This window comes from Raineya orbicola, from assembly GCF_002843425.1.
GTDB lineage: Bacteria > Bacteroidota > Bacteroidia > Cytophagales > Thermonemataceae > Raineya > Raineya orbicola.
The window spans coordinates 1-57,671 of record NZ_NKXO01000018.1 but is presented as its reverse complement, the minus strand read 5'-3'; the positions used below and the strand labels follow the sequence as shown (position 1 = coordinate 57,671).

At 38.8% G+C, this 57,671-nt stretch carries 49 protein-coding genes and 1 tRNA gene (1 of these 50 running past the window's edge); 20 read left to right on the top strand and 30 right to left on the bottom strand.

The window, feature by feature from the left end; all coding sequences use genetic code 11:
• The 11 genes from Rain11_RS06840 to Rain11_RS13880 all read right to left on the bottom strand — a co-directional run.
• A protein-coding gene (locus tag Rain11_RS06840) for a cytochrome c oxidase subunit I (RefSeq protein ID WP_101358606.1) crosses the window boundary here: on the bottom strand, positions 1 to 1,488 show its 5' portion. 444 nt of this gene lie to the left of the window's left edge; only the first 1,488 of its 1,932 coding nucleotides appear in the window; the start codon lies at positions 1,486 to 1,488; its stop codon lies off the left edge, out of view.
• A 94-nt stretch (positions 1,489 to 1,582) separates the two neighbouring features.
• Positions 1,583 to 2,716, bottom strand: a complete 1,134-nt coding sequence (locus Rain11_RS06835) for a cytochrome c oxidase subunit II (protein ID WP_101358605.1) — start codon at positions 2,714 to 2,716, stop codon at positions 1,583 to 1,585.
• A 67-nt stretch (positions 2,717 to 2,783) separates the two neighbouring features.
• On the bottom strand, positions 2,784 to 4,136 hold the full coding sequence (locus Rain11_RS06830; RefSeq protein WP_101358604.1) for a quinol:cytochrome C oxidoreductase: 1,353 nt from the start codon (positions 4,134 to 4,136) through the stop codon (positions 2,784 to 2,786).
• A 67-nt stretch (positions 4,137 to 4,203) separates the two neighbouring features.
• The gene (locus tag Rain11_RS06825) at positions 4,204 to 4,890 is read right to left on the bottom strand and encodes a c-type cytochrome (protein WP_101358603.1); all 687 of its coding nucleotides are present in this window, start codon (positions 4,888 to 4,890) and stop codon (positions 4,204 to 4,206) included.
• 21 nt (positions 4,891 to 4,911) lie between these two features.
• On the bottom strand, positions 4,912 to 5,457 hold the full coding sequence (locus tag Rain11_RS06820) for a DUF3341 domain-containing protein (RefSeq protein ID WP_101358602.1): 546 nt from the start codon (positions 5,455 to 5,457) through the stop codon (positions 4,912 to 4,914).
• A gap of 27 nt (positions 5,458 to 5,484) precedes the next feature.
• Positions 5,485 to 6,996: an NrfD/PsrC family molybdoenzyme membrane anchor subunit gene (gene nrfD, locus Rain11_RS06815; protein WP_101358601.1), complete on the bottom strand. Its 1,512-nt coding sequence runs from the start codon at positions 6,994 to 6,996 to the stop codon at positions 5,485 to 5,487.
• A 34-nt stretch (positions 6,997 to 7,030) separates the two neighbouring features.
• Positions 7,031 to 10,156 carry a TAT-variant-translocated molybdopterin oxidoreductase gene (locus Rain11_RS06810; protein ID WP_101358600.1) on the bottom strand — a complete coding sequence of 1,042 codons (3,126 nt, stop codon included), beginning with the start codon at positions 10,154 to 10,156 and terminating at the stop codon, positions 7,031 to 7,033.
• Positions 10,157 to 10,219: 63 nt separating this feature from the next.
• Positions 10,220 to 11,614: a c-type cytochrome gene (locus tag Rain11_RS06805; protein ID WP_243390555.1), complete on the bottom strand. Its 1,395-nt coding sequence runs from the start codon at positions 11,612 to 11,614 to the stop codon at positions 10,220 to 10,222.
• Positions 11,615 to 11,726: 112 nt separating this feature from the next.
• Entirely contained in the window at positions 11,727 to 13,448 is a 1,722-nt protein-coding gene (locus Rain11_RS06800; protein ID WP_101358599.1) for an AAA family ATPase, read from the bottom strand.
• 73 nt (positions 13,449 to 13,521) lie between these two features.
• The gene (locus Rain11_RS06795) at positions 13,522 to 14,748 is read right to left on the bottom strand and encodes an MFS transporter (protein ID WP_243390554.1); all 1,227 of its coding nucleotides are present in this window, start codon (positions 14,746 to 14,748) and stop codon (positions 13,522 to 13,524) included.
• A gap of 143 nt (positions 14,749 to 14,891) precedes the next feature.
• A complete protein-coding gene (locus Rain11_RS13880) occupies positions 14,892 to 15,059 on the bottom strand; it encodes a hypothetical protein (RefSeq protein ID WP_165778089.1) in 168 nt (55 codons plus the stop codon).
• An 86-nt stretch (positions 15,060 to 15,145) separates the two neighbouring features.
• Here Rain11_RS13880 and Rain11_RS06790 point away from each other — a divergent pair, with 86 nt between their 5' ends.
• Positions 15,146 to 15,610: an Lrp/AsnC ligand binding domain-containing protein gene (locus Rain11_RS06790; RefSeq protein ID WP_101358597.1), complete on the top strand. Its 465-nt coding sequence runs from the start codon at positions 15,146 to 15,148 to the stop codon at positions 15,608 to 15,610.
• On the opposite strand, the gene Rain11_RS06785 is transcribed toward Rain11_RS06790, so the two are convergent.
• The 3 genes from Rain11_RS06785 to Rain11_RS06775 form a co-directional block, all read right to left on the bottom strand.
• Positions 15,599 to 18,577 (bottom strand): glycoside hydrolase family 3 N-terminal domain-containing protein, encoded by a 2,979-nt coding sequence (locus Rain11_RS06785; protein WP_101358596.1) that lies wholly within the window; start codon positions 18,575 to 18,577, stop codon positions 15,599 to 15,601. The two genes, Rain11_RS06790 and Rain11_RS06785, sit on opposite strands and share 12 nt — an antisense overlap.
• Before the next feature lie 152 nt (positions 18,578 to 18,729).
• Positions 18,730 to 19,803: a branched-chain amino acid aminotransferase gene (locus Rain11_RS06780; protein ID WP_317042750.1), complete on the bottom strand. Its 1,074-nt coding sequence runs from the start codon at positions 19,801 to 19,803 to the stop codon at positions 18,730 to 18,732.
• Between the two features lie 14 nt (positions 19,804 to 19,817).
• A complete protein-coding gene (locus Rain11_RS06775) occupies positions 19,818 to 20,372 on the bottom strand; it encodes a cob(I)yrinic acid a,c-diamide adenosyltransferase (protein ID WP_101358595.1) in 555 nt (184 codons plus the stop codon).
• A 167-nt stretch (positions 20,373 to 20,539) separates the two neighbouring features.
• On the opposite strand from Rain11_RS06775, the gene Rain11_RS06770 reads away from it, so the two are divergent.
• Positions 20,540 to 21,100, top strand: coding sequence for an acyl-CoA thioesterase (locus tag Rain11_RS06770; RefSeq protein WP_101358594.1), 561 nt, complete (start codon positions 20,540 to 20,542; stop codon positions 21,098 to 21,100).
• A 70-nt stretch (positions 21,101 to 21,170) separates the two neighbouring features.
• Here the strand turns inward: Rain11_RS06770 and lpdA are convergent, their stop codons facing one another.
• Positions 21,171 to 22,577: a dihydrolipoyl dehydrogenase gene (gene lpdA, locus Rain11_RS06765; RefSeq protein WP_101358593.1), complete on the bottom strand. Its 1,407-nt coding sequence runs from the start codon at positions 22,575 to 22,577 to the stop codon at positions 21,171 to 21,173.
• Between the two features lie 140 nt (positions 22,578 to 22,717).
• Positions 22,718 to 22,789 (bottom strand) — tRNA-Arg (locus tag Rain11_RS06760).
• 137 nt (positions 22,790 to 22,926) lie between these two features.
• Here Rain11_RS06760 and gltX point away from each other — a divergent pair.
• From gltX to Rain11_RS06725, 7 genes are all read left to right on the top strand, one after another.
• Complete coding sequence (gene gltX / locus Rain11_RS06755) at positions 22,927 to 24,480, top strand: glutamate--tRNA ligase (protein ID WP_101358592.1); 1,554 nt, start codon at positions 22,927 to 22,929, stop codon at positions 24,478 to 24,480.
• Between the two features lie 8 nt (positions 24,481 to 24,488).
• Positions 24,489 to 25,205, top strand: coding sequence for a 1-(5-phosphoribosyl)-5-[(5-phosphoribosylamino)methylideneamino]imidazole-4-carboxamide isomerase (gene hisA, locus Rain11_RS06750; RefSeq protein ID WP_101358591.1), 717 nt, complete (start codon positions 24,489 to 24,491; stop codon positions 25,203 to 25,205).
• An 80-nt stretch (positions 25,206 to 25,285) separates the two neighbouring features.
• Positions 25,286 to 26,329 (top strand): patatin-like phospholipase family protein, encoded by a 1,044-nt coding sequence (locus Rain11_RS06745; protein ID WP_101358590.1) that lies wholly within the window; start codon positions 25,286 to 25,288, stop codon positions 26,327 to 26,329.
• 20 nt (positions 26,330 to 26,349) lie between these two features.
• The gene (locus Rain11_RS06740) at positions 26,350 to 26,850 is read left to right on the top strand and encodes a tetratricopeptide repeat protein (protein ID WP_101358589.1); all 501 of its coding nucleotides are present in this window, start codon (positions 26,350 to 26,352) and stop codon (positions 26,848 to 26,850) included.
• A gap of 1 nt (position 26,851) precedes the next feature.
• Complete coding sequence (locus Rain11_RS06735; RefSeq protein ID WP_101358588.1) at positions 26,852 to 27,274, top strand: EamA family transporter; 423 nt, start codon at positions 26,852 to 26,854, stop codon at positions 27,272 to 27,274.
• A gap of 58 nt (positions 27,275 to 27,332) precedes the next feature.
• Positions 27,333 to 27,977: an orotate phosphoribosyltransferase gene (gene pyrE, locus Rain11_RS06730; RefSeq protein WP_101358587.1), complete on the top strand. Its 645-nt coding sequence runs from the start codon at positions 27,333 to 27,335 to the stop codon at positions 27,975 to 27,977.
• A 26-nt stretch (positions 27,978 to 28,003) separates the two neighbouring features.
• Positions 28,004 to 30,085, top strand: a complete 2,082-nt coding sequence (locus Rain11_RS06725; protein WP_101358586.1) for a tetratricopeptide repeat protein — start codon at positions 28,004 to 28,006, stop codon at positions 30,083 to 30,085.
• On the opposite strand, the gene Rain11_RS06720 is transcribed toward Rain11_RS06725, so the two are convergent.
• The 3 genes from Rain11_RS06720 to Rain11_RS06710 all read right to left on the bottom strand — a co-directional run bounded on the left by Rain11_RS06720 (position 30,044) and on the right by Rain11_RS06710 (position 32,790).
• Entirely contained in the window at positions 30,044 to 30,229 is a 186-nt protein-coding gene (locus Rain11_RS06720; RefSeq protein ID WP_101358585.1) for a DUF6728 family protein, read from the bottom strand. The genes Rain11_RS06725 and Rain11_RS06720 overlap by 42 nt on opposite strands.
• Positions 30,230 to 30,321: 92 nt before the next feature.
• A complete protein-coding gene (locus Rain11_RS06715) occupies positions 30,322 to 31,776 on the bottom strand; it encodes a helix-turn-helix domain-containing protein (RefSeq protein ID WP_101358584.1) in 1,455 nt (484 codons plus the stop codon).
• Positions 31,777 to 31,779: 3 nt separating this feature from the next.
• Entirely contained in the window at positions 31,780 to 32,790 is a 1,011-nt protein-coding gene (locus Rain11_RS06710; RefSeq protein ID WP_101358583.1) for a patatin-like phospholipase family protein, read from the bottom strand.
• A gap of 142 nt (positions 32,791 to 32,932) precedes the next feature.
• Here Rain11_RS06710 and Rain11_RS06705 point away from each other — a divergent pair, with 142 nt between their 5' ends.
• Positions 32,933 to 34,195 (top strand): tetratricopeptide repeat protein, encoded by a 1,263-nt coding sequence (locus Rain11_RS06705; protein ID WP_101358582.1) that lies wholly within the window; start codon positions 32,933 to 32,935, stop codon positions 34,193 to 34,195.
• A 38-nt stretch (positions 34,196 to 34,233) separates the two neighbouring features.
• Here Rain11_RS06705 and Rain11_RS06700 read toward each other — a convergent pair whose 3' ends face one another.
• The gene (locus Rain11_RS06700; protein ID WP_101358581.1) at positions 34,234 to 35,286 is read right to left on the bottom strand and encodes a stage II sporulation protein M; all 1,053 of its coding nucleotides are present in this window, start codon (positions 35,284 to 35,286) and stop codon (positions 34,234 to 34,236) included.
• Positions 35,286 to 36,194 carry a helix-turn-helix domain-containing protein gene (locus Rain11_RS06695; RefSeq protein WP_101358580.1) on the bottom strand — a complete coding sequence of 303 codons (909 nt, stop codon included), beginning with the start codon at positions 36,192 to 36,194 and terminating at the stop codon, positions 35,286 to 35,288. Before Rain11_RS06695 ends, Rain11_RS06700 begins: the two co-directional genes overlap by 1 nt.
• 150 nt (positions 36,195 to 36,344) lie before the next feature.
• Here Rain11_RS06695 and Rain11_RS06690 point away from each other — a divergent pair, with 150 nt between their 5' ends.
• The 3 genes from Rain11_RS06690 (at position 36,345) to Rain11_RS06680 (ending at position 38,387) form a co-directional block, all read left to right on the top strand.
• Complete coding sequence (locus Rain11_RS06690; protein ID WP_101358579.1) at positions 36,345 to 36,863, top strand: DUF350 domain-containing protein; 519 nt, start codon at positions 36,345 to 36,347, stop codon at positions 36,861 to 36,863.
• A gap of 49 nt (positions 36,864 to 36,912) precedes the next feature.
• Positions 36,913 to 37,458 (top strand): ribosome maturation factor RimM, encoded by a 546-nt coding sequence (gene rimM, locus Rain11_RS06685; RefSeq protein WP_101358578.1) that lies wholly within the window; start codon positions 36,913 to 36,915, stop codon positions 37,456 to 37,458.
• Positions 37,459 to 37,610: 152 nt separating this feature from the next.
• Positions 37,611 to 38,387: a succinate dehydrogenase/fumarate reductase iron-sulfur subunit gene (locus tag Rain11_RS06680; RefSeq protein ID WP_101358577.1), complete on the top strand. Its 777-nt coding sequence runs from the start codon at positions 37,611 to 37,613 to the stop codon at positions 38,385 to 38,387.
• A gap of 57 nt (positions 38,388 to 38,444) precedes the next feature.
• On the opposite strand, the gene Rain11_RS06675 is transcribed toward Rain11_RS06680, so the two are convergent.
• The 3 genes from Rain11_RS06675 to hisH all read right to left on the bottom strand — a co-directional run bounded on the left by Rain11_RS06675 (position 38,445) and on the right by hisH (position 41,210).
• The gene (locus Rain11_RS06675) at positions 38,445 to 39,077 is read right to left on the bottom strand and encodes a flavin reductase family protein (protein WP_101358576.1); all 633 of its coding nucleotides are present in this window, start codon (positions 39,075 to 39,077) and stop codon (positions 38,445 to 38,447) included.
• 114 nt (positions 39,078 to 39,191) lie between these two features.
• On the bottom strand, positions 39,192 to 40,478 hold the full coding sequence (gene metK, locus Rain11_RS06670; RefSeq protein ID WP_101358575.1) for a methionine adenosyltransferase: 1,287 nt from the start codon (positions 40,476 to 40,478) through the stop codon (positions 39,192 to 39,194).
• Positions 40,479 to 40,619: 141 nt separating this feature from the next.
• Positions 40,620 to 41,210 (bottom strand): imidazole glycerol phosphate synthase subunit HisH, encoded by a 591-nt coding sequence (hisH, locus tag Rain11_RS06665; RefSeq protein WP_101358574.1) that lies wholly within the window; start codon positions 41,208 to 41,210, stop codon positions 40,620 to 40,622.
• Positions 41,211 to 41,263: 53 nt separating this feature from the next.
• On the opposite strand from hisH, the gene mnmD reads away from it, so the two are divergent.
• Together mnmD and Rain11_RS06655 are read left to right on the top strand one after the other, a co-directional pair.
• Complete coding sequence (gene mnmD / locus Rain11_RS06660; protein ID WP_101358573.1) at positions 41,264 to 41,938, top strand: tRNA (5-methylaminomethyl-2-thiouridine)(34)-methyltransferase MnmD; 675 nt, start codon at positions 41,264 to 41,266, stop codon at positions 41,936 to 41,938.
• A 238-nt stretch (positions 41,939 to 42,176) separates the two neighbouring features.
• Positions 42,177 to 44,357 (top strand): TonB-dependent receptor, encoded by a 2,181-nt coding sequence (locus Rain11_RS06655; protein WP_243390553.1) that lies wholly within the window; start codon positions 42,177 to 42,179, stop codon positions 44,355 to 44,357.
• Between the two features lie 45 nt (positions 44,358 to 44,402).
• Here Rain11_RS06655 and Rain11_RS06650 read toward each other — a convergent pair whose 3' ends face one another.
• The 4 genes from Rain11_RS06650 to Rain11_RS06635 all read right to left on the bottom strand — a co-directional run bounded on the left by Rain11_RS06650 (position 44,403) and on the right by Rain11_RS06635 (position 48,962).
• Positions 44,403 to 45,359 carry an electron transfer flavoprotein subunit alpha/FixB family protein gene (locus tag Rain11_RS06650; RefSeq protein WP_101358571.1) on the bottom strand — a complete coding sequence of 319 codons (957 nt, stop codon included), beginning with the start codon at positions 45,357 to 45,359 and terminating at the stop codon, positions 44,403 to 44,405.
• Between the two features lie 38 nt (positions 45,360 to 45,397).
• Positions 45,398 to 46,135, bottom strand: coding sequence for an electron transfer flavoprotein subunit beta/FixA family protein (locus Rain11_RS06645; RefSeq protein WP_101358570.1), 738 nt, complete (start codon positions 46,133 to 46,135; stop codon positions 45,398 to 45,400).
• Between the two features lie 137 nt (positions 46,136 to 46,272).
• Positions 46,273 to 47,772 (bottom strand): cysteine--tRNA ligase, encoded by a 1,500-nt coding sequence (gene cysS, locus Rain11_RS06640; protein WP_101358569.1) that lies wholly within the window; start codon positions 47,770 to 47,772, stop codon positions 46,273 to 46,275.
• Between the two features lie 56 nt (positions 47,773 to 47,828).
• Entirely contained in the window at positions 47,829 to 48,962 is a 1,134-nt protein-coding gene (locus Rain11_RS06635) for a Fic family protein (RefSeq protein ID WP_101358568.1), read from the bottom strand.
• Between the two features lie 158 nt (positions 48,963 to 49,120).
• Here Rain11_RS06635 and Rain11_RS06630 point away from each other — a divergent pair, with 158 nt between their 5' ends.
• Both Rain11_RS06630 and Rain11_RS06625 read left to right on the top strand, forming a co-directional pair.
• Positions 49,121 to 50,746 (top strand): VWA domain-containing protein, encoded by a 1,626-nt coding sequence (locus tag Rain11_RS06630; RefSeq protein ID WP_101358567.1) that lies wholly within the window; start codon positions 49,121 to 49,123, stop codon positions 50,744 to 50,746.
• 119 nt (positions 50,747 to 50,865) lie between these two features.
• Positions 50,866 to 51,762, top strand: coding sequence for a hypothetical protein (locus Rain11_RS06625; RefSeq protein ID WP_101358566.1), 897 nt, complete (start codon positions 50,866 to 50,868; stop codon positions 51,760 to 51,762).
• A gap of 93 nt (positions 51,763 to 51,855) precedes the next feature.
• Here Rain11_RS06625 and Rain11_RS06620 read toward each other — a convergent pair whose 3' ends face one another.
• Positions 51,856 to 52,878: a hypothetical protein gene (locus tag Rain11_RS06620; RefSeq protein ID WP_101358565.1), complete on the bottom strand. Its 1,023-nt coding sequence runs from the start codon at positions 52,876 to 52,878 to the stop codon at positions 51,856 to 51,858.
• Between the two features lie 86 nt (positions 52,879 to 52,964).
• On the opposite strand from Rain11_RS06620, the gene carA reads away from it, so the two are divergent.
• The 3 genes from carA (at position 52,965) to Rain11_RS06605 (ending at position 56,457) form a co-directional block, all read left to right on the top strand.
• Positions 52,965 to 54,065: a glutamine-hydrolyzing carbamoyl-phosphate synthase small subunit gene (carA, locus tag Rain11_RS06615; RefSeq protein WP_101358614.1), complete on the top strand. Its 1,101-nt coding sequence runs from the start codon at positions 52,965 to 52,967 to the stop codon at positions 54,063 to 54,065.
• A 331-nt stretch (positions 54,066 to 54,396) separates the two neighbouring features.
• The gene (sufB, locus tag Rain11_RS06610) at positions 54,397 to 55,833 is read left to right on the top strand and encodes a Fe-S cluster assembly protein SufB (protein WP_101358564.1); all 1,437 of its coding nucleotides are present in this window, start codon (positions 54,397 to 54,399) and stop codon (positions 55,831 to 55,833) included.
• Between the two features lie 27 nt (positions 55,834 to 55,860).
• The gene (locus tag Rain11_RS06605) at positions 55,861 to 56,457 is read left to right on the top strand and encodes a transposase (RefSeq protein ID WP_207764431.1); all 597 of its coding nucleotides are present in this window, start codon (positions 55,861 to 55,863) and stop codon (positions 56,455 to 56,457) included.
• A gap of 198 nt (positions 56,458 to 56,655) precedes the next feature.
• Here the strand turns inward: Rain11_RS06605 and Rain11_RS06600 are convergent, their stop codons facing one another.
• Positions 56,656 to 57,498 carry a hypothetical protein gene (locus tag Rain11_RS06600; RefSeq protein ID WP_101358563.1) on the bottom strand — a complete coding sequence of 281 codons (843 nt, stop codon included), beginning with the start codon at positions 57,496 to 57,498 and terminating at the stop codon, positions 56,656 to 56,658.
• Between the last annotated feature and the right edge of the window lie 173 nt (positions 57,499 to 57,671).

Below are 57,671 nucleotides of genomic sequence, written 5' to 3'. Positions count from 1 at the left end.
GTAATAACGGCGAGGGAAACCTGCTATTCCGATGAAGTGCATAGGGAAAAATACCAAATATACCCCTATGAATGTTAGCCAGAAATGAATGTAACCCAGTTTCTCGTCCATCATTCTGCCAAACATTTTAGGGAACCAATGATACACACCCGCCATCATTCCAAAGAACGAAGCCGAACCCATTACCAAATGGAAGTGTGCTACTACATAGTAAGTATCGTGTAGGTAAATATCCAAAGCATTATTACCCAAAATAATTCCTGTTACACCACCTGAAATAAACAAAGATACAAGACCTATTGAGAATAGCATTGCAGGTGTGTAACGAATATTTCCTCGCCAAAGCGTAGTGATATAATTGAAGGCTTTTACTGCCGAAGGTACTGCAATAATGAGTGTTAGGAACATAAAGATACTACCCAAGAAAGGGTCCATACCTGTTACAAACATATGGTGAGCCCACACAATAAAAGAAAGAATACCAATGAAAAGAATTGAGCCAACCATTGCCTTATAACCGAATATAGGCTTGCGAGCATTGGTTGCAATGATTTCAGAAGTAATACCCAAAGCAGGTAAAAGTACTATATACACTTCGGGGTGTCCGAGGAACCAGAACAAGTGTTGATACAAAATTGCACTACCACCTGTGTGGTCAAGAGCCTGACCTGCTACATAAATATCTGACAGATAAAAACTTGTTCCTAAACTTCTATCAAATACAAGAAGCAAAGCCGCTGAAAACAACACAGGGAAAGAAAGCAAACCAATTATTGCTGTAACAAAGAATGCCCAAATAGTAAGCGGCAAGCGGGAAAAGGTCATTCCTTTGGTACGAAGGTTAATAACGGTAGTGATGTAATTGATACCTCCCAGTAATGATGAAATAATAAATAAGGTCATTGATACGAGCCAGTAGGTCATTCCTGAACCTGAACCTTTTAGGGCTTGTGGCAAAGCACTCAATGGCGGATAAACTACCCAACCTCCTGCCGCAGGACCGCCGTCAAGGAAAAAAGAAGCCGCCATAATCACACTGGAAGCAAAGAAAAACCAGTATGAAAGCATATTCAAGAAGCCCGAAGCCATATCTCTGGCACCTATTTGCAAAGGAATGAGGAAATTAGAAAATGTTCCGCTCAAACCTGCTGTTAGCACAAAGAACACCATAATTGTTCCGTGCATAGTAACCAAAGCTAAATAGAATTCGGGGTCTAATTGTCCTTGTCCTGCTTCGCCAGTAACCCACTTGCCCAAAAGTGGTTTGAGCCAAGTATAATCCATTTCAGGGAAACCAAGTTTCAAGCGGAATAAAATAGAAAGCAAACCGCCTACAAAAGCCCACAAAATACCTGTTACCAAAAATTGCTTGGCAATCGTTTTGTGGTCGGTAGAAAAAACATACTTGGTTAGAAATGTTTCGTGATGATGCTCGTGATGCTCTTCGTGAGTATGTACATCGTGAGCGTGTGCAACTGCTGATGCCATAGTATTTTCAAATAGTTAGAGTACGTAAGCGAAAAAAATTGTTATACAAATTTACAAAAATAAATATTTTAATACAAATACTTTTGCCAAAATTTTAGTTACTCATAGAGGTATTTTCTACGAGAGCTTGTCCTGATGCTTGTTTCATTTTAGTCTGACGCTTGATAGCCTCTGAAACGTATTCTTTGTTTTTCACTACGAAAGGCTCTTGTTTAGCAACCCAAGCCTCATATTCTTTTTCATCAAGTACAATTACCCTCATACGCATACTAAAATGCCCTCTACCACAAATTTCCTGACAAACAATTTCGTAGTCAAAGGTTTCCCAGCGAGCCTTCATATCTTTGGGGTCTCCTTTGGTAGTAGAAGGGTCAGGTTTCAGATATTCGGGGTTGGATTTTAGCTCTTCACGCATTTCTTGGGTAGTTTTGGTCGGTATAAACCACATAGTAGTAGGTTGTCCGGGTACTGCGTCCATTTTTTGGCGGAAGTGAGGCAAACTTACACTGTGAATCACATCTCTTGCACGAATTTTGAGTTGAACGGGTTTCCCCTTCACCAAAACTAATTCAGTAGCCTGAAAGTCGTCATTTACATTTTTATCTGTAAAATCTAAACCAAGCTCATTCACATCATCGGTATAGCGGAAGTTATAACCACCAAATTTTCCGTCTTTACCAGGGTAACGAGCAATCCAATTAAACTGCTTTCCTACCACTTCAATCTGAATAGCATTTTCAGGAGCATCTTTGGTAACTTTTCTCCACAAATTCCACCCAGTAAATACCAAAACAGCCAGAATGATAGCAGGCACGATTGTCCATACTACTTCCAATTTCATATTATCAGGGTAGAAAGTAGCTTTATGATTTCTTTTGTAACGATATTTGTAAGCAAAGTAAAATAACGCCGCATTCGTTACCAAAAACATAAGTATGATAATAACGTGAGCAATCTTAGACAGCCAGTCATATTCAGCCCCGTGAATAGCCGCGTCAGGTTGCCACCACAATCCCGAGTGTTTGATGCCATACCAAAAAGCCCAAATAGTACCTGCCAATGGCAGAAGCAAAAACAAATATGCGTGAAAATTGTTGGTAGATACATCAATTTCCTCCCCTTTCTTGCTTTTTGTACGTAAAATGGATACCAGATTTGACATTCTAAACACAATAAAGAACATCACTAGTACCAAAACTGCAATAGAAGTTAGAAGCAAGCCGTTCATAAGTTTTGAAAATTATTTTTTGCTATAAAAAAATGTTTAGCGAGTTTGTTTTCAAACATCAAAAATTTTAGATGCTGTGATGCAAACTTTCTTCCATCATAGGATGATTTTTCGCAATCAAGCCTTGTTTTGAAAGTTGGGTTGCAAACACATACACAAAAGCACAAGCAAAAAGCATTAGCGTACCTATTTCCATAAGGAAAAATCCACCATTGCCTTTTACAGTGCCAGGCATAACCATCACAAAGAAATCTAAATAATGCCCCATTAAGATGCCAAAGGCTGTAATTTTCAAGAAAATTTCTTTGCGTTTAGCGTCTCTTGTCATCAAGAATAGGAATGGAAAAAGGAAATTGATGATTACATTCATCACAATCATAGGCGAATACACCCCTTCCAAACCATCGTGGCGAGCCACCCAATATTCAATTTCTTCGGGAATGTTGGAGTAAGCCTGCAACATATATTGAGCAAACCAAATATAAGTCCAGAATATACTGAAAGCAAACATAAATTTACCCAAATCGTGCAAATGGTTCTCATTCACCATTTTCAAATAACCTTTTTCTTTCAAAAATACCACTGCAAGCGTAAGGACAGCAAGAGCCGAAACCCAAGAACTTGCAAAAACATACCAGCCAAACATAGTGCTATACCAGTGGGTATCAATGCTCATTACCCAGTCCCAAGCCGAAACTGATTCGCTCAAACCAAAGAAAACAACAAAAATAGCTCCAATAGTGATATTACGCTTGTGATAGCTAAAATCTGTTTTATCTGTCAAATAATCTTCCGCAACTGAATTTTTAATTAGTACGCGATAAAGGACATACCATATCCCTATAAAAGCTACCAAGCGTAAAAGCCAAAACAAAGGGAATGAACCTGCTTCCAAAGGGAAAAAGAAAAATCCTGATTTTCCTGCTATAATGGGGTCATAGGTAGCTTTGCCTTTTTCGTAAAGGTCGTGGTGTGTCCAGTGGAAAAGGTCGTGCCCACCAAGAAAGAAAGTAATTAGCAAAACAGGTGCAGTAAAGGGTAAAAATGCCCCGAAAGCCTCCGCTACTCTGCGAATAGTAGCCGACCAGCCTGCGTAAGCTACATATTGAATAGCTACAAAAAGGACACCCATAGCGGCTATGTAGGTAAAAAATACGCCATTAAGCCACAAATTTGCCCAAAGACGTGTGAGTGGCGTAGCCCCGTGATGCCCTCCTTCGGCGTGTTTAGTCGCCTCTTGGGCGGCTTTACCCGCTTCGTGAGCTTCGTGATGACCAAAGCCAATACCTGCATATGCTAAAATAACTCCCAAAATAAGTAATACAAGCCCCACACCCATTCCTATCATCAGTTTCTTTTTGAGCTCGGGAGTAAAGGTATATTTCTCATTCAAATCGTAATGTACGTGTACTTCTGCCATAAGTATAGTTTGTTAAAAATTTTAGACACAAGACATCAAGCACAAGATAAGAATTTCTTGTGTGAAATTACTTTTTAGTTTCCTCTTTTTTCTCCTCTTTCTTTTCTTCCTCTTTTACTACAGGCGTACCATCAGGATTGATTTGCCCTTGCAATACGTGTACGTAACTCACAATTTTCCAACGCTCCAAAGCATTCATTTGTGAGCCGTGAGGCCACATTCTACCTTTTCCGTGAGTAATAACGTGAAAAATATGACCACCATTTGCTTTGGCAATTTGCCCTCCTGTCAAATTAGCTACCCCCCCATATTTTTGTCCTACTTTACCATCACCTTTGCCTTCGGCTCCGTGGCAATGTTGGCAAAAATATTCATACAAAACTTTACCTTCTGCTATTACTTGTTTGGTAATTTTTAGAGGGTTTTTCAAAGTTTTTGCCGCTTCTTCCAGACTATCAGGGTGAGTGCGATAAACCATTAAGCCCAAATCATACTCTTCACCCGTACTTGCGTCTTTATAAGTGGTTTTATAGTTTCTACGGGCTACTGTACCTTGTGCAGGCTCACGTAAATTGATACCATAAGGATTGATTTTGTTGGTACTATCTTTTACCATACTATATGGCTCATACGCCGTAGAAACATACATATTAGGAGCAAACTCAGTACCAGGGTCATTCGGACCACGCTGACACGAATGTAGTACGAGGCTTGTTACAACCGCTGAAAAAGCAATATATTTTTTCAAGTTCATTGTGCGTTTTCGTTTAAGGTGTTAAGACTTTTCAACAATACGTGGGGGAGGTGTAGTTTCTGCACCATATTTGATAAGAATTTGGCTAATTTCTTCGGCAGACTTGGTGTTCTTTTCCAAATCAACTACCAAAGCATATTTATCATCTGTGGTGCGTCTATCAAACATAAATTCCACTTTACCGGGACCCATATTGTTGGTAATCAGGAAAGTAGCTACCATACCCAAAGCACAAATCAGTACGGTTGCCTCAAAAGTTACAGGCACCATAGTAGGCGGATAGAGTGGGTTTTTCCCACCAATTATCATAGGCCAATCTATTTTCATCATAAAGACTATCATCGTGATAGCTAGTATCGTACCCGTAGCACCAAACATAAAAGCCGCAATAGGTATACGCGTACGTGGATGCCCAATGTATGTATCTATGTGGTGAATGGGGTGAGGCGAATATACTTCCTCAACTTTTACACCATCTTTTTGTACTTTTTTAACGGCTTCTACTACTTTATCTTCGTGGTCGTAGATGCCTACCAAATATTTTTTAGGTTCTTTACTTGCTGCCATTGTACTTGGTTTTTGTAAGTTTTAGAATTATACTTGGTTTCCTTTATCGTAAGCAGGACTTGCTTTCAAAGCCTCTGCTCCTGCTTTGAGTTTTGCAAAGGCTTTCGCTCTTGCCTCTTCACTGGTAGAGTTCAACACGGTTTTTACTTCTGCCATATTGATTACAGGCAAGTATTTTGCAAACAAGAAAAAGCAAACAAAGAACAAAGCAAAGCTGAATACATAATCACCTACATCGTAAATAGTAGGAACAAAATATGTCCAGCTGGAGGGCAGATAATCTCTGTGCAAAGAGGTAACGATAATTACGAAACGCTCAAACCACATACCCACATTTACCACAATAGAAAGCACAAAAGTCCAAACCAAATTGGTACGAATAGATTTGAACCAGAAAAGCTGTGGCGAAATAACGTTGCAACTCATCATTGCCCAATAAGCCCACCAATAAGGACCAAAAGCACGGTTGATAAAAGCATAACTTTCTGCTTCTACCCCCGAATACCAAGCAATAAAAAACTCTGTGATATACGCCACACCCACAATAGAACCCGTAAGCATCACAATTTTATTCATTAGCTCAATGTGTTCCATTGTGATATAATCCTCCAATTTATACACTACACGTGTTACGAGCATTAGCGTAAGCACCATTGCAAACCCAGAGAAAATCGCCCCTGCAACGAAATAAGGCGGGAAAATAGTAGTGTGCCAACCGGGAATTACGGAAGTTGCGAAGTCAAAACTTACTATGGTATGCACAGAAAGTACCAAAGGTGTAGAAAGACCTGCTAAAATAAGAGCCACGTACTCGTATCTTGCCCAAGTTTTAGAACCGCCTTCCCAACCAAAAGAAAGTATTCTGTAAATAAATGCGGCAATAGGACGACGTTTTTTGAGTTTAGCTTTGCGTTCTGCGGGAGTATCGGTAGGGAGCAAAGGGTTTTCTTCCAAAGTACGCACAAAGCGGTCGCGAATAGTACCTAAATCAGGAATAAGCCCTACATACCAAAACACCGTGGAAACGGTAAGATAGGTAGAAATCGCAAACACGTCCCAAACCAGTGGCGAATGGAAATTTACCCAAAGCGAGCCGTAAGTATTAGGTAGTGGCAAAGCCCAATGAGCCAGCCAAGTACGCCCCATATGCATCAGGATAAACGAACCCGCACAAATTACAGCAAAGATAGTCATCGCTTCGGCGGCACGGTTGATAGAAGTTCTCCATTTCTGACGGAAAAGCAAGAGAATTGCAGAAATAAGCGTACCTGCGTGACCAATACCTACCCACCATACGAAGTTGGTGATGTCCCAAGCCCAACCTACGGTTTTATTTAGCCCCCACACGCCTATTCCATACCACCACGTTTGAGCTAGTGACAAACCGCCTACCACAAAAAGCACCACTGATGCTCCAAAAGCCATTAACCAGCTTTTGCTGGGGGCTTCTTCTACCCTCTTACAGATGTCGTTGGTGATGTCGTGCATCGTTTTACCACCTGTTACGAGAGGTTCTCTTATGGCTGATGTTACTTGCATATATCCTGTTTGTTTTTGAATACTTATGAAAAAATTAGGCTTTTTTGTTGTTTTCGTCTTGATTTCTAATTTTGGCTAAATAGGTAACATTGGCTTTCACATTGATTTCTTCAAGCAAATGGTAAGCACGAGGGTCGTTAGCCACTATGTCTTTCTTTTCGTTTTTAGTGATACCCACAAGTTTCACGATTTCACTTTCAGGGTCGTTCATATCTCCAAAAACAATTGCTCCTGTGGGGCAAGCCTGCTGACAAGCCACTTTTATATCACCATCTTTTACTTTACGTTTCTCTTTTTTCGCCTCCAACTTACCCGCCTGAATGCGTTGTACGCAAAGCGAACATTTTTCCATAACCCCGCGAGAACGCACAGTTACATCGGGGTTGAGTACCATTCTACCCAAATCAGATTGAGCCATAAAATTCACGGTGGTGAATTTTTCGTCGTTGGTATAATTGAACCAGTTGAAGCGGCGAACCTTGAAAGGACAGTTGTTGGCACAATAACGCGTACCTACACAACGGTTATAAGTCATTTGGTTCAAACCTTCGGAGCTGTGCGTAGTAGCTACCACAGGACAAACCGTTTCGCAAGGAGCATTGTTACAATGCTGACACATCACAGGCAAGAATAATACTTCAGGATTATCCGAAGGTTCTTCCATTTTCTTATAGCCCCCGATGCTCTTATCATTCAAATCAGCATCGGTGCTATAGTAGCGGTCTATACGTATCCAGTGCATTTCACGAGCATACACCACTTCTTTTCTACCCACCACAGGGACATTATTTTCAGACTGACAGGCAATCAGACAGGCACTACAACCCGTGCAGGCGTTCAGGTCAATGGCAAGTCCCCACCAGTGATTTTTGTTGTAGGCTTCTTCGTGTCCTTTCCACATTGTCAGTTCGGTAGGTTTTTTAGGACCTTCCGAAGTCTGGATATACACATCGTATTTTTCACGAATAATTTTAGGGTTTTTGCTATATTCTGCAAGTTTAGCCTCTCTCACGTGTCCTCTACCCATAAGGGTTTGATGGGTTTGCGTAAGAGCCATTTGCACTTTTTTATCAGTTTTGCTCAAAGCAACTTCATCAGAGGCATACACTAAACTTTCACCTTTCAAAGCAACAGCAGGATAAGCATTTTGCCCTACACCATTGCCGCATTTACCTACATCGGTATGTCCGTAACCCAGAGCAATTGAAATCGTATCTTTTTGCTGTCCGGGTTGAACGAGTACAGGAAGTTCAAAAGAAATACCTTTGGCAGTAACTTTTACAATATCCCCTGTTTCTACACCCAACTCTTTGGCATAGGTTTTGGAAATAGCGGCGTAATTATCCCAAGTAGCCTTAGTAACAGGGTCGGGTAGTTCTTGCAACCAAGGGTTATTAGCAAATTTGCCACTACCCAAGCCGATTTTTGTGTATAAGTGCAATTCTTTACCCTTACCTTCTTTGAAAGCAATCGCAGAAACTGCCGCATTGACATCGGCTTTGAAGGCAACCGCAGTAGTTGTAGGCTTCTCTTCTTTCTTGGTATCATCAGTGATAGCTACCGAAGTAGTTTCAAATACGCCGTCGTGCAGTGCTTTTATCCAAGCATTTTCAAAGTCAGTGCCTTTGAGTAAGTTGTTCTTCCAGTAACCACGTAAGAAATTGTAGTAAGTGGCTTTTGAACCTGCCCAAGTAAGGAAACTATCTTGTGCTTGTCGTGTGCCTTCGGGGTAAATAAACGTAATAGCAGGCTGTTGTAAGCTATAATGTCCTGCACAAGGCATTGCATCGCCCCAAGACTCTAAAAAGTTGGCATCAGGGCAAATATATTTACAAAGTTTGGCGGTTTCATCGGCACGGTCGGCAAGAGAAATACTTAAAGACACATTTTTCAGGGCATCTGCAATTTCTTTGCCACGAGGGTAGTCATATACAGGGTTTGTGCCATAGAAAATTACTGCACCTACACTACCACCTTTGAGGTCATCAACGAATTTAGCCATTTCCTCGTCATTGCCTTGTTTGGTGTAGTTGGGGTGAGCTAAATCTATGGTAGAGCTGTAACTTGATAACTCGTTGTTTATGGCATTCACTAAAATCTGTACATTTACATCATTAGAACCACAAACTACGAGAGCTTTACCTTTGGCATTTTTGAGGTCAGCGGCGGCTTTCTTGATTTTCTCTACTACCGCATTATCACTAATAGCAGGCACACTCAAACCACCAACAATTTCATTATAGAGATGTGCTACCACCAAAGCCTCTTGCGAAGGGCGAATAGCAGTGCGGTAGTCGGCATTTGCACCTGTAAGCGACATTCCACTTTCAAACTGATAGTGGCGAGAAATAGAGATTTTTTCTTTGTTCAAACGGCGAGTTTGGGCATATTGTCCGCTGTATTCCAGAGCATTGAGCCAAGTACCCAAGAAATCGGCATTGATGCCTACAATCACATCAGCTTTGCTAAAATCATAAGTCGGCAAAGCATACACACCAAAAGATTTTTCATTGGCTTTCAAAATACCATACGCCGAAATGGCATCATAAGTAACTACTTTGGTAGAAGGGTATTTCTTGGTAAATTCAGCCAATACAGCCTTTGTAGAAGGGCTGATAATAGTGTGAGTTACAATGTAAATAGTACCTGATGTACTTTGTAAAGCATTGATAATTTCTTGGTCGGCATCTTTAATTTTTATTTTCTGATTGCCCTTCATAAAAGAATTGAGGCGGGCAAGGTCATACAGATTAAGTACAGATGCCTGCACGCGTGCCGAAGTAGCTCCTTTGGTAACTTTGGAAAGCGTATTACCTTCAATTTTGATAGGTCTGCCTTCGCGGGTTTTTACTAAAATGCTACAATATTCACCATCAGCAAAATAAGTGCTGGCATAATAATTTGGAATAGAAGGGTCAATCTCTTCGGGCTTGTTCAAATAAGGAATAGCATTTTTTACAGGAGCTTCACAAGCTGCCAGCGATACTGCCGCAACGCTAAAACCCATTAGTTTCAAAAAATCGCGTCGTGAAGTATTGCCATTATCATCTTTTTCGGCAATAGGTAGAAATTCAGGAAACTCCTTATCTGCCTTTTTCACGAATTCAAGGTCATTGGTTAATTCTTCAAAACCTTTCCAATATATCTTTTTGTTTTCCATACGTTGAACTTGCTTTAAGTGAGCCTCGTAATGAGGATTGAAGTAAGTTTTATGTAAAATTTATTAGTAATGACATTTTGAGCATTCCAAACCACCCATATCTTCCACTTTGAACTTGGTTTTTCCTTTGGATTTGTGGAAAGCGAGAAGTTTTTCGTAATAAGGATTCAAGACATCTTTGCCATCAGCATCTTTGGTTGTGTAGCTTACAAGTGTTTGGCGATGGCAATCTATACACCAACCCATAGTGAGCGGTGAGCGTTGCTGTACGACTTCCATTTCTTTGATTTCGCCGTGGCACTGCTCACAGGCGATTTGCCCTGCAACAGTATGCTGTGAGTGGTTGAAATATGCCAAGTCAGGCAAATTATGTACTCTCACCCAAGGAATAGGCTGATTATTTTCAATGTAGCTATAAATTTTTTGCATATTGGGCGAACCTGTCTTGATAGCATTATGGCAATTCATACAAATATTTGCAGAAGGAATACCTGCCGATTTTGCCTTCATTACGGTAGTATGACAATACTGACAAGCAATTTCGTACTTACCCACGTGTAATTTATGAGAAAAAGGAATAGGCTGTGTAGGAGCATAGCCAATCTGCATACCTATATCCATTACTTTATCAATACCTGCTTTGGCAATCACAAGGAAAACAATACCCGCTACGGTACCAATAAAGGCTTTACTACCTAATATTTTAGCCAAATCAAATTTTGACTCCACAATCTCTTTATCTGCTTCATCTAAATCATCTCTTTGCTTGAGCAGTTTAGTAAGTAATGAAGTAAGCACCAAAAGCACGGCTAAAATCACAAGCAAAATCGCCGCCAAAGCACCTAATATAATATTGGTGTATCCCCCATCAGTAGCCGCAGCAGTTGTTGCTCCTCCGCCTGTTTGAGCAGTTGCAGTGGCTTTTACGGGTTCTTTTTTACTTTCTTCATCAATATAAGCCAAAATATTTTTAATATCTTGGTCGGTAAAATCGGGAAATGAATTCATTGCAGTTTGATTCCACTCGTTGTAGAGCTTAACTGCAATGGGGTCTCCACTTTTTATTACGGACTGCGAATTGCGTATCCACTTGATAAGCCACGCTTCGGTACGGCGTTGGCTTACATCTTTCAGAGCAGGTCCAGTGGCGTTGCTATGAATTTTGTGGCAAGTGGCACAATTCTGTGCATATAAATCTTTACCCTTGGCGGCATCGGCTTTCCCCGCGTTTTGAGCCGTCAGGGTATTAGAACAAAGCAATACCCAACAAGTTGCTATCGCCAAGATATACCGAGTAAAAGTTTTGTTGTGCATAGAAGTAAAATTATTAGCGTACATTTTTTCTATTGAAAAAATCGGTTCTTTTAGCAGTACAAAAATAATAGGCGTTTTTTTACTTACAAACACAATTCGCAACAAATTCAAAATTTTTGAAGCAGTTTTTTTTAGCCTTTTCATAAAACTCTGATTTACAAGATTTAGCTAAAAAATACAAAGATAATTTAGAATTTTTCTAAACAAAAAACTTTTTTATAGCCCTGTATGTTACTTTCTGTTAGAGAAGTTTGTTTCAAGATAAGTGCACTTTTTCTACCCAAATTTTATCCTTCACCACTACCACTGCCAGCAAGTTGAGCATTTTTTTGCTTTGTAAAAGTGTATCGTTTCGGTAATAACTCAAAATTTGCTCTTTCGCCTCTTGCATTGTCTCTGCAAGCAAAGCCTCTTGCTCTTTTTTCAGATATTTTAACTCAATCGCAAACTGATGATGCGTAAAAGGATTATTAGGACGAATAAATAACTCTATATCCACATAGCCCCCTCCTGCTACTTCTCGCTCACTCTGTACCCAAAAAATATTAGACTGACTAAAATACGCTATCATTGCCATTTTTACGTGCTTTTCGTCAAAACGAATATAATCTCGGTTTGAAAGATTTTGCAACAGCTTTTCTATCAATGCAAAAAACTTCTCATATTTGCCCGTAAGTGCCATTTCTCGTACCGCAGGAAATACCCAATCTTCCTCACGAGGTAAATTTGCCCAAGTCTGCAATACTTCCGCATAATATTGCCAATATAGCACTTCTATCACTTTGTTAGGTATCTTGAAAATAACCGCCCCCGTCAAATCACTTTCTTTGATAGTTAAATTCCCCAAGTAAAACAGAAAATTTACGAATTCTTTCTTGCCAAAATCTTTTTCAAAATGAAACTGATATATCAGCTCGCTTTCTACACTGCCTTTTTCTAAAACCTCCTCCAAAACCTGTAAGTTTTCTTGCAAATTCGCTACTTTGAACATCTCTTTGAGCTTACCATAATCAGGAGCGATGTTCGGGTCTAACATCTGACCTGGATAAGTTTGCTCGTGCTTGAAATGGTCAAGAAAATACAGCACCATATCTGAATTGTAAATATTCTGCTCGCTCAATGGGTAAAAACGATAACCATTGTAGTAATCTCGTAAATCTTGCATTATTTGCTCCTCGCGGCTTTTATCGGTTAGCACCAAATTCAATAGTTCTCGTACTTCTGCTTCCGAAAAGCCCATCATTGCCTCAAAATTTTTATGATGGGTTAGGTGCTTAACAATATTAAAACCACTCGTCAGGCTGTCCATTGTAATAGGCGAAACCCCCGTAATAAAGAACCTATCTACAACACCCTGCTGAGTGGCGTTTTTGATAGCTTCGTAAAACTTTCGTACATAACCATTCAAAGATACCGTTTCCTTAAACTCCTGAATACTGCGGGCAAGTATTTCATTCGTAAAGTGGTCGTATTCGTCTATGAGTATGTAGATAGGCACTTTTTCTTTCTGAACTACGTATTTATCAAATAAGCGGTCTAAAATCTTTTCTGCATCATTGTCTTGTAGAATGAAATCAACTATTTTTTGCTCAAAGATTTTGTACTTCATAATAAAACCACTCACCTGATTGGCTACTCGGCTATTAAAACCATCTTGACTGCTTTCACACGTATCCGTATTGATAGCACTAAAATTGAAATACAATATCCGATAGCTATTTGCCCTTGCAGTTGGATTTTTACCAATGTAATAATTAGCAAACAACCTCTGAAAATCTGCTTTGCGGTTTATATCATAATAATGCTCCAAAAGCGATACAAACAAACTTTTCCCAAAACGACGAGGACGCAAATACACTAAAAAACGCTCACGCCTTGTTTCCAGTAGCTCTATGTAGGAAGTCTTATCCACATACACATACTCGCTGACTACCTGCGGAAAATTACTCAGTCCGTAAGGGAAAAAAACGTTTTTCATCTTGTAAGATTTACTTTTTTTTGTGGAAACTTTTTAGCTCATTACCTATCAAGGCAAATTGAACATTTTTTACTCAATACTCCTGAAAGTTAAGGTCTTTGCCAAAAGTTTCTTCTAACTGCCTTACTGACCAAATCGCCAGTACAAATACCACTGCTCCTACCACAGCCGCACTTTCCAACCTTCCCAAAGAGCTTTTAAGCAGGTTGTAACTCACATCAACGAGTACAAAAGAGCCTCTTACAAAATTTGGCACCGTAGTAGTTACGGTGGCTCTCAAATTTGTACCAAAATGCTCCGAAACCGAAGTAATGGAAATCACCCAATACCCCGAAGCTACTCCCAATACAAAGCACAAAGCATAAAACATCTCCAATGAAATACCGCCGCTCAACAGATAAATGGCACTAAAAATAGCCCCAAGCGTTAGGAACAAGTATTGTACTTTTTTCCGAGAGCGTGTCCATTGACTTATCAGTCCGCTTGCCATATCTCCTACGCTCAAGCCTGAATAAGCAAAAAGTATCGCCCAACGAGGTAAAGGAATTTCAGACATTTGCAAAGCCTCGCCAAATTCTTTACAAAAAGAAACTAAAAGTCCTATCACATACCACACAGGAATGGTGCAAATAATAGAATAGAGATAAATTTTCAACCTTTTAGAATTGTTGAAAATCATAGCAAAATTGCCTCTTTGCACACCTTCTACTTTGGATTGTGAAAACAGACCTGATTCAGCTACACCAACTCTCAAAAGTAGCAGGGCAATTCCCATACCTCCGCCTATCCAGAAAGCAGGTCGCCAGCCAAACTTGTTACTTATCAATGAAGCTACTACCGCCCCCAAAAGCCCTACCGAAGCTACTACCGTAACTCCGTAACCTCGTTTTTCTTTACTCATTATTTCATTGACCAGCGTAATACCTGCTCCCAATTCCCCCGCTAGCCCAATACCCGCAATAAAGCGTAAAACAACATACTGCTCAATACTTGTTACAAAACCATTGGCAATATTGGCGAGCGAATAGGTAATAATAGAGCCAAAAAGCACCGAAAGACGTCCTTTTTTATCGCCCAAAATCCCAAAGACAATCCCCCCAAGCAAAAGCCCTATCATTTGCGTATTGATAAGCAAATGACCATAGTTTTCAATATCTTCGGCTGAGGTATAGCCCAAACCCTTCAAACTTTCTATGCGAATAATGCTAAAAAGCAATAAATCATAAATATCTACAAAATATCCCAGAGCCGCTACCATTACGGTAAGCCAGATTTTTTGAGCAGAAATAGTCTGTTGCATAAGCATTTAAGTTTTGTTAGCACCTTAACGCAAAACTAACAAATTTTCATACCACACTACATTTTTCAAAATAAAAAAAGGTTTGAACTTTCATTCAAACCTTTCGTAGCTGTAGGGGAAGGACTCGAACCTTCACGAGGAGATTAGGCAAAAGGCTTCGTAGCCGTAATAATTACACCTACCGAGCCATAGCTTTCTTTCTGTATCCCCGCCCCCGAGAGAGGAGGGTGTGTCTGCCAAAATTTCACCACCCTACAAAGTAATAACTGAATTTCTGCTACAATATTAAACGAAAGCCTATTTTGTTGCAAATTTTTTCAAAAAAACTTTCAAAAAATTATTATTTTTTCAAAAAATTTAATTTTATTTGAAAAATTTTCAAAAACACATTTCTGTTATGTCTGAAAATTATCAATTTGACAAAACCGACTATCGCATTATCAATTTACTTTTGCAAGATGCTAATCAGCCGTACAGCAGTGTAGCAGAAAAGGCTTTTGTTTCCAATGGTACCGTACACGTACGTATGGAAAAACTCAAGCGTTTGGGAGTAGTGCAAGGAGCCACGCTCAAAGTAGATTATCACAAATTAGGCTGGGATATTACGGCATTTATTGGAATTTACTTAGAAAGAAGTTCGCTTTATGAGGAAGCCGTAGAAGCCTTAGAGGCAATTCCCGAAGTAGTAAATTTGCATTACACCACAGGGGCGTATAGTATTTTTGCGAAAATCATTTGCAAAGATACCAAGCATCTGCGAGAGGTTTTGAATGAGAAAATTCAAACCGTACCGGGAGTACAACGTACCGAAACATTTATTTCATTAGAAGAGCGTCTGAATCGTCCGCTTTTACTCCAATAGTGCCTGATAAACAATATCTTGCACCTTACGACGCGTATGTTGTCTAATCATACGATTATTATCGTTGGGGTGAACTCTGTTGGAAAGAAAAATAATAATGAGTTCTTTTTCAGGATCTACCCAGGCTACTGTGCCTGTATAGCCTGCGTGTCCGTAAGATTTGGGAGTAGAAAATTGCGAAATATAAGTAAAAATAGCTCCTTTCGGGGGTTTATCCCAACCCAAACCTCTACGATTGAGACTATCAGTTTGTGAAGTAAAAAGCTCAATAGTTTCAGGAACAAGATAACGAATGCCTCCATAATAGCCTTTTTGAAGGTTCATTTGCAAGAGTTTGGCAAGGTCGTTGGCAGTGCCAAAAAGTCCTGCGTGTCCTGCTACTCCGCCAATTAGTGCGGCAGTGGGGTCGTGAACTGTTCCCCAAAGAAGTTCCCTGCGAAAATATTTATCATTTTCAGTGGGTACAATTCGTTCTTTGGGAAAATGTTCCAAAGGTTTATAACAAAGCGTATTTGCCCCCAAAGGTAGATAAAAGTTTCGCCTTAAAAATTTATCCATCGGCTCGTTGAGCAATTTATCCACTATTCTTTTCATAATGAAAAAGCCTAAATCGCTGTATTCGTAAGGATAACGCTTGCCTTTCTTTTTAAGCAAATCACTCTGAATAACCCATTGCCAAACAATTTCTTCAATATCTTTACGAGCAAATAAATTAGGAGCTACTTGTACGCAGAAGGTATCATTTTTAGTATAGCTGAAATACTTTTCCGAAGGTTCTCGCATTTTGCCCAAAGTGCGTTTGTAAAAAAGTTCATAAGGTTTCAGCCCCGCCTGATGAAGCAAAATATCGTGAATAATCATATTTTTCTTGTTGCTTTTGGCAAGCTCGGGCAGATAATCAGCGGCTTTTAGCGAAAGGTCTAATTTGCCTATATCAAACAAAAACATCAATGCCTGCGTAGTACCCGCTACCTTGCTGATTGAAGCCAAATCATAGATGCTTTGTAAAGTTACTTTTTGAGTACTTTCGTAGGCGTGATAGCCATAGGCTTTATGCCAAACTACCTTACCTTTGCGAGCTACAAGCACCTGACAACCAGGGAATACCCTATTCAAAATAGCACTCTGAATGAGCGTATCCATTTTACGAAGCGTATCACTGCTCATTCCTACACTTTCAGGACTGAAGCCATATTGCAAACGTGCTATTTCTAATGTCTTTTGCCCTTCTCCTTCCTTAATATTTCCTACCGAAACAGGTATTTGTCCTTCTATTCCGAAAGCCCCGAAAATCATTTGCGGCACGTATTTAAGCGTAAATTCATTCTCTTCATAAGCCACCAAAGCATTGCGAGCCTTCAAAAATCGCAAACTGTACGGATTGCCAAATACACATACTAAAACGTGTTTATGCCTACGCTGAATTTGCTCTACCGCTCTGATAGTCAGGCTATCAATGCCATATTTTTTAGTAGCCAGCCTACTCATTCCAAAAATACCCACAATTAAAGTTTTAGTGCTATCTAATTTTTGTAACTTTTCAGAAATATTTTGCCAGTTTTCTTTGGTAGTTTGCAAACCAATATGCTCAAATTCGGTATAGTTGGAAAGCATTTCTTGCCAAGCCTGTTCGTTTTTAGGATTTGCGTTGATTGCCACCGAAGCAAAATTATGCAAATCTAAATGTACAAAAGGCACTAAACTATCCTGATTGCAAGCCAACGTGATAGATTTCTGATAAATTTTTTCAGTAAGTTTTTCAAACTCTTTTTCGGGATTAAGTTCTTGAGTGAGGTTTTGCAAGGCAATAGGCTCGTAGCGATGTAGCCCTGCTCGGTACTTGGCTCTCAAAATTTTTTTGACACTTCGCTCAAAGACTTCTTTTTTTATTTTCTTCTTTTTCAATGCTTTTTTGATAGCTTTCACTGCCAAAGGGATATTGGTTGGAAAAAGTAAAACATCGTTTCCTGCTTGTAAAGCCAAAACTTCCAATTCACCTGCGGGAAAATAATCACTAACACCTTTCATATTAAGGGCATCTGTGAAAATCAGCCCTGAAAAGCCCATTTTTTGCGTAAGCAGATTTTTCACGACATTTTCGGAAAGTGTTGTAGCATAATTGGGACGCGTTTCGTAAGCGGGAATATTCAGATGAGCAACCATTATGCCCTGCACACCTGCCTCAATGAGCTTACGAAAAGGATAAAGTTCAAGACTATCCAAACGCTCTGTGCTATGTTTGAGTTGCGGCAAAGCGTAATGCGAATCTTGGTCGGTATCGCCGTGCCCAGGAAAATGTTTAGCAACCGCCATTACACCACTTTTCTGCAAGCCTTTCATATAGGCTATGCCTTTGCGAGCTACTTTTTCTTTGTTTTCACCAAAAGAACGAAAACCTATCACAGGGTTAGCGGGGTTGTTGTTGATATCCACCACAGGGGCAAAATTTACGTGTATGCCCAAACGTTTGCACTGCTTACCGATTTGCTCACCCATAACTTCAATGAGAGAGTCATTTTCAGCTCGTAAAGCTCCCAAAGTAATCTGATAAGGATACGCCAAAGTGCTATCTAAACGCATTGCCAAGCCCCATTCAGCATCTATGGCAATTAGCAAAGGTACTTCGCTTTTAGCTTGATAGCGGTTAGTTAATTGGGCTTGCTTGTAGGGATTACCCTGAAAGAATATCAAACCACCGATATGATGCTCTTTGATGAACTTTTCAATTTCTCTGTAGTGTTTTTCGTCTTTATTGGAATAGGCTGCCACCATAAAAAGTTGCCCGATTTTTTCATCAAGGCTCATCTTACGAAAAACACTATCTACCCAACGCTCCTCTTGACTAAAAAAAACAAAACTTGGCTCAATATATTTTTCTGCAAATGTAACTACTTTTCTGTGCTGTAATAAATGAAACAAAGGAATAAAAGCAGGCAATAAAGCTACTACTACAAGTTTTTTATACATAGAGCTGGTTATTTTCCTGCCAAAGGTAAGGCAAATTTTGTTCCAAAAGAAAGAATAAAAAAGGAATTCTCTTAAAACTATGATGAAAAACGGCAATGTTTTTAACACTGCCGTTTTATAGAAGTTTTGTAAAAAAGACGAACTCTAATTCATCATAGAATCAGTAGCCAGTTATGCGTATCTTCAATGTCTCCGTTACGCAATTGGATAAGATAATCGTATATTTTATTTGCTAATGTACGTTTTTCAAGAGGCGGTAGCTCGTAATCTTTTCCATCGTAGTGCATAACTTTCACGTGAGCCACTACTGCCGCCGTACCCAAGCCAAAGGCTTCATCAAGCATACCATTTTGCAAGGCTTCGGCTATTTCCTTAACACTCACTTTGCGTTCTTCTACCTCATAGCCCCACTCACGTGCCAAAGTGAGTACGCTATCGCGTGTAACACCTTTCAGAATAGTATCGCCAAGTTCAGGAGTAAGAACACGATTGCCTATTCGGAACATAATATTCATAGTACCAACTTCCTCAATGTACTCGTGAGTGAGGCTATTTGTCCAAAGAGCTTGATGATAGCCCATTTTTTGCACTTTTACCGCTCCATATAGCGAAGCCGCATAGTTTCCTGCGGTTTTTGCACAACCAATTCCCCCTTGAGCTACACGAGAATAATGTGTTTCAATTTTCAGGCGTACAGGTTCAGAGTAATAATTCCCCACAGGACAGGTAAAAATGATAAATTTGTATTCTTGCGAAGGTCTTACCCCCAAAAATTCCTCAGAAGCAAACATAAAAGGACGAATATACAAACTTGCTCCTTTTTGTTTGGGTATCCATTTTTTATCAATTTCAATGAGTTGTTTAATTCCTCCGATAAACAAATCTTCAGGGACAGCAGGCATACACATTCTTTCAGCAGAGGCAAGCATTCGCTTATGATTTTCCCAAGGTCTGAATACCGAAATACGTCCATCTTTCATATATTGAGCTTTCAAACCTTCAAAAATACTTTGCCCGTAGTGCAGTACCGACATTGCAGGACTCATATACAAATTGCCGTAAGGCATCACTTTGGCACTCACCCATTCGCCGTTTTTATATTCTGCCACAAGCATATGGTCAGAAAAAACTCTACCGAAGCCAAGATTTTCAAAATCTACGCCATCTATGCGAGATTGAGAGGTGAGTTCAATTTCCAAAGGCAGGGTTTCAATCATAGAAGTCATTTGTTTTAATTGTTTTAGATGCGAGGTTTCCAAGGTATTTCGTCTATGCCTAATTCTTGGTGCATTTTTCGGCAAAGTACGAACAAATAATCTGAAAGTCGGTTCAAATAACGAACAATCAACTCTCCTGCGATGATTTCTTCTTCGTGAGAAAGTTTTAGTACCAATCTTTCAGCACGGCGACAAACCGTACGAGCAATATGCCCAAAAGAAATAGCAGTATGCCCACCGGGCAAAATAAAAAATCGCATAGCAGGCAACTCTTCGTCCATTTTATCAATTTCTTTTTCTAAAAGCTCTACATCAGTTTCCAGTAAATCAGGAACTTTCTTTTTTTGATTTTCTGGCTCGGAAGCCAAAAGTGAGCCAATCGTAAAAAGTCTATCCTGAATTTCTTTCAAAATATCTTTACGTTTTTCATTCACCTCTTGGTCGCGAACCAAACCTATGTAAGAATTTAGCTCATCTACGGTTCCGTAGCTTTCTATGCGTAAATGAAACTTTGCTACTCTTTTCCCGCTTACCAAAGAGGTTTGCCCTTTATCGCCTGTTTTAGTGTAAATTTTCACAGAAATTCTTATGTTTTCTTGCTAACGCAAAGAAAAACATTTTTATTGTAAAAGCCAAATACAGCAGGAAAGTTTGAAAAACGTTTATTAGTTTTCAAATGGAAATTTCTCTAAAAAAGATTTGCCCTTCTTAATTTTTTGAGTTATTTTGTTAAAATTTTACTGGTATGATTGCCGACATTTTGCCTGTACGATACTCGCAAACCGAACTTGTAGAACTGATGATACCTGCTTATGCCAATTTCGGTGGGAAAATTCACGGCGGTATTCTACTTTCTATTATGGATAAAGTAGCTTATGCCTGTGCCTCTAAACACGCAGGGGCGTATTGCGTAACCGTAACAGTGGATAATGTTGAGTTTTTAAGCCCTGTGGAAGTAGGCGATTTGGTGCGTTTTGCCGCATCAGTAAATTATGTTGGAAAAACTTCTTTGGTGGTAGGCATCAAGGTAACCGCTGAAAACATCAAAACAGGTGAGCAAAGGCACACTAACACTAGCTACTTTACGATGGTTGCCAAAGATGAAACAGGCAAACCTACCCTTGTACCTCGCTTGCTTCTTGAAACCGAAGACGAAATAAGACGCTTCTTAGAAGCAATGAAACGCAAAGAACTCAAAAAAGAATATCTAAGACTTTTTCACGACGCCAAAACAGAACTGAATATTGCCGATGAAATTCAGAAACTTTCACAAGAAAGATGTGTAATTGCTCTGCGAAATTGGTAGTATTTGCTTTACACATCAAAAAATCATTCTAAAGAGGGCTTCACTATTCAGTAAAGCCCCCAATACAATTCTAAATATGCAAAGGTCTATTTTCGGAAGCGGCAAGGCAAGCCTCTTTCACTGCCTCCATATAAGTTGGGTGAGCGTGACTCTGACGGGCAATGTCTTCGGCAGAGGCTCTAAACTCCATAGCTGTAACTCCAACGGCAATCATATCGGCGGCTCTTGCCCCAATGATGTGCATACCCAAAATTTCGTCTGTATCTTTGTGAGCAAGCACTTTTACAAGTCCATCAATATCCATACTGGCTCTGGCTCTGCCTAATGCTCTGTAAGGGAATTGTCCTACCTTGTAAGGAATACCTTTTTGTTTGAGTTCTTCTTCGGTATAACCTACCCCCGCTACTTCGGGCCAAGTATAAACCACGTTCGGAATAAGCAAATAATTGATATGCGGTTTTTGTCCTGCAATAGTTTCAGCAACAAAAATGCCTTCTTCTTCGGCTTTGTGGGCAAGCATCGCTCCACGTACCACATCGCCTATGGCGTAAATCCCCTTTACTTTGGTTTCTAAATGTTCATCAACTTCTATTCTGCCTCTTTCATCAGTTTTCAGACCTGCATTTTCCAATGCCAAACCTTCGGTGTAAGGTTTTCTACCTATGGAAATTAAACAATATTCTGCTCTAAATTCTTGACTTTCTCCTTTGGCGTTATCAGCTTTTACAATGACTTCCTTGCCTGTGTTTTCTACCGAAGTAACTTTATGATTGAAGTGAAAATCTATTCCTAATTTTTTGGTAGCTTTGAAAAGTTCTTTTCCCATTGTGCCGTCCATTGTGGGAATCATAGAGCTTGCGTATTCTATCATTGTAATTTTGGTACCAAGGCGAGCATATACCGAACCTAACTCTGCCCCAATCACACCTGCCCCAATGACAATCATTGATTTAGGGAGTTTTTCTAAGCTCAATGCTTCCGTAGAGGTAATAATGCGTTTTTTATCAATCTGTACGCCGGGCAAGGTAGCAGGCTTAGAGCCTGTGGCAATAATGATATTTTTAGCCGTAATTTGCTCGGCAGAGCCATCGGCTTTCGTGATTTTAAGTGTATTTTTATCTACAAAAGAGCCTATGCCATTAAAAACGCTGATTTTATTTTTATTCATCAAAAACTGAACGCCATCGCAAGTCATTTTCACAACTTCGGATTTGCGTTTTATCATTTGCTCAAAATCGACTTTTACTTCTTTTACTTTAATGCCGTGTTCGGCGAAGGTATGTAAGGCATTGTAATAATGTTCTGATGAATCAAGCAAAGCCTTGGAAGGGATACAACCCACGTTTAGGCAAGTACCTCCAAGTGTATTGTATTTTTCAATGATTGCGGTTTTGAAACCTAATTGAGCAGAACGAATAGCGGCTACGTATCCGCCCGGACCCGAACCAATAACGGCTACATCAAATTGAAACTGCATTTTCCGTAAAGTTTATGGTTGAAAAAAAATTTGGTGTGAAAATACGTAACTTGGAGAATATTTCCAAAAAATTGCAAGTTGGCTCACTGAAAAAGCGTGAAAAATAGGCTTTTCGTACAGAATGATAAGGAAATTTTTTGTAGCCCCGGCGGGAATCGAACCCACATCAAAAGTTTAGGAAACTTCTATTCTATCCATTGAACTACGGGGCCTAATTGCTCAAAATTTCCGCAAAAATATCTTTTTCGCTTCAATCCTACAAATCTGCAATCAAGTTTTTTGAAATTTCCTGCAAGTGTATCCTAAAAAACGCTAACTTTGCAGTCCTAAAAAATTAAGCTGTACAAGAATGAAACCTGTGAGAGTTCGTTTTGCTCCCAGTCCTACGGGAGGTTTGCATATCGGCGGGGTACGTACCGCTCTCTACAATTATTTACTTGCCAAACAAACAGGCGGAACTTTTATCATACGCATTGAAGATACCGACCAAACTCGCTATGTAGAAGGTGCAGAAGAGTATATCATTGAAGCTCTGCGTTGGGTAGGCATTGAAGCAGACGAAAGTCCCGAGAAAGGTGGCAAACACGCCCCCTATCGCCAATCAGAAAGAAAAGCGATTTATCAGGAATATGTAAAAAAACTGATTGAAAATGGCAGTGCCTACTACGCTTTTGATACCGAAGAAGAGCTGGAAGCCATGCGTCAGCGGTTGGAGGCGGCAAAGGCAAAAAGTACCTCTTACAATATGGTTTCGCGTATGCAGATGAAAAATTCGCTCACCTTGCCTGCTGATGAAGTAGAAAGACGCTTGCAAAACGGCGAACCTTACGTAATACGTCTGAAAGTACCCGCCAAGCAAACTATTCGCTTCAAAGACCTGATACGAGGTTGGGTGGCTGTGGAAAGTGCTACTTTGGACGACAAAGTTCTTCTTAAATCTGACGGAATGCCTACTTATCATCTTGCAAATGTAGTAGATGACCACTTAATGGAAATCACCCACGTGATTCGTGGCGAAGAGTGGCTACCTTCGGCTCCTTTTCACGTACTTTTATACCAAATGTTTGGCTGGGAACACCCCGAATTTGCCCATTTACCACTAATCCTCAAACCCGACCTCAAAGATGCCAAAGGCAAAATCATTCAAGAAAACCACGGCAAACTTTCCAAACGCGATGCCGAAGCAATGGGCTTTCCGATTTTCCCACTCACTTGGCAAGGTTCTATCGGCTATCGCGAAGCAGGATATTTACCCGAAGCGATTATCAATTTTTTAGCTCTTTTAGGCTGGAACCCCGGTACAAATCAAGAGATTTTTTCTATGCAAGAACTTATTCAACTATTTTCTGTGGAGCGTATAGGTAAATCGGGTTCAAAATTTGAGATTGAAAAAGCCAAGTGGTTCAATCAGCAATATTTGCGAATGAAATCAGGCAAAGAACTGCTCAAATACCTTACAGAAGGCTTGCAAAAGGCAGGTATAGATTATGCCAAATATAACGAAGATCAACTTATTTCTATTTGCGAGGTAATGAAAGAGCGTGCTACTTTCCCTGATGATATTTGGCGGGAAGCTCGTTATTTCTTTGAAAAACCCGCTGTTTATGATGAAAATGTTATCAAGCAAAAATGGAATGAGCAAACCGCTGAAGTAATTGCTTCGCTCAAAGAAAAGTTTTCCCAAGAAAGCGATTTTACAGGCGAAAAAGCCAAAGAAGCCTTACACCAAGAAGCCGAAAAACGAGGATTGAAAATGGGACAAGTAATGCCTGTTTTGCGTGTAACGCTTACAGGGGTAGGTGCAGGACCCGATTTAGCCTCCATTATGCAAATTTTAGGTAAAAATGAAGTAGTAGAACGTCTGGAAAACGCCCTGAAATCTATTTCTTTACCCCAACAATAATTTTGAAAATGCGTATCATTCCCGCCATAGATATTATTGAGGGCAAGTGTGTTCGGCTTACTCAAGGCGACTACAACCAAAAAAAGATTTACAACGAAAACCCGCTGGAAGTTGCTAAGCAGTTTGAGGCGGCGGGCTTTCGTTTTTTGCATTTAGTAGATTTAGACGGAGCAAAAGCTAAAAAAGTCATCAATCTGAAAGTTTTAGAACAAATTGCAAGCCAAACGACTTTACACATAGATTTTGGCGGAGGCGTTCAATCTGATGAGGATTTGCAGAAAGTTTTTGATGCAGGAGCAAAGCAAATTACAGCAGGCAGTATTGCTGTCCGAAACCCCGAATTAGTGCAAAAATGGATAGCAAAGCTGGGGGCAGAACGTATTATTTTAGGGGCAGATGTTCGGAATGAAAAAATTGCCGTAAGCGGTTGGCAAGAAGTAGCAAGCCAAAGTATTTGGGATTTTTTGGATTTTTACGAAAAAAAAGGCATACAATACGTTATTTGCACTGATGTAAGTAAAGACGGACTTTTACAAGGAACAGCCACCAGTTTATATCAGAAAATTCTACAAAAATCCTCTTCTCTGAAACTCATTGCAAGCGGTGGAGTAGCCTCTTTGCAAGATATTGAGGCTTTACAAAATATTGGTGTAGAGGGAGTAATTATCGGTAAAGCTATTTACGAAGGCAAGATTTCTCTGCAAGCATTAAAGATTTTTTGTTGATTTGCTGTTTTTGAAACAGATTTTTACGCAAAAAATATTGCACTTTTCAGAAAAACCATTTAGTTTTCGCAAAAAATGCTATGGCAAAGAAAAGTGTAAGTAAAAATCGTACCCAAGAAAAGCACTTGGCAGTGGCTTTACAAGGGGGTGGCTCTCACGGAGCATTTACTTGGGGAGTTTTAGATAGACTTTTAGAAGAGGATAATTTGAAACTGGACGGCTTTTGCGGCACCAGTGCAGGAGCAATGAATGCCACCGTGCTTGCGTACGGTTTAATGCTTGGAGGGAGAGAGAAAGCTCGAGAGCTTTTACATACATTTTGGACAAAAATTTCAGAGTCCTCACGTTTTTCGCTTTTGCAACCTACTTGGCTTGATAAACTCAATAGCGAAGGGAATATGGATTACTCACCGGGTTTTTTGTATTTTGAGTTCCTTTCAATGTTCTCCTCGCCTTTTCAGTTCAATCCTATGGATTACAACCCCTTGCGAGATGTACTTTTAGAAATTGTAGATTTTGAGAGGCTTAAATCTTGCCAAGAAACCAAACTTTTTGTTTGTGCTACCAATGTACGCACAGGTAGAGCCAAAGTTTTTGACCTGAAAAATATTTCCATTGATGCCGTAATGGCTTCGGGCTGTTTGCCTTTTTTGTTCAAAACCGTAACCATTGACGGCGAAGACTACTGGGACGGAGGCTATATGGGAAATCCGCCTATGTTTCCTCTCATTGATGGCACAAATTGTAGCGATATTCTCATCGTGCAAATCAATCCTATTCATATTGAAAAAAGCCCCACAGAAGCCGCCGCTATTCGCGACCGCATCAATGAAATTAGCTTCAATACGCCTCTGATGCTTGAAATGCGTAAAGTTGCTTTCATTGATAGACTGCTGGATATGGGTATCAACCCTGACGGCAAATTCAGGCGTATTTTTATTCATCAAATCAACCCCGAAAAAGATATTGCCGAATACAACGTTTCCAGCAAGCTCAATGCCACTTGGGAATTTATTGAACATCTGTTTCAGATGGGCAGAAAATATGCCTCCGAGTGGCTTGACCTACACTACGATAGTATTGGGGTTCGCTCCTCTTGTGATATTCGTAAAACTTTCCTATAAACTCAAAAAAAACAAATCGTATGAGTAACTATTATGAAAATGCTGAATTAGATAATATGTTCTTTGAAGCAGATGAGCTTATCAAGCAAAATCGCATAGGTGATGCTATTAGCAAATTGCAAGAAATCATTCAACTCAATCCCGCTTATGGCAGAGCCTATAATCATTTGGGCTGGATTTATGAAACCAAAATGAAAGACTATCTCAAAGCAGAAGAGTATTACAAGAAATCTTTGGAAAACTCGCCCGAATATCTACCTGCTTATATCAACTATGCGATTTGTCTTTCTACTATGAATAAATTTGAAGAGTTGAAAGTTCATTTGGAGAAAGCTATGCAACAGCCGGGTATCGCTATGAATCAAATTTACAATGAATACGCTATAATGTATGAAATACTTGGTGATTACGATAAAGCCATAGAGCATTACCAGAAGGCTATCAATCTCTCGCTCAATCATAATGATATTCAGATTTATCAAGAATCTATTAGTCGTTGCAATTTGAAACGAGGTAGATAAAATGAAACAGTACCACGTATTCGCCCTGATAGCTACCTTCTTTGCTGGACTTACCTCTGTTGTCGCCAAAACAGGTTTGAAAAACGTTTCAGGAGATACGGGGTTGGCTGTTAGAACAATTTTTGTATTTACCTTTGTATGGCTCAATATCTTTGCTTTCAATTCATTAAAAGATTTTTCAAATCTTACTAAAAAAGACATTTTATTTTTGGGTATTTCAGGACTTACCACTTCGCTTTCGTGGATTTTCTACTACAAAGCTATTAAGATAGGTTCTGTTTCAGAAGTTGCCCTTATTGATAAAGGAAGCATATTCATTACGCTTTTGCTTTCTTTTATCTTTTTGAACGAAACTTTTACGTGGCGAATACTACTTGGAGCTTTGCTAATTATTGCAGGAATTTTAGTGCTTACCTGGAAATAAAACTATTTTTTGAAACAAAATTCAATATTATTTTTGTTATAGAAAGTGAGAAAAACCAATGAGAAAAATATCAGAACAAATAGCGGGCTATCTTTTAGAAATTGAAGCGATACGCCTACGTCCTAATGAACCTTTTCAGTGGGCTTCGGGTTGGCTTTCACCTATTTATTGCGATAATCGCCTTACGCTATCTTTTCCGCAAATACGCACTTTTATTAAAAATGCTTTTGTTCAAGCTATTGAGCATTATTTTCCCAAAGTAGAATGTATTGCAGGGGTAGCCACCGCAGGCATTCCACAAGCCTCACTCATTGCCGATACAATGAATTTGCCCTTGGTATATGTGCGTTCGGAAGCCAAAAAACACGGCTTGGGCAACCAAATTGAAGGAAAAATAACGCCTCATCAAAAAGTAGTTGTTATTGAAGATTTGGTTTCTACGGGAGGCAGTTCGGCAAAAGTAATAGAGGCTCTTCAAAAAGCGAATTATGAGGTACTTGGAATTGTTTCTGTAATGAACTATGGCTTTGAACAAGCCGAAAAAGTTTTTGAAAATCTAAATGTACCATTTATTTCACTTACCACTTTTCAAGATGTTATTGTAGAAGCAATGAAGCGGGATTTGATAAATGAAAAGGCAATGGCTATTTTGCAAGAATGGCGTAAAAACCCTGAAAACTGGGGAAAAACTATTCAAATTTAATTGGGCAATCTTAGAGAAGTTATTTTATGCGTTGGTTTGTATTGGGGATAGTTTGGATATTTGCCTTGCCGCTTTTTTCACAGAAAAAAGCCCTCATTGATAGTTTGCAAAAAGAGCTTGAAAAGCACCCCAAACCTGATAGCATACGCTTGCAAATCTTGATAGAATTGGGTTGGCAGTATCGCAATTCCAATATCAACAAAGCCTTTGAATACAACAGAGATGCCGTTTATCTTGCCAATGAGCTAAAAAATGAAGCTATTTTAGCGAGAATATTCAATCATAGAGGTGTTTTATATCGCAATATTAGCGACTTTCCCGAAGCCGAGAAAAAGTTTTACGAAGCTCTTCATATTGCCGAAAAGTATCAAAACTTACAAGAAATTGCATATGCTAATAACAATCTGGGCGATTTACTCCGCCTAACGGGTAATACCGCCGAGAGTATCAAATTTATGCAGAAAGCCCAAGAGATTTTTAAGAAGCTCAAAGATAAGCGAGGTGAAGCCTATACATACATTCGTTTAAGCGAGGCTTTTCAGAAACTTGGCGATTTAGAAAAAGCCGAAGAAATGGCTCAAAAGTGTCTTGTATTGAGACAAGATTTAGGCAATCAGCAAGATTTAGGAGCGGCACTCAATAGAGTAGGAGATGTCTTAGCTATTCGTGAAAAATACAACGAAGCCTTGGAATACTACCGAAAAGCCTTGAATATCGCTATCAATCAAAATGATGCCACAGCCAAAGTTTCTTCTTTGCAAGATATAGGCAAAGTCTTTATTCGCACCCAACGCTACAAAGAAGCCGAAAAACCTTTGATGGAAGCCTTGGAAATTGCCAAAAACTTTCAAAGCAAAGAGCAAGAAAGCAATATCTACGAATTTCTGAGCGAACTCTACGAAAAGCAAAATAATATTGATAAAGCCTATTTCTACTACAAAAAAAGGCAAGCTCTGCGTGATACCATTTTCAGCAACCAACGTATGCTGCAAATAGACCAGATGCGTGTTCGTTTTGATTTACAGCAAAAAGAAAGTGAAAACCAAATCTTGAAAGAAAAGCTTCAAAAAGAGCAAATTATTCGGATTTTGGGTTTGGTGTTTTCGTTTGTTGTACTTTTGGGAGGTATTTGGATTTTCCTGAACAATCGCAAAATCAATAAAATCAATTATCAACTTGCTGAAAAAAATAATGAAATTAAAAATACTTTGAAAGAATTAGAAGAAGCCAATCGCCAAATTGTAGCTCAAAACAAAGAAATTGAAGTCCGTAACCAAGAAATTGAGCTGAAAAACCAAGATTTTATTCAAAGTATTGGATATGCTTTGGTTATTCAAGAAGCTATGCTACCCAGCAAAGCGATGCTGGATAGGCTTCTGGGGGAATATTTTGTAATTTGGGAGCCCAAAGATATCGTAAGTGGCGATTTCTATTGGATAGCAGAAAAAGAGGATTTACTTATTATTGCCGTAGGTGATTGCACAGGACACGGTGTTCCCGGAGCTTTAATGAGCAGTTTGGGGGTAAATGCCCTCAATGTAGTAGTTCACGAAAGAGGCATCATACAACCCGCCGAAATTTTGGAGCAAATGCATCAAGAAACCCTTATTCGTTTGCACAAAGAAGTCAATCAACTCATTGACGGAATGGAACTGGGTGTTTTAGTTATTCATAGAGGCAAAAATATGATGTATTATGCAGGAGCGGGCATACCATTGTATTATGTGCAAGAATATCAATTACACGTATTAGAAGCCAACAAGAGTTCGGTAGGTAGTAATTTCCGAGGATCAGAGCCATTCAGCGAACATAAAATTTATTTAGAATATCCCACCTATTTCTATATGGCTTCCGATGGCTTCAAAGATCAATTTGGCGGAAAACAAAACAAGAAATTTGGCTCAAAGCAGTTCAAAAGTTTGCTCAAAGAGTTTAGCTTCTTACCCGTAGAGCAACAAAAAGACTTACTTTCCAAAAATTTATATTTATGGAAAAAAGAAGCAAACGAAGCTCAAACTGACGATATTACGCTAATTGGCTTTCGCTACAATCCTATCAAACATTTTTCAGGTGCATCTTCTTACGAAAATCACTACCAGACAAATTAGGAACATCACAATAGAAATCCGATTGATACCGTGCATTATCCGAATGTTCTGATTGATAGGATAGCGAGGGTCGTGTTTTTTGAATACTCTGATAAAATACACAAAAACTTCACCTACCTTGAAATATCGCAAAAATTTTGACATATCTTGCAGAATAATGAATGTAAGTTATATTGTGTAGTGTAACACTTTTAAGAGGGAATTTGTTTCAAAGTTTCAAATACCCATTCTATTTCTCACAACAACAATCTAGCAATAGCTTCTCGGCTTGCTTTTTGTCTTTCTAACTTTTGTAAAATAGTAGCTTTGGCGGCTCTTTCGGGGCAGTTGTGAGCAATGCAACGCTCACAAGTTTCGCCTACCTTTCTGACCAATAAAGCACCATTTTGTAGAAATTGAATTACTTTTTGAGAGTGAGAAGTAATTTTGATACCTACCGCTACGCTACTCAGAGCAGGCGTAGGCGAAAGAGAGCGAGCCATTGCCAGCACCCAGTAACGATTATCCGAATTGTAATATTCCGAAATTTGAGCCTTACACAAAATTTCTCTTTCGGGATTAGGCTTTTGCTGTAAATCTTGCAGAATACTAATGGAAATCCAACGCCTGCAATAATGCTCTCCAAGTGCCGAAGCGTGAGGATTGTGTAAGCCCGAAAGATGAAGCTCTTTGGTGAGATTGAATTGATTTTCGGCATTATCAAATCGCAAGAAAAAAAGCTCATTCAAACCAAAATGCTTTGGCAATAAATTTGTAAAGCGATACAAAAAAGTTTCAGGGCTGACGTGATATTTAGCAAGTAAGTTTATCAGAAAATCCGCCTCAAAATTTTCTTTGCTAAAAAAAACATCTAAATCTGCAAGCAACTCATTTTCAGGCAAAAGTAATGCCCCCGCAAAATATGATGCCCGAAAGTTGCTCAAAACTTCTTCAAAAGATTTTACCTCAACCCAAGAAAAAGTATATGTTCTGTGAGTTGGTTTAAGTATGGCATACCCTAATTCACGTGCCAGCACAAAACGTCTTTGCTCCTCATTAAGCAAACGATTGATAAGCAAGGTTTTACCTTTCAGTAAAGAACGTAAATGTTGGAGAGAAGGCTCAAATTCAAATTCTTGTACTTGGATATGAAATTTTTCCTCTAAAATTTTTTGTAGGGTTTGCGTTTGAGGTATTTGGCTTGCCGCAAAATAAATTTCTCTACATTTTTTTGCTTCTGCTTCTATATCTGCAAAATAATTTTCGTGCATTTCCTGATAAGAACGCAAAGCTGAAAAGTAAAACTCTTCAATTTGCATATCATAACTACGGGCTATTTCCAGAAGTGTACTAATAAAAGCCGTTACTTTATCGGGGGCATTAACAAGGATTTCTAAAAATTGAGCAGGCTCAATGCCAAAAATTTCAAGTGGAAATTCCTCAAAAAAGCCCGAAGCCAGCAATTTGCTAAGCGGCAATAATTTTTTATTGAGTTTGAGCGAAACAAGCCAGTCGTAATTTACGCCCAAAGTTTCGGCAAGCGTAGCAATTTTTTCACTTTGAGGATATTTTTTGCCCTTTTCAATTTCGTTGAGATACGAAACAGAAATACCTGTTTTTTGAGCAAGTTCGGAAAGAGAAAGCCCTTTTTCTTGCCTTGCTTGCTTGATTTTTAAGCCAAAAATAAGCCGTATGTGTTCCTTACTAATCACAGACTACAAAAATACCTCCTTTAAGTTACAAGTAGATTCTACGCCGATTTTTTCATAATTTTCAGAAAGCCACTTTTCGGCGGCTTCTCTGCCATAAGCACGCAAACGCAAAAGAAATTTCCAGTCAGCATTGAGTTTGCTGGAAACACTCATTTCGCTCATCAGTTCTTCGGGATTGATGTGGTGTATATTGATTTTACGCGACTTTCCATCTAAATTCAACCCAAGTTGCAAAAGACGTTGTATTAGATTTACACGCCGCATTTCGTGCATTAGACTGGTATTGAAACTCAATGTATTGATGCGGTCGCGAATTTCATCAGCAGTACGAGGCACATCTTTAATCCGTATCGGATTGATTTGTATGAGTAAAATATCGGAGGTTTCAGTATCATTGATAAGCGGAAAAATGGGTGGGTTACCCATATAGCCTCCGTCCCAATAGTAGTTGCCATCAATTTCTACGGCTTTGAATAAAAAAGGCAAGCAAGCCGAAGCCATCACCGCTTTGAGACTAATCTCTTCACCCGAAAAAATCTTTGCTCTACCCGTGCAAACATTTGTAGCACACACAAATAACTTACAGCCCTTATACGATTTGAGAGCCTCAAAGTCTATTAAGTTTTCCAAAATACTTTCCAAAGGGTTGTAGTCTAAAAGATTGAACTGATAGGGGGAAAACACCATTGTAAAGAAATCCAAAATCTGATAAGCAGGCGAATAATCCAACTTTCCACTATCACCAAACCATTTTTCGTAAAGACTGGGTTGTATAAATGAAAACTTTTGCTCATCAGCAATTTTTTTCCAAAATTTATAGAGCAAATCAATCGCACCTTTTCTACCGCCTTGCATTAAGCCATAAGCCACAACAGTTGCATTCATCGCCCCTGCACTCGTCCCACACAAGCCATCAATTTGCAACCGCTCATCTTCCAAAAGCCTTTCTATAACTCCCCAAGTAAAAGCTCCGTGTGAGCCTCCGCCTTGCAATGCCAAATCCAGTGTTTTCATCAAAAATCTCGGTTTGTGTGCAAATATAAAAAACTTGCAAAGTAAGTGCAAAAATTGTAGCTTTGAAGGGGAATATTTACAATAAAACCCAATCAAGCGGTAATATAAAGTGGTTACCATTTCTGCACCTAAACTAAAAAAAATGCTAAATTCTCAATATCTGCATATTTTAGAAAACAGAATAATTCGTTTTATTACTTGTAAAATCTTGCTAATTTCGTTTTATTTCTGTCCTCAAAACGTTTTTGCACAAAGCAAGGCTAATTCTGCTTTAGATACCATTCCCCCTATTTTGCTGATGGACGAAAGCCTACAAGCTGAACTTGCCGATGCTCTTGACCAAATGTATAATTTTCAGTTTCAGACTGCCGAAAAAGAGTTTCTGCAAATACGCAAACGCTATCCACAGCACCCTCTCCCCTATTTTCTAATGGCTTTGAGCCAGTGGTGGAAAATTATGCCCGATACTGATAACAACACCTATGATGATACTTTTTTAGCCTATATTGATACAACCCTAAGCAAAGCTGAAAATTTGTACCGAGCCAATCCCAAAAACGTGGAAGCCTCCTTTTTTTTGGCGGCGGCGTATGGTTTTAAGGGCAGATTACACGCCGACCGCGAGCAGTGGCTCAAAGCCGCTTCTGCGGGCAGAAATGCCTTGCGTAATATGCGTAGAGGCAAGGAAATCAATGCATTAAGCCCTGAATTTTTGTTTGGTGATGGACTTTACAATTATTTTGCCGAATGGATACCCGAAAATTATCCTTTTCTTGCTCCCATTGTAGCCGCCTTCCCCAAAGGTAATAAAGAGCTGGGCATCAAACAACTTGATGAAGTAGCTCGTAAAGCCTTTTATACGCGTGTAATGGCGAATTATTTTCTGATGTTTATTTACAATGGCGAAGGGAAAACCCATTTAGTTGCCCCCATTGCTAAAAGAATGTACGAAACTTATCCTCAAAACCCTTATTTTCACCGCATTCACGCTATCAGTACTTTTTTTATGGGACGTAGCGATGAAGCTGAAACTCTTGCTAAAGAAATTTTAGCAAGAATTGAAAAAAAACAATTTGGTTATGAGGCTATTAGTGGTCGTTTTGCTTCTTACATTTTAGCCCAAACACACATTGGCAAAGATACGCTAAAAGCCATTGAGTATTTTGAGAAAGTTATTTTCTTTGCAGAAAGTATAAAGGCTTATGATTCAGGATATTACCACACTGCTTTGGAATGGCTGTATAGGTATTACCGCCAGCAAAGAAAATTAGAAAAAGCAAGAGAATATTTGGAAAAATTAGCCCGATATGCTGAAAAAAAAAATAAAAAACGAAAAACAGCTCGCAAAGAACTCCGACAACTCAAACGTGACATAAGAAAACAAAAACAGATTGAAAATTTGTAGAAGCCTCAATATCTTATTCTCAACTCCGTAACAAATCTTTATCGGTTTAGTTCTACGCTCGGTAACTCTATTTTTTCTTGCTCTTTACGCATTTCTTCGCGTTTTTCTACTATAAAAGGATATATCACGAAATAAAACACCACCAAAGCCAATGAACCTAATATGATAAGCAATTTCAGAATAACGTGCATATCTGCATAACGCGTAACAAAACTTTCAATAAAGGCGGCAAGCGTAATGAAAGGCAAAAGGCTCAACATTATTTTTCCCGCTTTTTCTGCCCCTCGCCTAAAAGACTCACGACGAGAGTAAGTTTTAGGGAAAAAAATACTATTCCCCATTACAATACCAGCCCCTCCTGCTAAAACAATAGACCAGATTTCAATAGTGCCGTGTAGCCAAATCACACTTGCCGATTCCCAAAGCAAATTCTCTTTGTAGAAAAGTGTCTGAAATGTTCCTACCATTACACCATTCACAAAAAGAATATAAGCCGAACCAATGGAAAGAAAAAAGAAAGCATACACCCCCAAAATACTTGCAAAACCTCCCCAAGCAAAACTCATAAAAGCCACACGAATATTATTGTAAGCTATCGCCAGAAACATAGGGATAGACTCTTTATTTTCGTACACTGCCATTGGCTTGCCTTCTTTAATGTTTTGCAATGTCATTTCCACATAAGCATCTCCTAAAATACCTCGTGCAAATTCATACTCGCCTGCTTTGTCGTTGAGAGTAGAAATTACACCTATGGCACAAGAGATTGCAAAAATTACAAAGCTCACCAGCATTTGCTTACGCACAGAAACCATTACAAGTGGTACATCTCTTGTCCAAAATTGGGCGATTTGCGAAAAACGGATATTTTGCTGTTTGTAGATTGTTTGATGTATGCGTGCTGTAAGGGTATTGAGATACTTGGCAATAGGGCTATTGCTATGATGAGTACGAGCATAGGAAAGGTCATCACAAAGTTCTATAAAAATTTCACCAAGTCTATCAGGGTGAACAGAACTTACATTGCGGGTTTCTTGCTCAATCGCTTCCCATTTTTTTTTGTTTCTGCGTAAGAAAACGCCTTCTTTCATCAGATATTTTCAATTTTACCTGCACTCAAAAAAAGTTGAAACTGCCAAATTTCAAAAATTTCACGCAAATACACTTTGTAATGTTGCGAAAGTCCTGAAACTGCAATGTAACCTTCATTTCTCAAACGATTTTCAGCTTTTCCGTAAATTAAGCCTTGTTTTTGGGTAAGAAACAGGTAGGTTTCACCTGTTTGCACATTGTACCAATTTTTAAGATACGAACCAATACAAATAGATTTTTCCAAAGGAAAAGATTTGTCCATTTCAAAAGCTCTGTATTCCTGATTTTTAGGAAGCAGGCTTATCTGAATTTTCGGCAAACTTTCCACAAACTGCTTTTCAGCGTAATGAGCCAAATAATTGATAAGATTATTTTGCTTAACAAAAGGAATATCGCCTTTATCCGTATCTGTAAAAAACTCGGTCTGATTTTCTTCCGAAAACAAGCCGTCATCAAGCGTAGGATAAAATTTTTCTTTAATTTCTTCGTGTTTCTCTTCCCTACGAATTTTTTTTGTTTCAGGGTGAATTTTTTCTTTTTCTAATGCTCGCCAATCACTTTTGGCTTCAATTTCAGGCTTTTCGGTATGGATTTCTTCTTTATGTAATACTTCTAAAATCTCCTCACTCAAAGGCTCATCTGTTTCTCCTTCGCTATTTACGATTATCTTTTCAGGAACTTTAATAGGACTCACTTCCAAAGTGCTTACATCAACCGACATCAGTTGCTCAATAGTAATACCGAACAATTTGCTAATTTGCATCATTACAGCAAAATTCGGATTGGCTCTGCCCTCTTCATACGAACCCAAAGCTGAACGCTTAATGCCCAAAATTTGAGCAAACTCTTCCTGAGTACAATCGCTGATATGGCGTAAATAACGTAAATTTTTACTTAGTTGGCTCATTGCTCTTTGTAAAAGTTTTTCAAAATTTACAAAACTTTGAGCAAATATGAAAAGGATTTTTGAAAAAATAAAATTATCTTTGTGCGAATTGCATTGTTTTATGTCAATTCTATTAGGTTTACTTAAAAACCCTTAAATTCCTGAAAATATATGAAAATTAGTTTGTTTTTAGCAATTTTACATCTGATAATGACCTTCCTTTTAGCAGTCTTGGTAACTTTCAGCACAACAAGAATTTTTATTCGTTTTATTCGCCGTAAGTACCAGATTACCCCTCAAAATGTTTCTTTTGCTGTGCTTTTGGCTTCGGTTATTTTTTCGGTGGGCTACATCATTTCAGGATTAGGCGAGCCTATTTTTAAGGCGGTCAATATCATAAGAACCACAGAAACAGAAACTACGGCGGTATTTTTTGGAGCATTAAAATACACCCTAATTTTTATTCTTTTGGGTTATATTTTTTCTTTTGCTGTGGTAGTGTTGGGTATGTACTTATTCAATTTTATCAATACAGAAATAGATGAATTACAGGAAATTAGTCAGAATAACATAGCAGTAGGTATTTTGGTTGGAACGATTATTATTGTAGTTTCATTGTTTGTAAAAGAAAGCATTGTGTTTTTGATAGAAAACCTTATCCCTTACCCTGAAATGCCTATTCGTACCTAAAAAAACTCGTGTCTGGTGTTTTATATCTTATGTCTAAATGTCAAAATATATGTCTGACTTACGCCAAGATGATTGTTTTGAATTAGGTAAAATCTTAAAAACTCACGCTCTTTACGGAGAATTGAGTATTTTTTTAGATGTAGATTATCCCGAAGATTACCAAACACTGCAAGAAGTTTGGGTGGAAATAGAAGGAAAACTCCAAAAATTTGAAGTAGAAGGAATACGGCTATTACCCAACAAACCTCAAACCGCATTGCTCAAACTCAAAAACATTGATAGCATTGAACAAGCCCAAGAAATTATAGGTTACAAACTCTTTTTGCCACTTTCTTTTTTACCCGAACTTGGCGAAAAGCAGTTTTATTTCCACGAAATTATTGGATTTTGGGTAGTAGATAAAAATTTAGGCGATTTAGCAGAAGTCAAAGATGTTTATACTACTACGCAAACAGCTCTCATAGTAATTCTCTACAAAGGCAAAGAAATACTCATTCCTATCAATGATGAAGTAATTCTGCAAGTAGATAGGAAAGAAAAAAAGCTACACGTTGCTCTGCCCGAAGGGTTACTAGATGTGTATTTGCAAGATTAGCTATTATTTAACCCTACTTTGTAGTATATTTTTGCCTTAAAATTTCACTTATTTAGATTGATTTTAGCTAAAAATTATTTTAATATTGTGCCAACTCACAAACAATTAGACTGAACAGTTATTTTTAATAGCGAACCAAACCTATTACAACTATGGCAGGTAATAGCACCCAAAAATTAAATCTGACCCTCAAAATTTGGCGACAAAAAAATAAAAACGACAAAGGCAGAATGGTGGAGTACAAAGTTACTGCTTCCCCCGATATGTCTTTTTTAGAGATGCTTGATGTACTCAATGAGGATTTGCTTCGTAAAGGCGAAGACCCCGTTGCTTTTGACCACGACTGCCGAGAAGGTATTTGCGGAATGTGTAGTTTGTTTATCAACGGACAGCCCCACGGACCCAAGCAAACTACCACTTGCCAGCTACATATGCGTAGCTTCAAAGACGGCGATACCATTTATATTGAACCTTGGCGTGCCAAAGCCTTCCCTGTTATCAAAGACTTGGTAGTAGATAGAAGTGCATTTGACCGCATCATTCAGGCAGGAGGGTTTATTTCCGTAAATACAGGCGTAACCGTAGATGCTAATGAAATTCCTATTCCTAAACACGTAGCCAGCGAAGCAATGGATGCCGCTACCTGTATTGGCTGCGGAGCTTGTGTAGCTTCTTGCAAAAATGCTTCGGCTATGCTTTTCGTAGCCGCAAAAATAGCTCATTTAGGCTTATTGCCACAAGGGCAAGCCGAACGCAAACGCCGTGTGCAAAAAATGATTGCCCAAATGGACGTCGAAGGCTTTGGCTCTTGTACCAATACAGGGGCTTGCGAAGCTCAATGCCCCAAAGGAATTTCACTTCGCAACATAGCTCGTATGAATAGAGATTACTACATAGCCAAACTCACCGCCGAAGAAGAACTTGTATAAAACAAAATTTTGCGACAACATCATAATAAATTGGTGTTGTCGCTTTTCTTTTCAATCTTAAATTTTTTTCAATTCTTGTTGAGGACGTGCATAGCTGAATCGGGCTATTGCTTGTGCTTCATAGTAGGCATCTAAACCGCTCACCACTGCTGTTCCTGCTTTTTGCAAATCAATAAAACCATCAGAACGCAAGCAATCATCAGGCACAAAGAATTCTTGCACTTCGCCAATTATCAAATACACTTCGTTTGTGGGAATAAAAACGGCTTCTACGAATTTCATTCCTATCTGAATTGAACTTTCGGCTACGAAAGGAGCAGGAAAATGATTTCTGTAAATGGGTGTCAAACCGCAAGTCTCAAATTCTGAAACTTCTTTGGGGTATTTAGCAGAAGTCTGATGAGCCTTTTCTACAAAACTTGTATGTACGTGATTGAAAGTATAAAACCCTGTTTCGTGAATATTATCATAGGTATGCCTTTCTACGGTGGTAGGTCGCATTACGAAAGCAATATGAGGCGGATTTGCCCCCAAATGAACCAAAGAATTAAAGATAGCAAGATTTTCATTCCCCTTTTTATCTCTTGTGCCTATGAGATTAGCATTTTTGAAACCGAGTAGAGTATTCATTAGGTTTCGGCGGTACAAGGTTTCCAAAGTGAGCAAAGATTCCTTTGTAAAATGAGCCATAAATGCAGATGTTTTTTATTTGAAACCAAAACTTTATGAAATTGTTTGAAAAAACAAAACCTATCAAACCCGAAGAGCTTGATAGGTTTTTTTACAAAATCTGATGTTTGCAGGTTATTTTTTCTTTAAGCCAAAGGCTTTACGAATAGCATCAACATAATCCAACTTTTCCCAAGTGAAAAACTCTACTTCTTTTTTAGTTTTCTTGCGGATTTCTTGTTTGCTGTTTTTGTCTTCTTTTACTTCTACATACGAAACATCAACTTTGGCTTTGTAAGGCTCTCTGCCCACGTGTCCGTAGGCGGCAGTAGGAGAAAAAATTGGATTTTTCAAGCCCAAGCGTTCTACGATAGCTTTGGGACGCATATCAAACATTTCAGCAATTTTTTCAGCTATTTGAGCGTCAGTGAGTTTTATTTTGGCTGTACCAAAAGTATTTACATTGAGCGAAACAGGTTTAGAAATGCCAATTGCGTAAGCTACTTGTACCAGAGCTTCGTCTGCCAATCCTGCGGCAACGATATTCTTCGCAATATGGCGGGCGGCATAGGCGGCACTTCTATCCACTTTGGAAGAATCTTTACCTGAAAACGCTCCTCCCCCGTGAGCCCCTTTTCCACCGTAAGTATCTACAATGATTTTCCTACCAGTTAGTCCCGTATCGCCGTGAGGTCCGCCGATTACAAATTTTCCCGTAGGGTTAATGTGATAAATGGTTTTTTTATCCAACAATTCCGCAGGAATAACACGTGCAATGACGTGTTTTTTTACATCTTCGCTAATTCTTTTGAGCATTTTAGCTTCTGTATCAAACTCATCGTGTTGGGTAGAAACCACAATAGTATGTACTCTTTTAGGCTTGCCCTTATCATCGTATTCAATAGTAACCTGTGATTTGGCATCGGGGCGTAAATAAGGCATTAGTTCGGGTTGTTCTTTACGAATACGAGCCAACTCTTTCACAATTCTATGTGAAAAAGCAAGAGCCATAGGCATATATTCAGGGGTTTCGTTGGTAGCATAACCGAACATCATTCCTTGGTCGCCTGCACCTTGGTCTTTATCCAAGCCTTTTCCTTCATCAACACCTTGAGCAATATCAGGCGATTGGGCGTGAAGGGTAACCATTACACCGCAAGATTTAGATTCAAATTGATATTCAGCTTTGGTATAGCCGATACGTTCAATGGTTTGGCGTACAACTTCGGGAATATCTACGTAGGCTTGTGTGGTAACCTCACCTGCAATTACAGCTAACCCCGTGGTAACCAGCGTTTCGCAAGCAACACGCGAATTGGGGTCTTGGGCGAGCATTGCATCAAGGATAGCATCAGAAATTTGGTCTGCTACTTTGTCGGGGTGTCCTTCAGATACCGATTCAGATGTGAATAAATATGCCATTGGTTTTAGAAATTTTATATTTTTTTCGGTAAAACAAAACGCTTTTTTTCGCAAAATAAAATTTTGAGTGGCAAATTTACAGATTTTTTGAAATCTGCTACATTTTTTTACAATTTTTTGATTGTCAAAGACAAAAGAAAGTCAGCTTTTTTGTAGAAAGTTTTTCAGAATCTGCTCTCCTATATTGCTACTTTTTTCGGGGTGAAACTGCACAGCATAAAAGTTTTTATGTTGCAGGGCGGCACTAAAAGGCAAAATATATTCCGTTTGGGCGATAGTTGCTGAACCTATTTCAGCGTAGTAACTATGCACATAATACACATAAGAACCGCTAACTACATTGCTGAAAAGCTCCGACCTTAAATTTTCAATGCTATTCCAACCCACGTGAGGCACTTTACTACCTCTATCAGTAGGAAATTTCTTTACTTTCAAGTCAAATATACCCAAACACTCTGTATTTCCTTCTTCGGAGTGTTTGCAGAGCAGTTGAAGTCCTAAACATATTCCTAAAACAGGCTGGGTAAGACTTCTAATCACCTTATCTAATCCTCTATTTTGCAAATAGTTCATAGCAGAACTTGCCTCTCCTACCCCTGGAAAAATTACTCTATCGGCAGTTTGCAAAATTTCGGGCTTATCGGTAAGAATTCCTTCAACTCCCAAACGCTTCAATGCAAATAAAACTGATTGTACATTTCCTGCGTTATATTGTACGATAGCAACATTCATTTTGTTATGCTTAAAATTTATGCAAAAAAGCAAAATTCAAAATCAAAAAACAAATGCTCACACTCTACACTACCACCGATGGTTCTAAAACGCTCCTAAATACAGCTCTCAACGAAACTTATCACTCTCGGAATGGTTCTATTGCAGAGTCTCTGTACGTATTTTTGCAGGCTGGCTTGCACGATTGGCTTTCAGAAAATCCGAATTTTCAAGATACTATCCGAATTTTGGAAATAGGCTTTGGTACAGGACTGAACGCTTTGCTCACGCTACAAAGTGCCTTGCAGAAAAATCTTTCTATTTACTACCAAACTTTGGAAATTTATCCCCTTACCTACGAGCAAATAAAGCCTTTGGGATATGTTGAGCAAGTTGATAGCCATTTAGAAACCTATTTTGAAGCAATGCATCAAGCAGAATGGGATAAACCTGTTCCTATTGCAGATAATTTTGTTTTGGAAAAAAGAAAAATTGCTTTGCAAGCATACCAAAGCGATGCAATCTTTGATATTGTGTATTTTGATGCCTTCGCCCCCAATGTACAACCCGAATTGTGGGAAATAGAGCAAATCAGGCGTACTACAAATGCTATGAGAAAAGGGGCTTTTTGGGTTACTTATTCTGCCAAAGGACAACTTCGCAGAGATTTGAAAACGCTTGGCTTACAAGTAGAAAAATTACCCGGTGCCTTGGGTAAGCGTGAAATGACAAGAGCCCGAAAAATGTAAAATTGTAGAACAACCCCGATGCCCTCACTTAAAATGAGGGCTTCTTTAATTTTTGAAAACCAATTGATTACCCTCATAATTCAAGCTATTCTACATACAACTTTAATATTTTTTTAAAATTCTATATTTTTATTTTTGCTTATCAATAAAAATTTTTAGATTTGCCTAAAATTCGGAATTTCTATTTTTGTATAGTGAATAATTACGGTGAATTATGATAGAAAAATACCTTTCTTTTTTGTTTAGTTACTGTTTGAGCAATTTTTTACTTGCTCAAACAGGCACTTTACAAGGCTTTGTAAAAGATGACCTCAACCGCCAAGCCATTGTAGGAGCTATGGTAAAGTTAGAAAAAACCAATTTTTCAACCATAACCGATAGCACAGGCTTTTTTCTGATAGAAAATGTACCCATAGGAGAATATACCCTTCGGGTTCAAGGAGTGGGTATTTTACCAATAGCCAAGAAAATTGTAATAAATGATGGCAGAAATGAAAGTTTATTACTTTTCGCAATTAGTGAAAATATTAGCGAAATAGTAGTTTCGGGTACATTGCGAGAAACTGAAACTACCCAAAGTCCTATTTTAGTAGAAGTGTATAGCGAGAATTTTTTACAGAAAAACCCTACTTCAAATTTTGCAGATGCTTTGCAATATATCAATGGGGTACGTCCTCAAATTACTTGCAGTGTTTGCGGTACGCTGGGCATACAAATCAATGGAATGGAAGCCCCTTACACAATGGTACTCATTGACGGAATGCCTATGGTAAGTGGTTTGGGAACTGTATATGGTTTCAGTGGTATTCCTACAAGTCTTATCAAACGGGTTGAGGTTGTCAAAGGAACAGCCTCTACGCTTTATGGTTCGGAAGCCGTTGCGGGACTTATCAATATCATCACCAAATCGCCACAACAAGCCGAAAAGCTCAGTGCCGATGTATTTGCTACCTCTCATCAAGAATACAACGCTGATATAGCTTTTACACAAAAAATAGGCAAATTTTCTACCCTGTTGAGTGCCAATGTGTTTGGATTCAATAGCAAAAGAGATGTAAATGCTGATAATTTTACAGATATTCCCTTGCAAAAACGCTTTTCAATATTCAATAAATGGCAGGTAGAACGCAAAGACAAAAAAAATACTTCAATAGCTTGGCGGTACATTTATGAAAATCGTTTAGGGGGCGAAATATCTTTTTCAGAGTCTTTGCGTGGTTCTAACCAAATTTACGGCGAAAGCATTTTTACCAAACGCTTTGAACTACTCGGTAGATACGACTTGCCTACCTCTGAAAAACTTTCTTTGCAATATTCTTTCAATCATCACTTACAAGATGCTTTTTACGGAAATACACCTTATCAGGCTATACAAAGTATTGCTTTTGCTCAGATGCTTTGGGAGAAAAAATTAGATAATCGTAATCATTTGCTTGCAGGTAGTGCTTTTCGTTACACTTTTTACGATGATAACTCACCCGCAACAGCTACCGCCGATGGCAATAGCAACCAACCCTCAAAAATCTACTTACCAAGCATTTTTCTACAAAACGAAACCGAATTCAATCCTAAAAACTCACTTCTAATAGGCTTACGATACGATTACAACTCGGCTCACGGCAATATTTTCACGCCTCGTTTGGCGTACAAATTTACGGCTAATGAAGATAACATCTTGCGTTTCAATATCGGCAAAGGTTTCCGAATAGTCAATCTTTTTACCGAAGACCACACCGCTCTCACTGGGGCAAGACAAGTAGTAATTGCCAATCAGCTCAAACCCGAAGAATCTTGGAACGTAAGTTTAAGTTATGAAAAAACATTGCTTGCAGGCAAAAACCTGCTTACCTGGGAAAACAATCTTTTTTACACGTACTTCACCAATCGGATTTTGCCCAACTACGAAATAGATGATAACTTAATTATTTATGACAACTTACAAGGCTATTCAGTAGTGAGAGGCTGGGGAAGTAACTTAAATTTTCAAAGCCCACAAGGCTTGCGTTGGAATTTGGGTTGTACGCTTCTGCAATCTTTTGTACAAGAGCAAGAACGCCGAAATCAAGTTTTAGTTTCTCCTTTTTCGGCAACTTGGAGCGTAAGTTATACTTTTGCTAAAATTCGCACTACCCTTGATTGGACAGGCAATTTGTACAGCCCTATGCCTTTGGTTCAAGTAGAAAACGACTTCCGTCCTGAAAAATCACCTTGGTATAGCATACAAAACCTACAAATTACGACTTCGGTCAAAGAAAAGTGGCAAATATATGCAGGCGTAAAAAACTTACTGAATTTTATGCCTCAAAATCCGCTTTTTAATCCTCAAAATCCTTTCAGCGATAGTTTTGATACTGCCTATGGATTTGCACCTTTGCAGGGTATCAGAGGATTTTTAGGAGTAAGATGGCATTTACACTAAAAAGAAAAACCCGAAAAAATAATTTTTCGGGTTTTGGAAAGATTTTTACATTTTCTTTGCCGCCTCAATAATTTTAGGCACTACTTGGAAAGCATCGCCTACGATGCCATAATCGGCGGCTTGGAAAAAGGGTGCTTCGGGGTCTGAATTGATAACCACAATGCATTTAGAAGAATTCACCCCTGCCAAGTGCTGAATAGCTCCCGAAATGCCAATGGCAATGTAAAGGTTCGGACTTACTTTTACGCCTGTTTGTCCTACGTGTTCGTGGTGAGGTCTCCAATGCAAGTCAGAAACAGGCTTTGAACAACCCGTAGCAGCACCAAGTACTTTGGCAAGCTCTTCTACAATGCCCCAGTTTTCGGGTCCTTTCAAGCCTCTTCCCCCTGAAACCACAATATTTGCTTCGGGTAAAGAAATAGTACCTGTGGCTTTTTCAGTGTTTGTGATTTTTGCGACAAAGTCGCTATCATTCAAAGTAGGAGCAAAGGCTTCAACACTTGCCGTATTGCTTGAAGGCGTTACAGAATAGATATTTTTCTTGATTGCCAAAATTTTCTTTTCAGTACTAATCATTGTATTGGCAAAAGCCTTGCCTGTGTAAATACTTCTTTTTACTACAAAGCCATTGCTCAAATTAGGCAACTCAACAACATTTGAGGCAAGTCCTGCCTTTAATCTACCTGCTACACGAGCCGCCACAGCATCGCCCAAAGAGGATTTAGCAAGCACAAGCACAGAGGCATTTTCCTTTTCTACAGCCTGAGCAATAACATTGCTGTACGCCTGAATGATACCTGTATTCAGACGGCTATCGGCAACGTGAAGCACTTTGCTTGCTCCATAATTACCTAATTTTTCCAATTCTTGGGCATCACCAAGTACCAAAGCCGTAGCAGTTGTGCCAAGCATTTCGGCTACTTTGGCACCATATCCAACAGCTTCTAATGAAGAGGGTTTGGCTTTTCCTTCGGCGGTTTCTACAAATATTAAAACTGACATCGGACTCAAATTTTTGAAGGTTTATGAAAAAAATTGCATTACAATACTTTTGCTTCGGTTTTGAGCAGTTCTATGAGTTTTTCTGCTTCTTCGGCAGGAATCATCTTACAAGCTCCTTTGGGAGGCGGTAACTCAAATGAAAGACTTTTGGTAAGCTCTTGTGGGTTGGCAGGAGCAATTACTTGTAAGGGCTTGCTTTTAGCCGACATAATGCCACGCATATTCGGGATTTTCCATTCGGCGATTGGCTCTTGGCAACCCAACACCAAAGGCAGAGGAGCTTCCAAATATTCTTTTCCCCCTTCTATTTCTCTTGCCATTTTGGCAATGTTGCCTTCAATATCCAATTTCATTACAGGCGAAAACGAAGGAATACCTAAAAGCTCACCCACAATGCCGTGTACTTGTCCTCCATTGAAATCTATGGATTCTCTGCCCATCAGAACTAAATCATAATTATTTTGCTTGCAAATATGAGCAATTTGTTCGGCAACAAAGAAAGCATCAGTAGGTTCAGCATCAATGCGAATAGCATCATCACAACCCAAAGCCAGAGCTTTACGAATAGAAGGCTCGGTTTCGGCAGTACCTACGTTTAGTACGGTTAGGGTAGCACCAAATTGTTCTTTGAGTTCTACGGCACGCGAAAGAGCATAATCGTCGTAAGGACCAATCACAAATTGTACGCCTGTGGTATCCAATTTTGAGCCATCGGGCGTGAATTTGATTTTTGTGGTGGTATCAGGAACGTGTGTAATGCAAACTAAAATTTTCATTTGCGTTCATTTTAGAGTGAAACATTTTCAGTAATTAAGTCGCAAGTTAAGTATTTTGTTTGGCAAAATTCAAATTTTTATGAAAAAATATTATGCAAGCATACTAATTTTGAAAATTTTAGGCATATCTCTAAAAATTATTCTTCGGTATAAGCCCAGTCAATACCTTGTTTGGTATCTTTGAGTGTGATACCAATTTTTTTAAGTTCTGCACGAATTTCATCAACTTTTGCGTAATTTTTTTCGGCTTTGGCTTCTGCATACAATTTAAGCAAAGTCTGCAAAAGCGCCTCTACTTCTTGGATAGGCCCTTCCTGAATGCCCAAAATTTCCGTAAGCACCAACGGATACATTTTTTGCAAAAAAGCAAAAGTACTTTCTTGAATGGTGCTTATTTTTGCTTGATTTGTTTGCAATGTATTGATTTTCTTGGTGATAGCGAGTAAATGTGTAATAGCAAGAGCCGTATTTAAGTCGTCGTCAAGGGCTTCAAATATTTTCTGGAACTCTGTTTGAATTTCGCTTTCTAATTTAGTATCGTGTTGCGAAGGCTCAAAATGCGTGTATTGAAGTTTGCTTAATGCTTTTCCTGCATTGATAAGTTTGAAATAATTTTTTTGTGTAGCTTTCAGGGCTTCATCAGAAAAATCAATGGTACTGCGGTAATGAGCCTGCAAAATAAATAAACGTACTACCATCGGCGAGTAGGCTTGCGAAAGCAAGGCGTGAGAACCTTCAAAAAGTTCAGCAAGGCTGATGAAATTGCCCAAAGACTTACTCATTTTTTGCCCATTCACGGTTACCATATTGTTGTGCATCCAATATTTTACGGGATTTTTGCCCGCATTAGCGGCTTTGGCTTGGGCAATTTCACATTCGTGATGCGGAAAAATCAAATCCATACCGCCGCCGTGAATATCAAAGGTTTCGCCCAAATATTTGGTACTCATTACGCTACACTCAATATGCCAGCCGGGAAAACCCTCGCCCCAAGGAGAATTCCAACGCATCAGATGTTCGGGAGAGGCTTTTTTCCATAGAGCAAAATCAGCAGGGTTTTTCTTTTCATCTTGCCCTTCTAAGGTTCTACGCTCCTCGCCTGCTCCTGCAATGAGTTCTTCTATTACTCTGCCCGAAAGTTCGCCGTAATTATAGTTTCGTTTCTGATAGGCTTCCACATCAAAATACACCGAACCATTCGCTTCATAAGCTAAACCCGCTTGCAAGATTTTTTGGGTCATTTCAATTTGCTCCAAGATATGCCCTGTGGCAGTGGGTTCAATATCAGGACGCAAAACGTTGAGTTTATCCATTACGCTATGATAGCGAATCGTATAGCGTTGAACAATCTCCATAGGTTCAAGCTGTTCAAGTTTGGCTTGTTTGCTTATTCTATCTTCGCCTTCGTTGGTATCGCCCAGCAAATGCCCTACATCGGTGATATTTCTTACAAAACGCACCTTATAGCCTTTGTAAGTAAGGTAGCGGCGAAGGACATCAAACACTACGGCAGGTCTGCCATTGCCTATGTGGGCATCGTTATACACCGTAGGTCCGCACAAATAAATGCCCACAAAAGGCGGATTAAGCGGCTCAAAGTTTTCTTTCTGACGCGTGAGAGTATTGTAGAGTTTCAAGGTTAGTGAAGTTTTTTGGGTGCAAAGTTAGAATTTATCCTTAAAAATTGGCAATTCTATGAAAATAATTGCAAATATTCCTGAAAAATAAATTGCCTATTACGTTTGTAATTGGTGGTTTCTTTCAATAATTGAAGTTGTACAAAATCTTTCACCAAACGGCTGGCTGTGGAGAATTCTACTTGCAGATAATCAGCTACCTCTGCAATTTCTACAACAGGCTTGCTGTAAAGAAATTCTAATAACTTTCGTGCTTTGCTATGCTTTTTTCCCAAATGCGTGATAAGATTTTCATTTTTCTCTTTCATATCAATAATATTTCGGAAAGTACGAATAGCATTTTCGGAGGTTGTAATTACTCCCTGTAAAAAGAATTTAAGCCACTGCTCTAAATCGTTATGAGTACGAACTCTTTGTAAATTATCATAATACAAATTTCTATGCTTCTCAAAAAAATCGGATAGATACAAAGTTGGTTTAGATAGCTGATTTTCACTTACTAAAAATAAAGTAATCAGCAAACGTCCTATTCTACCATTGCCGTCAAGGAACGGGTGAATAGTTTCAAACTGATAGTGAGCAATAGCTATTTTAAGCAAAGGGGGCAAATTGGTTTCAGGATTATGTAAAAATTTTTCAAAGTCGCTCATCAATTCATCAAGGTTTTGAGGAGCAGGCGGAATAAAAATAGCATCATTCAGACTTGCCCCACCAATCCAGTTTTGACTTCGCCTGAACTCACCGGGCAGTTTGTATTCGCCTCGCACACCTTGTAAAAGGATTTGATGAGCTTGTTTTATCAGACGATTAGAAAGTGGTAAATTCTGCAAAGCAACGATAGATTTGTTCATTGCCTCAATATAGTTCTGAACTTCCTGCCAATCTTTTCGCTGTTCGGGGTGAATTTGTTCAGCTCTCTGTACGGCTTGCTCAATATTCGTTTGTGTGCCTTCTATCTTACTGCTCAATGTACTTTCCTTGACAACGTGCATCTGTATAAAAAAATCCACATCAGGAATAAGTTGAGAGTAGGCATTTAACTCGCCCAATTTTTTATCTGCTTGACTCAATTGCAAAATAATTTCAGGAACATCAATTTGCCAAGCTGTATTGATAAAAGTCGGCTCAAAACTTTTATACTGATATTGCTTTTGCCAAATACCTGCTTGAAATTCACTTAATCGTATCATAAAAAATGACTTTCTGCAAATATAAAAATTTATATTTGCAGAAAATCGTTTTTCTACAAATATGGAATTTCTTATTTGCAGAAAAACCCTTAAATGCAAATAAGACTTAAAGGCAAACAAAAAAACACATAAGGAGTTTTCTTGAAAACAAAACTGCTATGCAAGAGGAAATCACGCGTTTTGTAGAGTTTGGAAAAATCTTTGACCGCCCTACTCGTCAATACCTAACGGAATACCTGAAAAAGAAACTTCATTTGCCCAATAATTTGGAAAGGCTCTCTGCTTCTTTGCAAATTTACAATCTGCCCATAGCCCAAGCCCTTGATAAGATTTTGGAAAGCCCGAAAGTCAGAGATATTGCAGAAAAATACAAACAAGCCAGCGAGCAAATACTTGTAGATTTGCTGAAATGGCTCAAAAAAATACAAGTTCAATTAGATACGAAAAATCCTTTTCTTGATGAAATTAGCCTTTTTCAGCGTTGGGAAGCTACGCCCGCTTTTTGGTGGGCAAAGCAATGGTATTACCTTACGAACTACCTCAAAGAAATTTACACAACGCAAGAATTAGATATTAGCTTTTATGAAAAAAAGTTTGAAGCCATTTTACGCCACATAGACCTTTTTGCTTTGGAAAAGGAAGGCAAAAAATATGAAAAAGAACTACAAGAGCTTGAAGTGATTGCAGATGATTTACTTACGCAGTGGAAAGCCTTACTTACTGCCAAGCGTTTGCAGTGGGAAATAGAACAAACTGAAAAAGAGCAAGAGACTTTTCTGCAAATCTTGGAAAATAAAATTGAGGAATTTAGCAAGTTTATAGAGTTAATTTCTCCTTTTGCAAGCGAGGTTGGGCATTTTTGGGATATGTCTTCGGGCAAATGGCATAAAGCAGGGTTTGAACTACTCGAAAAATATGCTCAAATTCTACAAAAAGAACAAGGTTTGCGAGAACTTGCCGAAATGCTGGGCAAAATGCGTCAGGCTCGCAGCGAAACGAACGAAGAAATCTATGAAAACATCATCAGCCGAAAGGCTTGGGTAGCAGATTTTCAGAAAAAAGATGAAATTGGGGGTGTTTTTCAAGATAATTATTTGCCCAACGTGTTGCCTTCGGAAATGGCTTTTTTGGGCGATAGCGCCACTGAAAACGCCTTCTGGAAAAAATATGTTGAAAAAGAACTTTTGAGCTTTCGGTATCAGGGAAAAACTTTGGTGCAACACGATAAAATTCAGTATTTTCGTCAGCAAAAAGTGCGTAAAAAAGAAAAAGGCCCTTTTATCGTATGCGTAGATACGAGTGGCTCAATGGAAGGCACGCCCGAGCAAATTGCTAAAACGCTATGTTTTGCTATTCTCAAAATGGCAAGCACTGAAAATAGGAAGGCTTATCTTATCAATTTTTCGGTGGGTATAAAAACTATCAATCTTTTGAATTTGGCAAATTCAATGGATTTACTCATTGAATTTTTGATGATGTCTTTTCACGGCGGTACAGATGCTGCCCCTGCTCTCATAGAGGCAATTCGTATGCTTCAAACCAATGAATACAAAGAAGCTGATGTGCTGATGATTTCCGACTTTGTAATGTTTTCTTTGCGAGAAGATATTATCAAGAAAATTCGTCAGGAGCAAGAAAAAGATACCCGCTTTCATAGTCTAACCATTTCACCCAAACCCAATCCCGAAATTGTGTATCATTTTGATAACAATTGGCAGTATAACCCCGAAAGCAAGGAGGTTATCAAGGTTATTTACAAAGATTTGCTAAAATTGAAAGATTGAAAAAATATATTTCGCTTTTTACGGATACAGAAGTTTGTAATTTTTTTGCAAACTGCTTGGTGTTTTTATTTTTTTTGTTATGTTTGCCTTGCAAATTTTCACCCAAAAAAACATCTTTTATGCAAACCAAACGAGTTTTCGCTATTGTAACTTTGCTTGTATCAGGTTGTTGGATAGTAGGTTGTGAAAATAAAGGCTCAGGCGAGCAAAAGCCCGATACTACTATCACACAGAAAGTTAAAGAGGAAGTAATTAAAAATGTTTCTGATGCTGTAAAGCAATTACCTTCGGTGCAAGAATTGCCTGATTTACTTGCTTCGGCAGGCGTTGATGATTTCTATGAAAAGCTCATTAACCCTACTAAAAATGTAGACAAATATCTCACTACCAATGACCTTGCCGCAATGAACTTCGGTACTTATGTAATGGATTTGGGATACGTGCTGAATTACGAAAAAATTCAGATGGGTAGTGATTATATGAATGCTTGCCAAAAACTCGCTGATAAGATTGGTGTTAGCTCTGCCATAGACCAACAAAAAATTGAGCGTTTCGGTAAAAACCTTGATAAAAAAGATTCGCTCATCAAGATTGCCAACGAAACCGTGCAAAACATTGATAAATACCTCAAAGCAAACGAAAGAGCCAACATTTCTGCAATTATTTTGGGAGCTATGTTTGTAGAAGGTTTGCATATTTCTACAAGCATCATCACGATGCCTTCGGATATGGACAAAAATACCAAAGACTTGGTTTTCAGCAGAATGGTAAAAATTATTGCCGACCAAGAAAAATCGCTTGATGATGCTATCAGTTCTTTGGAAGCCGTAAAACCCACAGGCAAAGCCCAAGATTTGCTTAATGGCTTGAAAGAAATCAAGAAAATTTACACAGAGAAAAAATACGGCGAAAAATTTGCCTCTTACAAAACAGGCGATAAAATTCCCGTTTCTACCGAAGACCTCAAACCCCTACAAGCCAAAACACAAGAAGTGCGTAAGGCAATCGTTGAGTAAATTCTGATAGTTATACCTTGAGCCTTTAAGATTCTGAAAATCTTAAAGGTTTTTTTATTGCATTTGCTTTCAAATAGGTGAAATTCATAATTTTTATTTCAACAATGCCACTTTGAGCTGAATCCGAACAACATCTCCCATCGTTTTGCATTTAAGGAATTCGTTATTTTTGTGATACTCGGCAAGTTCGTGTTTGAGCTGATAAGTTTTTTCAGGGCTTGAAATGGTGTCTTTTCGCATTACATCAATCAAATCTTTCACCCGATAACGTGCCGAAACCAGCCTTCTACCAATGAGTGTTCGCTCTTCGTGTTGGTACTGCTTGGCGGTTTCTTTATTTACATACTTCAAACAAAGTTCCACAATCGGATTGTTTTCCTTGAAAAATTGAGGTAAATACATTCGGTGTTTGCCCTCGTAAGATTGCTGGTCAAAATCAATGGCACGCACCCGATACTGCTCATTATCAAAATCGGGGGTAATATCCACTACATAGTTGTAAGCACGCATATCACCGAGCAGACGAATAAAACAACGTTCATTGAACTTAACAAACTCTTTGGCAATGCGTACTCGGTTCATTTCGGGGCGTTGGAGATAGTTTTGAATAAAAGCATCACCGGGTATGCCTGCAATGTGTTCTTCTATAAGTGTATTTTTATGCACCAAAAAGCTGATTCTATTCGGCGAAAGCAAATGTTCTAACTCCAAACCATAAATCCGAGAAGCATCGGCTTTTTTTACGTAAAAATAATCGTAATTGTCGTTGTAGTTATTGATGATTTTGATACGAAAAGGGTGAGAATTTCCAAAAACACAAAAATCAATTCTATCTACGTGTAAATGCTCCATTACAGAAATATCGCCATCAGTTTTGAGCAAGGCATAGACGGTGGTTAGGGCTTTATCAAGTTCTTGCGTCATATCTTGGCTGTAAATAACAGAGTTCCAGAGTGTGTCTTTGCCTTTTTTATCCAAAACAGGAAAAGCATCTGTGTAGCGAAGTAAATCCTCGTAGCTTACAGGCAACACACAATTTCGCTGATAGTTCTGCAAATATGCACTTAAACCTTTGGAAACAGGAAAAAAAGGCTTTTTCTTGGAAATTTCAATCATAGCAGTTTTTTACCAAAAATAATTTTTTTTTCTTACAAATCAAATTTCTCACTAACTTTGCACAATTTTTTAAGCCTACCTTTATGATGAAATACACCTTTCTACCTCCTGCTCGCTTGCTATTGGAAGATGGAACACTCTTTGAAGGTTTTGCAATTGGTAAAACAGGCACTACCACAGGCGAAATTTGCTTCAATACAGGAATGACGGGCTATCAGGAAATTTATACCGACCCTTCGTATTTTGGGCAAATCGTGGTAAATACTACTGCTCATATAGGCATCTATGGCACGTACCACGAGGAACAAGAAGCAGAAAAACCCACTATCCGAGGAATGGTTTGCAATGCCTTTTCTCATATTTTTTCACGCCACAAAGCCGAAAAATCTTTGCAATCTTATTTAGAGGAAAATAATATTGTAGCCATTGCAGGAGTAGATACTCGCCGTTTGGTGCAACATATTCGCACCCAAGGAGCTATGAATGGGGTTATTTCATCAGAAAATTTGGATATAGATTTTTTGCAAAGCAAACTCCAAGAAACCCCTCCAATGAAAGGACTTGAACTCTCTTCACAAGTAAGTACAAAGCAACCTTATTTTTTTGGCAATCCACAGGCAACCTACAAAGTAGCTGTTTTAGATTTGGGGGTCAAGCGTAATATTTTACGCTGTTTGGCAGAAAGAAACGTGTATATGCAGGTATTTCCCGCAAAAACTCCTTTAAGCGAAATGCAAAAATTTAATCCTGATGGATATTTTATTTCCAACGGACCCGGCGACCCCGCCGCTATGCCCTATGCTGTTGAAACCGTAAAACAAATTTTAGAAATCAATGCTCCTCTGTTTGGGATTTGTTTAGGGCATCAGATTTTAGCTCTTGCCAGCGGTGTAGGCACACACAAAATGCATCACGGACACAGAGGCTTAAATCACCCCGTAAAAAATGTAATCACAGGCAAAAGCGAAATAACCTCTCAAAATCACGGCTTTGGGGTGAATAGAGAAGAAATTGAACAAAGTTCGCATATACAAATTACCCACATCAATCTAAATGACCATAGCGTTGAGGGCTTACGCCGTACCGATAAACCCGCTTTTTCGGTACAATATCACCCCGAAGCCTCGCCCGGCACTCACGATTCACGTTATTTGTTTGATGAGTTTATCAGCTTAATGCAAAAATAGAGGTTATTTAAGATTAAAAAAGGATTTCCGAATTTGTAGCTTGAAATCAAAATATTCTTTTATTGCACTTGTGAAAAACCACCCCTTAATCCCCTCCTTGTAAAGGAGGGGAGATTGAATATTCCTAAAGTTTTGATTTTTAAGACTTAAAAAAAAAAACTCCCCTCCTCAATGAGGAGGGGCGGGGGTGGTGTTTTTAATTCGAGAATAAATAAAAAATTACAATCCTAAACAACTTCTTTGAAAAATTTTCCGATAGCAAACTTTTTTCTCAAAAATTTGTTATATCTTTGTGTAATCTAAACTCATTCTAAATAAAAATTACGCCCTTATGGACGAAATCTTGATTGAACATATCAATTCTGACTACAAATATGGCTTTGTAAGCAATATTGAAGCCGAAGAAGCCCCCAAAGGCTTAAATGAGGATATTATTCGTTTTATTTCTGCCAAAAAAAATGAGCCTGAATGGATGTTGGAGTGGCGTTTGAATGCGTATCGGAAATGGCTCACAATGAAAGAACCTTCTTGGCAGAATGTGCATTACTTGCCTATTGACTATCAGGACATAAAATATTACTCTGCTCCCAAAAAGAAACCTAAATTAAACAGCCTCGACGAAGTAGATCCTGAAATCCTGAAAACTTTTGAAAAATTAGGTATTTCCTTAGAGGAGCAAAAACGCCTCACAGGGGTTGCCGTTGATGCCGTTATTGATAGCGTTTCGGTAGCTACTACTTTCAAGAGCAAGCTGGCGGAACTTGGCATTATTTTCTGTTCTATCAGTGAGGCTATTCAAGAACACCCCGAACTTGTGAAAAAGTACTTGGGTTCGGTAGTGCCTGTAACAGATAATTTCTTTGCCGCCTTGAATTCTGCCGTATTTTCTGACGGCTCTTTTGTGTATATTCCCAAAGGGGTGCGTTGCCCGATGGAGCTTTCTACTTATTTCCGTATCAATGCATCGGGAACAGGACAATTTGAAAGAACGCTTATCATTGCCGACGAAGGTAGTTATGTGAGTTATTTGGAAGGTTGCACCGCTCCTATGCGTGATGAAAACCAACTGCACGCCGCTGTTGTGGAACTTATCGCTTTGGATAATGCCGAAATTAAATATTCTACCGTTCAAAATTGGTATCCGGGCGATAAGGAAGGTAAAGGCGGTATTTACAATTTTGTAACCAAAAGAGGTATTTGTGCAGGTAAAAATTCTAAAATCTCTTGGACACAAGTAGAAACGGGTTCTGCGATTACTTGGAAATATCCTTCGGTTATTTTGAAAGGCGATAACTCTGTGGGAGAATTTTATTCGGTGGCTGTTACCAACAATATGCAACAAGCCGATACAGGTACCAAAATGATACATATCGGCAAAAATACCAAAAGCCGTATTGTGAGCAAGGGTATTTCAGCAGGTAAGAGCCAAAATTCATACAGAGGTTTAGTAGAAATTCATAAAAGAGCTGAAAATGCTCGTAATTTCTCACAATGCGATAGCCTTTTGCTGGGCAATTTGTGTGGGGCTCATACTTTCCCTTATATTGAAGTAAAAAACCCAACTGCGACCATAGAACACGAGGCTACCACCTCCAAAATAGGCGAAGACCAAATTTTTTACTGCAACCAAAGAGGTTTAGATACCGAAACTGCCATTGCCTTGATTGTCAATGGTTATGCCCGTGAGGTACTCAACCAACTTCCTATGGAATTTGCCGTTGAAGCTCAAAAGTTACTTGCTATCAGTTTGGAAGGTAGTGTAGGGTAAATCTATCGTATATTCAAAATATTTTCAATGCCTTCGTATCTACGCAACGAAGGCATTTTGTTTGGAATTTTAACGAAAAGTACTTTGGATAAGTTTCAAAATAAATATCGGATACCTTCGGCAAGAGCTTCTTGGTGGGATTATGGCTCACAAGGAGCGTATTTTATTACAATTTGTACCCAAGACCGATGGCATTACTTCGGAGAAATTATTGAGGGTAAAATGCAATACTCACAGGTGGGTGTTTTGGCAGATATTTTTTGGCTTGAAATTCCCTTTCACGCTCAAAAAGTAACTTTGGGTGAATATATTGTAATGCCTAATCATATTCACGGCATTTTGATTTTGGAAGATAGTTTCCCAACCACATCACTAAAACATAGCGAAAGCAATAATTTTGCTCAAAATAGGTTTCAAAATCCGGGTAAGAATAGCATTTCGTCCATTGTAGGGTCGTATAAATCTGCTGTAAGCAAGCACGCTCGGCGTTTAGGATTTGAATTTGCTTGGCAAAGCCGCTTTTATGACCATATTATTCGCAATGCAGAAGAATATCAGCGTATAGAAAATTATATCATCAACAACCCCCAACAATGGGAAAAGGATAAATTTTTTGGTAAATGATAATAGATTGGGGGTAAAATATTATTCATTTTCATTCGTATTCAATTCGTATTCAATTTGTAGAGACAAGACAATGCCTTGTCTCTACAAATAACGGAAAAATGGAAAACAAAAAATAAAAAAATGTACAATTGTATTTATGGTTGCAATGAAAAAGGCTGGTATCTTTTACCAGCCCCAAAACATCTATTAAGATTTTTATTTTGTTCCCTTGTCTTTTACTTGATTTTTTAATTCTAAGGTTGATGGCTTTTTAGGTGATTTCGGGAACCTTATGTCTTGAAAACGTGAGTCTAAATTACCATTTTCGTCATAGGTATTTGCTCTGTTTGCAACCACAGTCCAAGAGAAAGCTACATTTGAGGTTCCTCCTTGCAATTCTATCACTTCAAAGCCATTTTTAGATTTGTTTGTTACATAAACTCCCTTGCAATCGCCCTCTAACTGAATAAAGACTTTCATAGGATGTGCCTCATCTACATAAATATTTTTTGCAAAAATCGGATCAAGTTGAATGTATGCTCTGCCATTTACAAGTTTTCCCGTTCCATAATCTTGGAATAATACTTCTGGGCTTTCTGGACAAAACATATTTACATACTCCCCATTCAAATCCTTAACCATTGTAGAAACAGTGCCAGGTCCATTTATTTTATAGTTAGTTCCGCCAGTCCTACCTCCTACGTAAGCATAAGCGTTCGCATTGGTTGCCGCAACAAAATACCCTCCCCAACGGTCATTGCCATTACCCGTAGCATATCCATATACTCCTATACTCAAACCATTTCCTGAAATCCCACAGCCATCAACGAGAGTACTAGATGGGGTTAAATTATTACCTACAAATACTCCGCCAGTACCTGATGCAGAATTACTGATTCCATAAACTCCTGTTCCTGAAGCACTACTAAACGAACCGCCAGTATTGGCTAAGTAAGAGGTAACACCTCCTCCACTTCTACCAACTACTCCCGCCCCACTAGATCCTGCTAAAATCCCCCATAAAGCAAATGCATCTAAAACAGATGAACTTTCACTCAAAGCACCATCATAATTAGATGAAAAATGTCCCGCATAAGTAGAACTAACGTGAGTTAAGCGGCAATATCTTGAAAAAGTTCAAAATTTGTAAGTAGATTTTTTTCTTGAAAATCTCTAATAGTGGGCTTTTTATCTAGGAATTTGTAGGCAATAATTCCAGACCACAAATTGAC

Bases quoted from the DNA above. Each gene is read 5' to 3' on its own strand.
- hisA (WP_101358591.1), top strand. From the start codon at position 24,489: ATGCGTATCATTCCCGCCATAGATATTATTGAGGGCAAGTGTGTTCGG.
- Rain11_RS06740 (WP_101358589.1), top strand. From the start codon at position 26,350: ATGAGTAACTATTATGAAAATGCTGAATTAGATAATATGTTCTTTGAA.
- Rain11_RS06795 (WP_243390554.1), bottom strand. From the start codon at position 14,748: ATGCAACAGACTATTTCTGCTCAAAAAATCTGGCTTACCGTAATGGTA.
- Rain11_RS06805 (WP_243390555.1), bottom strand. From the start codon at position 11,614: ATGAAAAGGCTAAAAAAAACTGCTTCAAAAATTTTGAATTTGTTGCGA.
- carA (WP_101358614.1), top strand. From the start codon at position 52,965: ATGAAATACACCTTTCTACCTCCTGCTCGCTTGCTATTGGAAGATGGA.
- Rain11_RS06800 (WP_101358599.1), bottom strand. From the start codon at position 13,448: ATGAAAAACGTTTTTTTCCCTTACGGACTGAGTAATTTTCCGCAGGTA.
- nrfD (WP_101358601.1), bottom strand. From the start codon at position 6,996: ATGCAAGTAACATCAGCCATAAGAGAACCTCTCGTAACAGGTGGTAAA.
- Rain11_RS06605 (WP_207764431.1), top strand. From the start codon at position 55,861: ATGCCTTCGTATCTACGCAACGAAGGCATTTTGTTTGGAATTTTAACG.
- sufB (WP_101358564.1), top strand. From the start codon at position 54,397: ATGGACGAAATCTTGATTGAACATATCAATTCTGACTACAAATATGGC.
- Rain11_RS06720 (WP_101358585.1), bottom strand. From the start codon at position 30,229: ATGTCAAAATTTTTGCGATATTTCAAGGTAGGTGAAGTTTTTGTGTAT.
- pyrE (WP_101358587.1), top strand. From the start codon at position 27,333: ATGAGAAAAATATCAGAACAAATAGCGGGCTATCTTTTAGAAATTGAA.
- Rain11_RS06725 (WP_101358586.1), top strand. From the start codon at position 28,004: ATGCGTTGGTTTGTATTGGGGATAGTTTGGATATTTGCCTTGCCGCTT.
- Rain11_RS06680 (WP_101358577.1), top strand. From the start codon at position 37,611: ATGGCAGGTAATAGCACCCAAAAATTAAATCTGACCCTCAAAATTTGG.
- metK (WP_101358575.1), bottom strand. From the start codon at position 40,478: ATGGCATATTTATTCACATCTGAATCGGTATCTGAAGGACACCCCGAC.
- Rain11_RS06710 (WP_101358583.1), bottom strand. From the start codon at position 32,790: ATGAAAACACTGGATTTGGCATTGCAAGGCGGAGGCTCACACGGAGCT.
- gltX (WP_101358592.1), top strand. From the start codon at position 22,927: ATGAAACCTGTGAGAGTTCGTTTTGCTCCCAGTCCTACGGGAGGTTTG.
- Rain11_RS06690 (WP_101358579.1), top strand. From the start codon at position 36,345: ATGAAAATTAGTTTGTTTTTAGCAATTTTACATCTGATAATGACCTTC.
- lpdA (WP_101358593.1), bottom strand. From the start codon at position 22,577: ATGCAGTTTCAATTTGATGTAGCCGTTATTGGTTCGGGTCCGGGCGGA.
- Rain11_RS06625 (WP_101358566.1), top strand. From the start codon at position 50,866: ATGCAAACCAAACGAGTTTTCGCTATTGTAACTTTGCTTGTATCAGGT.
- Rain11_RS06825 (WP_101358603.1), bottom strand. From the start codon at position 4,890: ATGAACTTGAAAAAATATATTGCTTTTTCAGCGGTTGTAACAAGCCTC.
- Rain11_RS06810 (WP_101358600.1), bottom strand. From the start codon at position 10,156: ATGGAAAACAAAAAGATATATTGGAAAGGTTTTGAAGAATTAACCAAT.
- Rain11_RS06745 (WP_101358590.1), top strand. From the start codon at position 25,286: ATGGCAAAGAAAAGTGTAAGTAAAAATCGTACCCAAGAAAAGCACTTG.
- Rain11_RS06630 (WP_101358567.1), top strand. From the start codon at position 49,121: ATGCAAGAGGAAATCACGCGTTTTGTAGAGTTTGGAAAAATCTTTGAC.
- hisH (WP_101358574.1), bottom strand. From the start codon at position 41,210: ATGAATGTTGCTATCGTACAATATAACGCAGGAAATGTACAATCAGTT.
- Rain11_RS06790 (WP_101358597.1), top strand. From the start codon at position 15,146: ATGTCTGAAAATTATCAATTTGACAAAACCGACTATCGCATTATCAAT.
- mnmD (WP_101358573.1), top strand. From the start codon at position 41,264: ATGCTCACACTCTACACTACCACCGATGGTTCTAAAACGCTCCTAAAT.
- Rain11_RS06780 (WP_317042750.1), bottom strand. From the start codon at position 19,803: ATGACTTCTATGATTGAAACCCTGCCTTTGGAAATTGAACTCACCTCT.
- Rain11_RS06785 (WP_101358596.1), bottom strand. From the start codon at position 18,577: ATGTATAAAAAACTTGTAGTAGTAGCTTTATTGCCTGCTTTTATTCCT.
- Rain11_RS06705 (WP_101358582.1), top strand. From the start codon at position 32,933: ATGCTAAATTCTCAATATCTGCATATTTTAGAAAACAGAATAATTCGT.
- Rain11_RS06675 (WP_101358576.1), bottom strand. From the start codon at position 39,077: ATGGCTCATTTTACAAAGGAATCTTTGCTCACTTTGGAAACCTTGTAC.
- Rain11_RS06835 (WP_101358605.1), bottom strand. From the start codon at position 2,716: ATGAACGGCTTGCTTCTAACTTCTATTGCAGTTTTGGTACTAGTGATG.
- Rain11_RS06830 (WP_101358604.1), bottom strand. From the start codon at position 4,136: ATGGCAGAAGTACACGTACATTACGATTTGAATGAGAAATATACCTTT.
- Rain11_RS06635 (WP_101358568.1), bottom strand. From the start codon at position 48,962: ATGATACGATTAAGTGAATTTCAAGCAGGTATTTGGCAAAAGCAATAT.
- Rain11_RS06735 (WP_101358588.1), top strand. From the start codon at position 26,852: ATGAAACAGTACCACGTATTCGCCCTGATAGCTACCTTCTTTGCTGGA.
- Rain11_RS06620 (WP_101358565.1), bottom strand. From the start codon at position 52,878: ATGATTGAAATTTCCAAGAAAAAGCCTTTTTTTCCTGTTTCCAAAGGT.
- Rain11_RS06700 (WP_101358581.1), bottom strand. From the start codon at position 35,286: ATGAAAGAAGGCGTTTTCTTACGCAGAAACAAAAAAAAATGGGAAGCG.
- Rain11_RS06650 (WP_101358571.1), bottom strand. From the start codon at position 45,359: ATGTCAGTTTTAATATTTGTAGAAACCGCCGAAGGAAAAGCCAAACCC.
- Rain11_RS06695 (WP_101358580.1), bottom strand. From the start codon at position 36,194: ATGAGCCAACTAAGTAAAAATTTACGTTATTTACGCCATATCAGCGAT.
- Rain11_RS06820 (WP_101358602.1), bottom strand. From the start codon at position 5,457: ATGGCAGCAAGTAAAGAACCTAAAAAATATTTGGTAGGCATCTACGAC.
- Rain11_RS06770 (WP_101358594.1), top strand. From the start codon at position 20,540: ATGATTGCCGACATTTTGCCTGTACGATACTCGCAAACCGAACTTGTA.
- rimM (WP_101358578.1), top strand. From the start codon at position 36,913: ATGTCTGACTTACGCCAAGATGATTGTTTTGAATTAGGTAAAATCTTA.
- Rain11_RS06645 (WP_101358570.1), bottom strand. From the start codon at position 46,135: ATGAAAATTTTAGTTTGCATTACACACGTTCCTGATACCACCACAAAA.